The organism is Serratia sp. ASV30, assembly GCF_016428815.1.
In the GTDB taxonomy this organism is placed as follows: domain Bacteria; phylum Pseudomonadota; class Gammaproteobacteria; order Enterobacterales; family Enterobacteriaceae; genus Chania; species Chania fonticola_C.
The window spans coordinates 1-44,757 of sequence record NZ_JAELTL010000046.1; the positions used below are offsets into that span (position 1 = coordinate 1).

Below are 44,757 nucleotides of genomic sequence, written 5' to 3' on the forward strand. Positions count from 1 at the left end.
AGATGTGTATAAGAGACAGGGTCTAAAACTCAGGATTACAGCTGTTTATGGTCATTGTCCATATGTTGTGACCTGCGCGGTGTAGTTTAAGGGTTCCGCTTAGAAAACGGAAAACATCCCACGCTAAGCCTGTTTTTTAAACCGACAGGCGTTGACGGGCAGCTATGAGCGAAAAGCGGACGTAAAAGTGGTGCTTAGACTGCTACGCATATTTGCATAATTTTACGGAAGCTTGACCCGATATGCGCGAAACTTGGCCCTTATGAAGCAGTCGAATTGCCCGATAATCACTATAATAGGTTATCGGGTCATGGTTGACATGACTCCTGCTGGTTTAAACAAAGTTTGGAGAACATATAATGAAAATTACTCAGGTCCGTAATGCCACTCAGATTCTCGAATATGCGGGTAAGAAGTTCCTTATCGATCCTATGCTTTCTGACAAAAATATCTGGCCCGGTTTTGAGGGAACTGTTCGCTCAGAAATTCGTAACCCTATGGTGGAATTGCCTCTGGATATCAGCACACTGCTTGCTGTGGATGCTATTATTGTCACCCATACCCACCCGGATCATTGGGATCAGGCCGCTGTGGATATTGTGCCAAAAGATAAGCTGATTTACGTCCAGAATGAGAATGATGAAGCGCTGCTGCGTACTCAGGGCTTCACTAATCTGGTTGTTCTCACCGAAACCAGCAGTCTTGAAGATATTGAACTGATTAAGACAGCATGCCAGCACGGTTCAGATGAAGCCTATGCCAACCGACAGTTGGCAGAAATGCTTGGTGATGCCAGTGGTGTTGTATTCCGCCACCCATCGGAAAAAACCTTATACCTTGTTGGTGATACTATCTGGATCAAACCCGTGGAAGAAAACATGCGCAAATATATGCCGGATGTGTTGATTATGAACACTGGCTGGGCACATGTTCTAGGCTATGGCGCAATCATATTTGGTAAAGAAGATATTGTGAGGGCGCATCTTGTATTGCCAGAAGCCCAAATTGTTGCTACCCACATGGAAGCTGTTAACCACTGTCTGGTCACACGACTGGATATCCTGGAGTATGCGCAGATTAACCATGTTCAGGATTACGTTTCAGCGCCCGCAGACGGCGAATCTGTTTCGTTCTGATTACAACCGACAACCCGGGAGTTACGGTGTCTGTGATTTCAGTTGCTATACTTGTTACTGAGGGCTTCAGCACTTATCACGTATCAGTTCCGCTGATCCTTTTTGGCGATACCGCCACAGACCAACGGCTCTTTACCCGGCTGATATGCGCTGAAAAACCGGGTCTTATCTGGTCTGACGAAGGAACGGCAATACAGGCTGATCATGGTCTGGATGTTCTGACCCAGGTTGATACTGTCATTGTGCCGTTCTGGGGAGATGTGCGGAAGCGGCCATCCGAGCCTGTGCTTAACGCTCTGGTAAAAGCGCGTGAAGCGGGAGCTCAGATAGTAGGGCTATGCTTAGGCACTTTCGTGCTGGCTTATGCAGGTTTGCTGGACGGGCATATGGCGGCAACACACTGGGAGTATGAGGAAGATTTTCGGAAGTTGTTTCCGTCCGTTCATTTGAATCTTAACGAACTCTATGTAGATGATGATGGACTGACTACATCGGCAGGAACGGCTGCGGCGATGGATTGCTGCCTGTATATCATTCGTCAACATTTTGGCAGCCTGACGGCGAATCACATTGCCCGCAGGATGGTCACACCTCCCCACCGTGAAGGTGGTCAGGCGCAGTATATTGATCATCCCGTCACTCAAAAAACTGCCGACTGTCGAATTAATATGGTTCTTGATTACCTGCTACTAAACCTTCAGGAGCCGCACGATATTAATTCTCTGGCTGAATACGCCTCAATGAGTCGTAGGACACTGACGCGACGTTTCACGAAAGCGACCGATATGTCCGTCGTTGAGTGGATCACGGCTGCACGGCTGCACCGGAGTCAGGAACTATTGGAGAACATGGATCTTCCTGTAGAACAGGTAGCTGAACAAGCGGGGTTTCAGTCCGCCCCAACTTTTAGGCTGCAGTTTCGGGAAAAATTCGGTGTCAGCCCCAGGGAGTGGCGGAAAACATTCCGTAATACATAACTCATTAAACTGAAGACAGATGACCCAGTACTATGAACGTCCGCTTCTGGCACTGAGCGGACGGTCAGATCTTATACAACCCAAAGCAGAAAGTGTCAGATTAAGTATAAAACGCCCGTTTCTTCCTAGGATTCACAGCGGGTAAATACACACTAATCGAGAGCCTGGCCAACCACCATTCTGTGGCCATCGGGTGTTCCTACGGTAAATTCACGCATACCATGCGGTTTATCAACGGGTGGAGCCATTATGATCGCCCCCTTGCTTACAAACTCTTCATAAAGTGTCTTAGCATCATCGACATACAGATAAGCAAAATAGTTGTGATCGCCGGTGTCAGAGGGTGGCATTGCATCCGGTGAATGGCCTAACATGATACGCACGCATCCCCTAGTGGCGAGTTGCCAGCCCATGCCAAGTCAAATCCCAGGACATCGCAAAAATAAGCAGAGCTTTTTTTGAGATCGCGGACTGCAATCACAAACGAACTGGACTGAAAGCTGGCTGTAGGTTTAGTCATCATGTAGTTCCACTTCTAGATTTTGTTGAGCTAGAGCGTAGCACATGCCTGACTAGGCTAGGAATCACCCTCTCCACTCTGGTACATTTGTTGCTTTCATGCAGGGTAGATCTTCTACCACACAACGGTGTTCAGAATGTCAGAGAGTAAGCAAATTCATATAGCTGCGGCCGTCATAACCGATCGGGCTGGCCGGGTCCTTCTGGTCAGAAAACGCAACACGGAGTGGTTTATGCAGCCGGGTGGAAAAATCGAATCTGGTGAGCGGCCAGAGGTGGCACTTGCACGTGAACTACAAGAGGAACTGAATGCCTCCTTCCCCCCTGATGAGATGGTCCCTCTAGGGCGCTTTACGGATCTTGCAGCCAATGAGCCTGGATATATGCTGATTGCTGACATGTTTAGAGTCAGCACTGAAGAGACCCACTTTCTCCCCGCTGCAGAAATCGAAGAAGTGATATGGTTTGAACCTTCTGGCAACCAGCCGTTGCAACTGGCCCCGCTAACCAAAAATCATATTCTTTCTATGCTGGAACGTTAACGGGTCATTGGTAATAACAGCCCCTTCACCATAACAACACATTAGAAAAGGATAATTTCTTGCATTCGATTACCCTGCCATTCTCCACCGAGCGCCTGCGGCTACGCCGTTTTACACCTGACGATCTCCACGCCTATGCGGCTTACCATCGCCTGCCTGAAGTCTACCGCTACTTATATGCTCCACCGCCAGAGCTGGCGCAAATGGAAACTCGGTTGGCAAAGGCCGTAACCTCACGTTTCAGTGAAGATGGTGACACTTTTTATTGTGCCGTCACATTGAAAGAGAGCGGCGAACTCATCGGTGAAGTGTTACTGAAGCTGGCCAGCAGCGCGGCGCTGCAAGGTGAAATTGGTTATATCTTTAACCCGGTTTATGCCGGTAAAGGCTATGCGGCAGAAGCTGTACATTCGGTACTGGAACGTGGATTCACTGAAGTGGGTTTCCACCGCATTTTTGCCCGACTTGATGCAGCGAATAGCGGTTCTATCGGCGTGGTCGAACGCTTGGGCATGCGTAAAGAGGCACATTTGCGACAGAATGACCGCTTTGATGGCCAATGGGGCGATGAGCTGATTTATGCGTTGCTTAAGCAGGAATGGCCACAAAACTGATGCCGAGGGGTTACGGCGGATTTGCTAATGTCTAGGAGTAGGCCCTGTTATACGAGGAAACGGTATGTGCTCCACTAAAAAAATATGATTATTGTGGGGGCGGGAATTATAGGGGCCTCAATAGCTTATCATTTGGCCAGCCGTGGAATAAAAGTGACCGTTATCGACCGAGCGTATCCGGCTTCTGGTGCCACCGGCAGCGCTTTTGGCTGGATCCACACCACTGTGAGTGACGATGCCCCGGATGCACTTCTCCGCCGAGCATCGGCGGAAGACTGGCACAGGTTAGAAAAAGAAATTCCGGAGCTTTGTATACGTTGGGTTGGTGCGTTAAGTTACGGGGCCGATTCGCCTTGCGAACAAGATGAGTCGAAAATGCTTCAACAGTCTGATATATCCCGGCTTGAGCCAGCGATGAATGCCCCACCTTCACGGGCGCATTATGCCGTTCAGGATGGCGCAATAGATCCGACAGAGGCCACCCGAGCCTTGCTGGATAAGGCCTGCCGTCTTGGTGCGGAGTTGAAAACACAGACGCTCGTCACCGGGTTCATGCAAGAGGGAAATAGAATAGTTGGCATAGAGACAGCGGAAGGCATATTAGACGCAGATTGTGTGATTCTGGCCTGCGGGACGGGTATAACTTCGTTGCTGAGCATGATAGGGATTACGCTCCCGATCGTGGCTTCACCAGCCATTCTCCTACGTTACCGCGTGACAAAGCACGTTGTTAATACCCTAATATCTGGCGATGACATTGAAGTTCGCCATGCATTTAACGGGGATCTCCTGGCTGCCGAGGATTATCCGGTTACGGGTGATACTGAAGCAGTGGCGTCTGAAACCCTCACGGCGATAAAAAACAGGCTACAAGGAACGGCATCGGCCTATCTTCTCAGGCAGTCGGTAGGACAACGACCTGTACCACAGGATAGAAATCCTGTCATGGGGTTTATTGATGATATAACGGGTATATACGTGGCGGTCATGCACCCTGGCGTAACCTGTGCGGCAACTGTTGGAAGGATGGTGAGCGAAGAACTGACCATCGGTAAAAGCCTGGAAATTCCCGAAAGCTATCGACCTACTCGTTTAAGGTCTTGATCATCTGGTGCCCCGCCAGAATGTTCAGCCTCCAGGAGAAAATATAACGGGCCGTGACCGGCCCCCATGATTACCCCGTGACGCTTTCTTTTCTTAGGCGACTGATGCCTATTTCTTCGCCAACCAGGGAGACGTCGTGCTCCAGAAAATGATATCTGCACCAAGATAGTCTTCTGCGAATTGTACAAACTCGTCCTTGCTAAATGGCTCGCCCGTATTGGGGTTCCTGTAGGTCAAGGTCGGCTCCTGCACAGCCATGGCAACCAGTGCTAGCTTACTTTTGTATTTGTTGAAGAACGGATAGGAGTTCTTCATTTGCGCCTTGCGGTTGGGAACAATATCTGGGCCGCCGAGCCCAATATTATTGGCACTTGCGAACTCAAACAGTCGCCCCATGTAATTGTGGTCGTTGTTCCATTCGCACGGCCAGAAATTTACATATTGCACCACATGTGATTTGGTGAACACCTTGCGCGCAAAGGTGAGGTTTTCCATTTCGCCTGCGAAATAGTTATCGCAGGTAAATCCCTTGGGTAGCTTTTTCTCGTCAAGATCAATGGCTGTTTCAGGTAGGTTCACACCATAGACTCGGCCATCGAAGCGCTCTGCAAGCGCTGCCAACAGAGCCTGATAACGTTGACGCACAGCAGGATCCCACTGCTGTGCCACCCAACCCGAGCCAATCGGCTTTCCTTCGCCAGGATTGTCAAATTGCGGCGATATCCCACCACCGTACCTGGCATCATTCATCAGATAGTCCGGAACGTATCGGGCATTCTGTTCGAAAAACCGATCCTGGATCTGGATGAAAAGTTTTTTCTTGTTTGCTTTGAGACGAGTCAGATCCTGCTCAATCTGCGAAAAGTTGTATTTGCCCTTCTCTGGTTCGAGTGAGCGCCAATTGTAAACGATCTGCGCACCGCCAATGTCGCTACGTGCCATAATGGTTGACGCCGCTTCGAGATCGCCGGAGCTGGTATAGACAAAGTTTTCTGGCATTTTAGCTAATACGGGCAGTGTCACAATAAGCAATGTTATTGCGACAGTGAGCCTGATACGTATGGTCACGAAGTTACCCCTTTCTGATGGTGCGACTATCTGAAACTCCATTGGGCGCTAACGACAAATATCGAGGGAAGAATAATACCACTTTCCACCCCAAAGTAGCTGGTAAAATTGTATTGAACTGCATGATAGATATAGGGAGAGAAACCCACGCCGGTAGTATCCTTGAAATTTTTATATGAACCATCATTACCACATTGACTGAAGGCATCAAAGAAGAACTCACCAACATACCCATAAACCCCCTTAAAAACCCATCCTGAGTCATTAGACATCCAGTCTCTTCTCAGACCCAGTGCGATACAGCGGTCATTGAAACTATTTTTCATTGTGCCAACTAAAATACTATATTTTGAATCCTCAGAAAACTTTCGTTCTACGGAGAAAAATTTGTTATCAAAGTTCTCCGTGTATTGTCCCTCATTGTTTATCGTATGATACACAAAGGAGCCGGTGTTAATTGAGTATAAATTTATTTCACCTGCGACACATGCGGGCACTACGGTTAACAAACATAAAATAGCCACGGATTTATTAATCATTTAAATGACCTCTTTTAATATGTTTGGTGTTTTTTGAGTACCCTCTCCCCCTGAGAGATACGGCGTAGTAACTCTGTACGCTTTTCTCTCAGTAACGCTTTGCGCAAGTAGCACTACAGCAGACAAAGGGGCCGCAATGACCAGCAGGCACGCGGCCATCAAACGAGAGAACGAAGGTTTTGCCATACCAAGCTTCTTTCATCACGGATAACATCTATTAACAGTAGTACATTCTTTATGGCGGACAAGGATGAACAACGTAGTGAAATTCGCCTCCCAGCCCCTGGTAGCGAACTCGTTCCGGCTTTGGGGTTAGGGAGAATGCAGCCCCCCGTCTAGTCACCACATCCCCGATCGGATAGTATTTCCCTACAGATGGAATAATCAAAAACAGCGATCCATGGACATCTCAGACTTAAGCCAAGCCCGCAGTAACACCGTCAGTAAGCTCCTCAATGCGCCTGATTTTTCGGCCCTGCTGATTGAACACGGCTGGGCGGCGTTCCCGGATCGTTTTTTAAAAGCCGTCGCTAATGCGCAAGATACCGCCACTCAGGTTCTGCTCGATGTGCTACCCGCATTGTCGCTGGATATGAAAATTCAGGTGGCGCAGCAAAGCAAACACCCTTTTATCGTGCCCTGCATGATATGGCCAGAGTTGGTCTGGCGTTGGCAGCCATGGCAATATGCCAGCGAAACATTGGCTTGGGAGGCATTGAGTTCCCACTATCCAACGCTGGTTGTGGGGCTTGCCAGCCGACCAATGGCTTCACGAGCAGACCATGACCGGGCTGTGGACAAAGTTTACTCAGACTATTTTCTGGATCCCGTTGGCCCCATTCTTGATAAGTTGGCAGCCAATCCGGTATGGCCAGCGTGCTGGGCAAATATTGCTATTTATCATCCGGATGAAACCGTGCGTGAAAATATGATTTTCCGGCTGGTTAATCCCTCTCAAGCCCTATTGCAGTCACTGACCAAAGATCCTTCTCATTTGGTAAGGTGTCGACTGGTTTCTCGCTATCATGACGATGAAATGTTGATGATGGAGCTACTGGACGACGCCAATGTCTGGGTTAGCGGTGAGCTGGCGGAACGCGCCATTTCCAGTCATATATTGACCCAGCTTAGCCAATCGATGGATCTGTTTATCCTGAGCAGGCTGGCTCATAACCGGCAGTTTTTCCTTAATCCAAATCCGAGCACAGGCGCCCGACTCGTATGGCAAAAGCTGGCGCAGCATCCCTATGTGTTTACTGAGGATAGCTTTGCCGGTATGGCCGCACTGGCGGAAGATAACGTCATAGATTGGCCAATTTTTTCTCGTTGGGCTGAACAACTCGCAGATAACTATCCTCAAGTGCGTGATAAAACGCCGCCGTTCCGCACCTTTGGCTATTCTGAATTTCCGGCTTCTGAAACCAATTTGTACGACACTGCCAACAGCCTGTTTCAGTTTAACCGTTCACTGGCACTCAACCCTTTGACCCCGGTAGCGATCCTCCGCTTATTCAACCAGTGCCCATTTGAGCCGTTGAGGCAAGAGGTTGCCCAGAATCCAGCCCTGCCTGCATCCTAGATGAACAAAGTGGTGAAATTCGCTACCCAGCAGTTGAAGAAGCGAAAGTAACGAACCTGCTGCTCCCGACAGGCTCAATCAGCAAATTAAGGATATAGAATGTCGAAGTTAATTTATTATGTTGCAGCATCTATGGATGGCTACATTGCCACCCAGGATCATGAGCTTGACTGGCTGACTAATTTTATCTTAGGCGATGATGCTACACCTTATGATGACTTCTACCAGAGTATTGGCGCGGTGATTATGGGAGGAAAAACATACAGCTGGATAATGGAAAATGCCCATGGCGACTGGCCTTATAAAGATGTTCCGGCGTTCATTTTGACAAGCCAGGATCTGGCAATACCGCAAGGCTCAGGTATCAGTGAAGTTTGTGGCAATGCTAATGATATTGCCAGGCATGCAAAACTGGCGGCAAAAGGTAAGGATGTTTGGGTCGTTGGCGGGGGTAAGTCCGCGGCATTTTTCGCCGATGCTGGGGAGTTAGACCAATTATATATCACAACCATTCCCGTATTCCTGGGGGAAGGGATCAAGATCCTACCCGTCAACCGTAGTGTGGTTGTGACACCAGTGACGAACAGATTTTTACAAAGTGGTGCGCTAGAAACCGTGTTATCTATAAGAAAATAGTGACGCTTAGTCACCATGCAGGATGGTTATAGTGGAGCGCCATCCTGCAGTTTACGTTTGTCAGTATAATTTATCGCCGTGAGGCTATTGATACCGTTAGCGGCTCAATAATATTGAGGCGAGAATATAAGCGAAATAAAAAGCCCCATTAATAAATAACATCCACACTTTCAGCTTTTTGTTTCTGGCATTGATCCACAGCCAAAATGCCGATGAAAGCGTAATAAACACCCCGATCAACACTTCATGCCGGGGTTGCCATGGCGTTAACAATATACCGATGGCGGGTAATATCGTGCCTTGAAAAACCATTGCGCCGGTAATATTGCCTAATGCCAGGGTATCCTTTCCTTTGCGTATCCACAGAATGCTGTTCACCTTCTCTGGCAATTCGGTAGCAATAGGAATGATAATCAATGACAGCAATAACACCGAGATACCAAGCTTTTCCGATACTGCGGCAACACCGTCTATAAAACCTAAAGCCCCCGCTACCAATACGCCTAAACCCATTAAGGTTTGCAGGATGATGGTAAATAGCGTGGTGGGCAACCCCACTCGGGATAAGAACATGACGTTATCTGCCGCAGTTCCATTGCCTTCAGCCACTAGTTTTTTCGAAGCGTGTAAGGTTTTTACAATATAGGTGACATAGAGCAAGACTAACAAAACGCTGACACCCATCCTGGCGACTTTCATTTCCACAGGAATGAACAAGGCGATTGCGGCTAACACAAAAGCCATCAGGAAGAAACGCGTATCCCGTATAAACCCCGTAGGCTCTGGGGTGATTGACCCGTTAACCCCCCGCCGTCTTACCACGGCCAGCGCCATCAAAAAGATCGACAGCGTAGACAGCATCAGCGGCGCGCCCAATATCGCCCCTACGCCAATCTCTTCGTTAACATTAGCCGCTGACGTACCGGCAACCAGGGCCAAAATGGGCACCATGGTTTCAGGTAAGGCGGTGCCAATGGCGGCAAAAAGCGAACCGGTTACCCCTTCAGAGATCTTCAACCTTTCGCCAAGGTGCTCCAGGGCATTGGTGAAAATTTCGGAGGCAATCAATATGACGACTAAAGATATTGCGAGTTGGAAAAATGACAGCGTCATCCTTTAGCCCTCAATTCGCCAGGCTTTTGGGTGAGGTTAGTTGAGGGTAAAGCAGCAAAAAGAGACATAATGGAAATACCGACTGGACGTAGCAAACCATGGTGTAATATTCCTCGTCCAATCCAAAAGAAATATTACCCCTATGGTCTCGCCAATCTGATAGACGGATGTGCCACAGCAAATTGCTGAGTATGTTGACACATCCTCCTTCATGATGAAGGAAGGCTACTCCCCAAATGAGTGGGGCAAGCTTAGTCGAACTGTCATGGCGCTGTCAAAGTCAATTACTCTGCCGGTCTTTCACCAGGCGCAGCGTTTGATAAATCGTCATCAACCGCTGGACTAATTGCGTGTGGTTATTGGAGCAAATACGCTCGGGTAACTCGTTTAACCATACAGACAGCTGCACCAGGCCATAGCCATTTAGCGCCTCGGCCAGGATTTCCACCCGCTCAATCCCGCGCCCTCCTTGATGCCGGATCCCCTGCTGTAACCACTGAGCCAGCAACGTTTCGGTGTCTGCCAACGCTTGCTGCATGCCTGAGCGCTGTTGCAGATCGGCCTGGCGCTCCATCGGGAAAGGCTCAGCCTCATCGGCACAAAGCGAGAAAATCTGGGTGTCACTGGCGACGGCTAACGGCTCGATAATCAGTTTGCCTGACGCGATCTTCACCCTGCCTGAAATCAACCGCGGCGGAGTTGCTGGCGTGAGCATTGCCCTGGCCAATACCTCGATAGCTTGAGGGGCAGCACTATCGTAATTTAGTGACACTGTCACCAAATTATCATTACCAGCCTCTCCGCTTAAGAGTTCAAGCTGCAAGCACTGCAAGGCCGGGTCCCAGCACCAGTCGAGCACCTCGCTAACCGGTAAAATATGCAGCTGTTCGATCGGCTGTCTGGGGCGTACAAAATCCGGCAATGCCTGCTGGAGATGACGCTTCAGCGCTGCCGCATCAGGCTGCCTGAGCGGTTCCCCCAGCAGCTCCCACGCACGGGCAGAGAGCGGCAATACGCTGGTATATTGCTTACCGCTGGCAATGTCCAACGCTCCGTTTGCCCGGCGTTTGGAGGCATTGGTGATCACCTGGCAGGCCGCCAGTTTTTTTACCGGGTGGCCGGCAATCCTGCGGCTGCCTATCGGCGTCGCCACGCCTTGTGGATCGCTATTTCTAGGCCACTGGCGTTCGATCACCATCAGCGCTTGGGAGTCCGGGTCGGTGTAGATCAGATCCACCCCTTCCTGCTGCTCGTCTGCCCAATAACGCGCACCGAGTGAAACCAGTTTCAGATGTTCCAGCTGGATCTCACCTTTGACGCCCAGGCCAAGAATTTCAGCCGCCGGAAGGCGTGGTAAGGTCTGCTGCTGCGCCTGTTGGTCCATGCACCTGGCCGCGACCAACCGGGCGGAAAGCCCGCTGATGCGCTGCAAGAATTCGACCGGATGATAGCGGCTTGAACGATTATGTTGATCGGCCATCCCTTGCTGAATATCCGCCAGGCTTTCGCTAATCCAGCGCCACTGAAGCTGCTGGGCATGGCGACTCACTTCTGCCATCAGGGGTTTGATGGCCGTCTCAGGCTGGCTGCTGCCGTCCGACCACAGCTTGAGCAGCAATTTATCCAACGACGTTTGTAATAACACTGCTTCTGATTGGTCGAATAAGGCGTTTGCCTGCGCCTGTTCGCCGTCAGGCAAACTGATTTGCAGCGTTAACTGCTCAAAGTCTGGCTGGCTGAGTTCGGCCTGCTCAAAACCCCAGACCGCCATCACAATATGTTCGCAAATCGTCTCCTGAATACAGTCACAGCGTGCATGGGCCAGGCTACTGCGGGAGAAAAACCGCACGTCACACATCGGTAAACGCGCTGAAGGAGTGGCTTGTGCCCCGCTGCCTTTACTCAATTGCACCACGACGCTGCCCTGGATCAGCTTTTTAGCCCGGCTAATGACTGAGAGCGGGACATCGCCAAGCTGTTCACTAAATTTGGCTGGTGACCAACCCGGTGCCGGTTCTTGCGGCTGAGCATCGTCAGCTTCTGGGGGCACCCCAGTGGCATGTAACGCCTGATAGGCCAGGACCAGCGTAACCCGATGGCGGCACATGCTGCTGGCCGGGCAGCTACAGGCCGCATCCCGCAAGGTTTTGCCTGGCGGAAAAGTGACTTGGTTGCCGTCGCCGAACTTGGCATCAATACAGCCGTCATCACGCTCTGTCACTTCAGGCAGTTTTCCTTCGGCAACCTCTTTCTGTGCACGCTTAACGAAGCCCGCGTTGCTTAACGCCATCAGGGCTTCCGGCGTGAGTTCGAGTAAATCGGAACGTTGAGTCATCCTTGTACCTTTTCAGCCAGCCAGGCCGCCAGTTCGCCGGGCGTCATGGCGCCAATTTGTGCGCCGACCGCGACCAGCCGGTTAGCCATGTCACGATCGTATTGTGGGTTGGCCTGGTGATCTAACGCTGCCAGCCCCAACACTTTGGCTCCGGCCTGAATGCAGGTACGCACCCGCCGTACCAGCTCGCTTTCGCTGCCGCCCTCGAAAAAATCACTCAGCACTACCACGATCGTGCGCTGGGGATTGGTGATGCAGGACTGGGCATAGCCCACCGCCTTGGCGATATCGGTGCCGCCACCTAGCTGTACCTTCATCAGCAGTTCAACCGGATCGCTGACGTCTGCGGTCAAATCCACCACCGCGGTATCAAAGGCGACCAGCCGGGTTTGCATGCCCGGTAAATTCCACAGACAGGCCGCCATCACTGCGGCATGGATCACCGAATCCACCATCGAACCACTCTGGTCTACCAGCAGGATGATGTCCCAACGTTCACTATGGCGTTTAACCCGGCTCATAAACGCCGGGGTTTCGATAAACAGCTTGCCGTGCTGTGGGCTCCAGCGGTGCAGGTTATTGCCAACGGTGCGTTTAAAATCAAAGTTGCGCGCCACCTTGACCTGCGAGGGGCGGCGGCGGTCACGGCTGCCGGAAAAGGATTGGCGCACGTCACGTGCCAGGCGTTCCATGATCCGCCGAACCACTTCCGCCACCAATCGGCGTGCAGCGGCCAATACCTGCGGGTTCATCAAGTGTTTGGTGTGTAACACCGCTTTCAGTAACGCTTCCGAGGGTTCAATACGTTCCAGCACGTCAAGATTGGTGACCACATCGTCAATGCCGTAGCGCTCAACCGCGTCCACTTCCAGCCGTTCAATCACCTCTTTCGGGAACAGCTGATGAATTTCATTAATCCACTCAGGCGTGGTCAGGTTGGATTTACCCAGGCTGGCTCCGCGCTCACCGCGAGCCAAACGCTCCGGATCCCGTCCATACAGCCATTCAAGTGCGCTATCGACGGAGCGATAGTGAGCGTCTAATTCACCCAACGAGGCCTCGGCGGCTTCGCCTAACAGCAAGCGCCAGCGCTGTAATTCTGGAGTTAATTGATTTGCCATTACGCCAGCCCCCATTGGCCAAGGATTTCCAGTGCCCGCTTTTCGGCCTGTTGCATAGCCGCAATCTCCTGCGGCGTTGCGGCAGTAATTTCGCGATTTAACGACGATACCGGTAGATGACTCGCCTGATGGAGTTCCAGTATCTGGCGGGCAAACTCACCGCGCTCCCTGGGTGGCAGCCAGGCAAATGCACCGCGCATCGCTGGCAAGGCCAGCAGGAAGTCTTCGTCATCCAGTGCGCTAACCAACTGGTTCAGGCCGTCAACAAAGGTTAAATCCTGGGTCAACTGGTGGCGCGCCAACGCAATCAATCCGCTGAGCGCATCGCCCATTTTATTGGCTGCCAGGGTGGCCAGCAGCGCTAACGGCTGTGCGATCGGCGATGCGGTATCAGGCTGGGTGTCATTCAGGCTGAGTAATGCGCCCAATGCCGCACCACGGCTAAGCGGATCGGCATCGGTAGACGCGGCTTTTCTTTGCCAAACGGTGAGCGCGCGATCGGCTTCCAGCGCGGGAAATAACGTATTGCGGTCGGCATCAGGCAGCGCGAGTAGATCCCGCGTCACCAAGCGGATCGCCTGAAATGTCGCAATGTGCCGATGGCTATCGGCGGGGTTCACGCTGCCATAGCTTTCACATAGCCATAGTGCGCGGTCGAAAGTTATCTGGATCACCGTCAACAAGATCGCTGATCCTTGCATACCTACGCTTTCACCGTGGCGATAGAGCGTGTGGGCCGCTTCGAGCGCTAACCCCAGGTCTTCAAAGTTCCCTTCCTGGCTGACCGCCGCAGTGAGCTGTTCTACTACCCGGCTGCTGAAATCCGCCAGCCCGGCAAATGCCGCCTGATTCAGTAATTTAACCAGCGCTACCACCATCCCCTGGCTACCGTGCAGATCCAGCAGGGCCTCTTCCAGCTTGGCCAGTGCGGCATCGGCCAGCGTAGCGCCGTAGGAGGCTGCTTCAATCAGCGCTGCAACCTGCTCAAGCGGTGCTCGAAGCTGCCAGTGTTCGCTCATTTCGCCCGACATGACCTGCCCACCCCCCTTCAGGCAATGAATGCCAGGGATCGCCAATATCGCTAACTGATGCAAGGCTCTGCTGCGCTGGCGATCTTCCGGTTTAAGCAGGTCGAGTTTGACCTCCGAGGGGATCGTAATCGCCAACCGCGCCAATTCGAGCTCCAGCGAAATCAACAGCGGCGGACGTGGCGTATTGGCCGCAAGTTTACCGTGCGACTCTCCCGCTAAAACCGCCATCATCTGCACCAGAATGGGGTCGGTTCCTGGCCGTAAAGGACCGCGATAGGTCCACGGCAGCGGGACATCCATCGCCTCTTTCACCAGCGAACCGGCCATGGCATCCAGCCAGTCATTGCGTAACGGCAACTGGTGGCCCCGCAGCCGCGCAAGTGCCTGAACCCGTAAATACACCGCGCCCATATCGGCGGTAGACGCCGGTAGGTTAAGCTTGCGCAGCCGTTCAAGTATGCGCTGGAAAGCGTATAGCCCCGCCTGCTCCAGGCCAAATTCCCACACCCACTGCTGGAACGCCGGTGACGGCATACCGGAAGCATAGCCAGTGAAAGCATCCAGCCGTTTATAGCTGTAGGGCACCAAATAAGAACCGGTGGTGTATTGCGCGTCGCCTTGCCAATCGTCAAAACATTGGCTTAAAGCTGGCAGCTCAGGCTCATGATCTTCACTGGGGAGGTTTTGCCACAGCTTCATCAAGGCGGGGGCGTGATAGCCGCCACATACCACTAACACGGCCCCGTTCTGTTGATCCATAGCCCAGCGGATCCAGCGGGCCATCATGGCTTCACGAGCCTGATTGCCTTGCGAGCCGGAAACCTCTCCGCGTAACCGTTCGAAATAGAGGCTTAGGCGTTGTTCCAGCTCCTGCACATCGCACCGATCTTCAAATAACCGATCCCAAAGCGCATCGCGCCCCTGAATACCCAGTTCCAGGCTCAATGCTTGTTCAAAATCCTCGGCCCGTTGCTGCTGTTCGGCATCGGCCAAATCGGCGTAGCGGTTGGCAATATCGGCAAACGCAGCATGCCAGGCCGGCAGATCCATAAAGCGTATTTCCGCCTTGATAGCTCGTGCCTGCTGCAGCGCCTGCCACTCAGGAGAATGCTCGGCAAACGGTGACCAGGAACCTCTGCGCACGCCCTGTCCAGGCTGTTGTGGCACGCCATAGCTATAGATAGCCAGCGGCAGCTGATGGGGCAAAAACAGCTCATCAAGCCGGGAGTTGAAGTCCATCGGCCCTTCTATCAGCACGTAGCGCGGTTTTAGCGTGTTAATTCTCGCCGCTACCAGCCGGGCACAGGCCGGGCTGTGGTGGCGGATACCGATGATTTCCGGTGATTGATTCATTACGCAGCGCCTTTAAGGCAAACGGTGTCTGGCTTGGTAATAGGCCCGCCAGTGGTTACCGGGCTTTTTCGCGACCTTCTGCTCAAAATAGCGTCTGAGTTTTGCCCGATCGTCCGCATTGTCTTTGACCACCGTCCCGGCGATACACTCCACCAGATCGGCAGGCTCACCGCTGCGCTGTTCAAGAAACCATGCCCGCACCCCCACCGCATGGGCCACGTTCACCGCCTCGGCGGTCGACATCACGGCGGTTAACCGATCCATGGCACTGTCACCGCCTTTACCCGCTGATTTCTCACCGCCGCGCAGATCGCGGAAGGTCGTGACCAGTAACTCCAGCACCTCAACGGGGACGGTGTGAGGAATGGCGCTCTTTTCCAACAGCCGGTTTGACGCCGTAGCCACCAAATCCAGTTCCTGTTGGAAATCCATGATCGGAAATACGGTTTCAAAATCAAAGCGACGCTTCAGTGCGGCACTCATTTCGTTCACCCCGCGGTCACGGGTGTTGGCGGTGCCGATAATGTTGAACCCTTCCTGCGCATACAGCAGGTTATGGTCATCATTCAGCTCGGGGATGGTCATCACCCGATCGGACAACATACCCAGCAGGCAGTCCTGCACCTCTAATGGTGCACGAGTGATCTCTTCAAAACGCACGATTTTGCCGTCGCGCATGCCCTGATAAAGCGGTGCCGGAACCAGCGCTTTCAGCGAAGGCCCTTCGTTGATCAGCATGGCGTAGTTCCATGAATACTTGATCTGATCTTCGGTAATCGATGCCCCGCCCTGGATCGTCAGGCTGGAGGTGCCGGAGATGGCGGTCGCCAGCAGTTCAGACAGCATGGATTTGGCCGTGCCCGGCTCACCAACCAACATCAAGCCTCGGCCAGTCGCCAGCGTGACCAGCATCCGCTCAATCGAGGCCACGTCGGCGACAATTTTACGCTCAATGCCTAACTTTTCGTCACCCAGAATAAAGCGCCGAGCGGCATTCAGGCTAAGTGCCCAGCCCGGTGGGCGCGGCTGATTATCCAACTCTGCCAACAGGGCAAGTTGTTCTGCATATTGAATTTCCGCTGGTGGCCGCTGCATTTTTTGTTGTTGTTCAGACATAGGGATGGATTCTCTTGGTAGGCGGTACGATCCCGACATACGTCGGGATCAAGGCAAGCTTAGGCGCGCAGGGCTTCCATATCGCGGATCAGTTCGCTGATGACGATGTCATCCACAAGGGTGAATGGTTTGCGTTCTTCGGTTCGCTGCCAGTAATACTGGCCGTCGTCGATCACCACCGTCTCCAGCGTCTGTTCAGGGTATTCATCGACCATGCCCACGATAATGCAAGGTTCAAACGACAGGCTAAACCCCAACTGGCGATCGATGGGTTTGATGAAGTCCATGATCGCGCCGCCGTCCTGGGCATCGCCCCGGCGCCAGCCTTTGTTCGCCAGCCCAAGAATACGGCCAGTAGGGACTACGGCCCCTTTCCAGCGCAGCAGCTCACGGCTCGCCCGCTCTTGTTCGGTCAAGCTGTAGGTATCGCGGCCCAACTGCACGAACGGTTGCAACAGTTCATAATCGGCAAACAGTTGGCCGAAGCCTGCCGCCTGGTGCTCAGGCAACTCTAACGCGTGCGGAATACCAATGCGCACGTTATCGCCCTGTGGCAAGGTGTATTCGTCATCTTCTGCGGTGGTCAGGCTGCCGTCTTCGGCAACGCGGAAACAGTCCACTAACTTGCCGCCGTGAGTTGATGCATCGTCCACCAGATAGACGCCCCACGCCAGGCGTTGCACCAAGTGGCGAACCAGCGGATGGCGTACCAAGAACAGTTCGAACAGCTCTGGGGTCCAGCGGCGGCGCTGGCACATGGCAATCTCCAGGCGCACAACTTGCTGGGCGGCCACGGTGCGGGCATCTTTTTTCAGCAGCTTGAAGATGTTCACCGCTTCATTAGCCAGTTCCTGATGGTCGGTCTTTTTCGGCTTCGGCAGATCTTTCAGGCGGGTGCCATCCATATCGCGCACGAACGGTTTCAGGGTTTCATCGAAGCTGACGGTAAACTGGCGAACGCCAAAATCCAGCCGCAGCGAGCCGTTTTCATCCAGCCCTAAATCCGGCGCTAAACGGTCTTCCAACTCCTCAATGGTTAACTCGCGGGCTTCGGCAATGGCCGCGATCTTTTCCCGCGCCCGGTCCTGCAAGCCTTTAAATTTGACCTTCTGCGCGATGCCGTTCAGCAGCATCAGCGCCACATCAGATCCGATCTGATTCAATACTTCCAGGCCGTTAACCGCCCGCTGGTGCTGAGCCTCTCCCGGCCAGGCACGAATAAACGGCGTGAGCTTGCGTGCAGTATCATCGGTACCAAACAGGCCCAGAGACATAAATGCCCAACCCTCTTTAGAGGGCGCTGCAGCAAATAACCATGCCGAGAACATATCCCAGGCAAAGTCCGCCAGTGAGTCTGGATCACAGGCCTGTTTAACCTGATTGATCCCTTCATACAGCCCCTCACTGACCGGGAAGCGCAGCATCGTACCCAGGTGTTCCAGCGCACTGTCCGGTAAGGCTTTGTTACTGGACTTGAGTAACGGACGACGCCAACCTGCGGGTTGATAGAAGTCCGGCGATTTGCTGATTTTACTTGGGAAGCGATCGAGCGGATCTTCATCCAGCATAGCGCGCAGTGCGTCGATCACCTCTGGATTGCCGTAAGCTTCACCGGTTTGCATAATCAACGCTTCGTGCCCCTGCGTTGCCAGCATCCGTAACGCCGAGGTCGCGCAATCTTTGGCTTCCCCTTTTTTGCCTAAGGCCGCAGGGATCAGGCCGATAGCGCTGTGGTGCGGATATTTGCACAGCCACTGCTGGGCTTCACTACGCAGCGTTTTCAGCTTGAGGTAGGCACGGGCGATTAGCGGAGCCAATTCGCACGCCCCCACGTGGCCCCAGATAGTGGTCAGTTCCGTTGGACGAGAGCGCACCGCGTTGATCAGGCCAGGTAGAGCCGCTTCGCCAAACTTGGCCACCATATACCCCTCACCGCTGCATTGGTGAGTAGACAAACTGTTCCATAAGGCCAGCGCCATCTCATCGGGCAACAGGGAGGTAAAGCGCAGACTAAAGTTTGACCAACTGGTCTGCGCAAGCTGAGCCTTCCAGGCGTCAATCAGCCCCTGCGTATCCCGGTTTCTGATGGCAATGGCCGCCGTTTCGTTCTGGCTCTTTCTGTTACCTGATTGATAGATCTGGAAACCCAACTCGTTGGCCAGCGTGTTCATGTTTTTTGCGGCAGCCTGATAGCGTTTTTCCTCCCACCCATTCAGCGCTAACCACTGTTTTTTCTCTTCATCGGTTAAATCGAGTACCGGTGCCAGCACCTGAGGTTCAAGTACCAGGGCTGCCGCTTCGCGTTTTTTCTTTTTCTGAAGCCAAGGTGGGCTGACCAGCACCAGGGGTAAATCAGCTTCATCGGCTAATTCAACCGGGCCAGAAACACGGGCAATCAAATCTTGCACTTGAGTTTGCGCGGCCCCGCTCATCCACGGGAGTAACTTGGCCACTTGTTCAGGGTTGGCCAGCAGAAGATTGCTTAGGCAAGCGCTCAGCATGCCGCTGTCTTTGTTGTTAGAGGCCAACAGCTCGGCAAGCGCCGGGATCGATGCCAGCGGCCAGCGGTGCGCGGCGTCGATAAACCGCGCCAGAAACGCTTTACCCTGACCGGAGACCTGCGCCAGTGCGGTAATTGCCGCTGGCGTGCCAATACAGGCCAGAGCATCACCGGTAAGGGTTATTTCTGGCTGGTAGGCCAGGATTGGCACCGCGTTAACGCCGCGCTCTGCAATCAGCGTAGCGATACTAAATTCACAGTTAAGGAATGCGGCGTGACGATACACAGAACGGCTCATTGCACCTAACGACTTCAGGACAGCCTCGTCGGTGGCGACCAACTGTAGCCATGGCGTGACGTCACTATCTCCCTGTTGAAGCAACTCACTGGCTAATCGGTTGGCGATATCCGGGCGCTCAGGCAACAACAGAGCAATTAACGGCTGACGGCTGACATGCAACTGCGGCAAGCCCGCGATCAATTTATCCACGCAAATCTGCCATTCAGCTTCATCAGCACAAGACAGGAACTGACGGAAACGCAGCTCAGCGTAGCTATAGGGACACATCCACGAACTGCTTAGCGGTTGTTCGATCTCCTCATTGAGATAGTAACTTTGCTTTTGCGCACCGCGATCCCAGTTCGCTTCAACGCAAATCCCCTGCGCCAGTAACAGCACATCAATCGCATACGGTAATCCCTTTCTGGCCACTAAAAAGTCGGTAATATCTGCCGTTCCTTCGCCGTTATAACGGTGACCACCGACATTACTCGCAAGGGCAAACAACACCGCATCTGACTCGAGGGAGCCATCCATCTGCTGATCGGCCAACCGTTGCCAACTGGCAACATAGGTCTGACGTAATTCCGCAGAGGTCGAGTTAAAGTCAGCCAGGATACTGTCGTTTTTATACAAAATGTTGCGAAGCTTGATCCAACTCTGCTTATCGTTCAGCTCGGGCTTTTCAGCCGGATGGGCGCGGTTGGTCAACGCTTGATCGCTTAAATCTTTCGGTAAGGCAATCGGCTCACCGTTAGCTAACCACGGCGGCGTTTCTCCGGCGGGTTTGGCGATGTCCGATGAGGCGACGGATTGCGAGAGTATGGTGGCAGCAGAGACCGGAGGCGTACTTTGTGCTGGGGTATCGCTTATTGGCTCAGCGCGGGGCTTTTCTGCTGGTTCGGCCTTCGGTTTTGGCGCTGTGGTGCCAATGGTGGCGTTTTCATCAACGGCAATTTCAACGTAGCCTTTGCCGGTTTTTTCCTTCACCAGCTTGGTCATGGCAGCCGAGGCCTTGGCTTCGTTATCAAAACTCTTGGTCTGGCTTTGCCCTTGCGTACCAATCTTGCCCCAGCGCAGGTTTAAATCACTGTCCGACTGCTCGATTTGCCAAAATTTGTTTGATTTATCATCTTTGAATTCGAAATGACGCACCGCTGTCTCCCTGGGGATCAATTATCCATAAAATAACGCGTGGGATTAAGTTATCAGATATTTAGGCTATGAATAGAGGGACCGTATGGAATTTGGGAAAAACGCCATGCGGTCAGATTGACGACAAAGCGATGTGCACACATGCTGCGCCCACGGCCCCTCTTAAAGATAACAGTGCAACTGTATGACCCGCTTAACCGTTGTTAATGCCTCACGCAGGGTGGGCAGCGGCAGCGAACCCAACGCCAAACGCAGGGCATGTGGTATATGAACCGAAGTAGCAAAAGGTTCTGCGGTAGAGAGCGAAATACACTCTTTTAGCAGGGCTGCGGCGATGCGATCCGCCCTAACCTCCTCTGGCAAGGGTAACCACAGAAAATACGAATCAGGGTGGCCAATATAGTTCAGCTCGCTCAGTGCTTCACGAGCGATTGACTGACGTAACCGGGCATCTTGGCGTTTTTCGTCTTCTAGCCGCATAACGGTGCCGTCTTCGATCCACTCACACAGGATCGCGGTCATGATCGCTGGGGTATTCCAAGTGGTTGCCCTGATGGCGCGTTCCAATGCGGGGATCCATTTTTCCGGCGCGGCCACTATGCCAACACGCAACCCGGTCGCAACATTCTTGGAAAAACCGGAGATATATACCGTGGATTCAGGGGCGAGACTCGCTAACGGCAATGGCGGTTTCTCTGCCAGATAGGCGTAGGCGGCATCCTCAATGATTAGCAGCCCATGCTCACGCGCCAGCGCCACCAACCGATGCCTCTGTGACTCGCTCATCACCCAGCCAAGAGGATTATGCAGCGTTGGCATGCAGTAAACGGCCCGCACCTGTCGGCGCTGGCATAGCCGTTCAAGTTCAGCCAAATCAGGGCCGTCGCTTAACGCGGGAATGGCGACCAGCTCAAGATGGTAGCTCTCGGCCAGGATTTTAAAACCCGGGTAGGTCAGGGCATCAACCGCGACCACGTCGCCCGGTTGCAACAGCCCCATCACGGTGACGGCTAACCCTTGTTGAGCGCCATTAACCAGTAAAATGTTCTCGGCCGCCAGGTTTAAGCCACGGTGGCTCAGATGTCTGGCTACGATCGCCCGCTCGTGTGGCCGGCCTGCATGGGGTTGATAGCGTAGCAATGCGTCCAGATCGCCGGAGGAAGCCAACAGGCGTAAAGCAGCCCTCAGCAGTTCGCTTTGTGACGATAGCGTTGGGTAATTGAAGTTCAGATCGAGCATGTCCGTGGCGACGGCCTGCTGATCGATGCCCAAGCCCGGCGGCAGCGAAATCTCCCGAACAAAGGTCCCTCGACCCGTTTCTCCGCTGACTAACCCCATCGCTTCAAGTTCCGCATACACCCTTGAGGCAGTGACCAACGACATACGTTCCTGGGCGGCAAGCTGGCGATGGGTGGGTAAGCGGGTCCCTGGTATAAGACGCCCTGCGCGAATATCAGCGGCAAAGCTATCGACCAGCGATTTGTAACGAGCACGCGCCATAGCAACTTGTATCCATGACAATTTTTTGATTGTCTTTATTTTGCGGCATAACATGCCGATCCACAATCTTCCAACGTCGAAAATAAGGGTGTCCCATGCAGGTGAAGAACGAGGAAAATAGCACCAGCGGCTGGCTCAACGGCTTTCTGGGCATGGTGATCTTCAGCGGTTCACTCCCCGCCACCAGAGTCGCCGTGCTCAGTTTTGATCCTCTATTTCTTACCGTCGCTCGTGCTTCTATCGCTGGCTTGATCGCACTCCTGCTGTTAGGGCTGTTTAAGCAACAGCGGCCACGAGGCGATCAGCTATTCTCTCTGGTGATCGTTGCGTTGGGCGTAGTGGTGGGTTTCCCACTGTTGACCGCGTTGGCGCTTCAGCATGTCACCTCAGCCCATTCCATCGTCTTTCTTGGCCTGCTGCCGTTAGCCACCGCGATATTTGGCGTGTTACGGGGTGGCGAGCGCCCTCGCCCGGCTTTCTGGCTGTTTTCCATTATCGGCAGCCTGTTGGTGATGAGTTTTGCGTTTGTTCAGGGGGTTTCCGCTTCGCTGGTCGGGGATGCGTTAATGCTGGCTGCGGTGGTGGTTTGCGGGTTGGGCTATGCCGAAGGGGCAAAACTGTCGCGGGAGTTAGGTGGCTGGCAGGTGATCTGTTGGGCGCTGCTGCTGGCGTTACCCGTGATGCTGGTGACTTCACTGCTGCTGATGCCTTCATCCCTCGAGGCTATCCGCCTGCCAGCCTGGATAAGCCTGGCCTATGTTTCGCTGTTCAGCATGTTGATTGGTTTTATCTTTTGGTATCGGGGCCTGGCCCAGGGGGGTATTGCCAGCGTCGGCCAACTGCAATTGCTGCAGCCCTTTTTTGGCCTGGCGCTGGCGGCAGGCTTTCTGCGTGAACCCGTCAGCCTGCTGATGTTGGCCACTACGTTGGGGATTATCCTCTGTGTGGCGGGATCGCGACGATTCGCCGGTTAACTCACCCGCAAATAAGCAAACAGCAGGGCTAGCAGGATCACAGCGACGATGGTGGCAATAGCCAGGCGATCGGCAAAAAGACGGCGCATTGGCTCTCTCCTCAGGCAAAGTTATAACGCTCGCAATGGTAGCGCGACATCGGCACGTGCAAATCGGCCAGCGTCTGCTCTATGACGTCCATCATGACGTTCGGACCACAAATAAAGTACTCATGTTCGGCATAACCGGGTGGCAGATGGCGTTTGAACAGTTCCGCAGTGATAAAGCCCCGCTCACCAGGCCAGTCCTCTGGAGGCTGTGTCAACACATGGACAACTTTCAGGTTCACTCTTTGTTCCATGGCGGCCAGTTCCTCACGAAAGGTGACCGACTCCCAGTCTTTGCTGCCATAAATCAGCATCAACGGTTGGCGATCGCCACGATCGGCCAGCGTGCGGATCATGCTTATCATCGGCGTAATGCCCACACCACCAGCAATCAGCACGCGCAGATCGGCCTGTTTACCCAGCGTGAACGCGCCATAGGGGCCATCAAGATAGACGCGTTGCCCAACCTGCAATGTAGCAATAGTGCTGGTGAAATCACCCAGATTACGAATGGACATCTCGACCTGTCCATCCGCAACTTCGGCACTGGAGGAGAATGAGAACGGGTGGCCCGTAAGGCTGAATGGGCTACCCCAGACGGTCAGCCAACCAAACTGACCGGGGGAAAAGCGAAAGCCTGGATGCCCTTCCGGCTGCATCAGCAACGTGGTGGTGTCTCCCCGTTCCTGGCGCACTGCCGCAATCCGATAAGGCTTGCGTAGCATAAACAGGGGTTTGATGATCCGCACATACAGCAACAAGGCGAGCCAAAAAGCGATCAGCGCAATCCACAACCCACGTTTCCAAGGATCATCCAGATAGAAACTCCAGCCAATCATATGCAGGATCCCAGCCCCAAGCGCGATCAGTGCCAGGATGATATGAGTAAGATGCCAGGTTTCGTAACGGATATTCAATTGCACGCGCCAAAGCGCGGTGACCACCAACGCAATTAGCGAATAGGTTGAGAGCGCGGCAAAACGGGCGCGCCAAGGGGCTTCAATAAAGTTGAGTAATGCCAGCAGTTCGGGGCGGACGACAAACAAGATTATCGGGTGGGCAATCACCAGCCCCACGGCGATCAGCGAGATACGACGGTGAAAATGGTAGAGAACATCTTCGCCCAATGGTTCGGTCACGTAGCGGAAACGAGCGGTCAGACCGAACTGTAACCCCATCATTGCCAACCCGGCATAGCCTAAGGCAACTGAAAACTCGGTCCAGAAATCTCTCGCGGGCGGCATAGCACCCAATAGTAAAGCAAACAGCGGAGCAAGAATGAAAAACAGATAAATCAGCAGCCAGCCAACACTGCGCAGTGTGTAGTTCATTGCCATACCCCGTGCCGAAAGCCTTGATCTCAGTATAATTCAGCATCAGCTATTTGCTATTTTATGGCGAGAGGTTACCACCTCGCACCAGAGTTTAACTCCCCGTTTTCGCTTTCAGCGATTCACCGATAGCGTAGAACTGCCCACCGGCAATATAGTGCAGGCTTCGCAGTGCAGGTTCGGCGGTGTCAAAATGCCAGTGACCCTCTTTAAACACCCGCGTATCGGACCAGGCACCGGTCACTTCGCCAATAAACAAATCGTGGGCCTGCTGATTATGGGGCTCAGAGATCAGCCGACACGCCAACCAGGCAGAGCATCCGGCCACAAAAGGCAGTGGTCGATCGTCAAAACTGAACAGCTCGACGCCACAGTTTGCCAGTTTGTCGGGGTCGGTATGCAGGCTGCGGTTGCCAACCTCATAGGTCAGCTGTAGCTGGGCCGCAGTGGGAACCTGGATCACAAAGCGCCCACTCTGCTCGATCAGCTCACGGGTTTTGGTCATCTTGTCTAGCACCACCGTCAGCTTCGGCGGCGAGAAATCCAGCGCACAGGCCCAGGCGGCGGCCATCACGTCATTGACACCGTCGTGGCTGGCGGATACCAACACCGTCGGGCCGTGATTAAGCAGGCGATAGGCCTTTTCCAAGGCCACGCTGGCAATAGGTTGGTTCATCATTTATCCCTCAAAGTTAGGCTGGGCTGGATACATTATCGTAGCTCGGCCGCGAACCATTGTGAAAGACATGTTGGCGGCAGCAGAATTTGTGACAACGTCACTCCTGTATGACGGGCTGCCCCTTGCGATAAAACTGGCTCCACAGTGCCAACAACAACCCCAGCGCTGCTAAAACGGCCGCCACCAGATAGGTCAGCTGTAAACCTGCCGTGCTCCCTAACCGTATATCGCTGGCTGCCGAGGCCAAAGCGAATATGCCCCCCATGGCGGAAGCCCCGATGATAAAGCCAAGGTTGCGCGCCAGATTTAACAGACCGGAAGCCACCCCACGCCGCTCGATGCCAACCTGTTTGATCACCGCCGTGTTGTTGGCCGCCTGAAATAAAGCATAGCCTGCGGTGATCAGGCAGATAGGTAATATATAGCCCAAAACGCCCTGCGTGGCTGACATCATCGACAAGGCTAATGCTCCCAGGCAGACTCCCAGTAATCCCAGGCTAATCATCTGCGGTGCGCCGAAGCGATCGACCAGATATCCCGATGGCACACCCGCCATTGCAGCGATCAGCGGCCCGGCGGACATGACCAAGCCAACCTGCTGTGGCGCTAACTCTAATCCGTGCGCAAGATAGAACGGCCCTACCACGAAGGACGTCATGATCACCGTACTCACCAGCATATTGGTTAGCAGGCCGCAGCTCAGGATTGGCTGACGCAGTAGGGCCAGTTGGACCAGCGGGCTTGCTACTTTTTTCTCAACCCAGACGAACGCACAGGCCGCAACGGCTGTTCCCAACAGCAGCAGGCTATTGAGCGAATCGAAATGGCCGTGCCCTAACGTCATGGCCAGCGAAAATAGCGCCAGCGTCAAACCGAGCAAGGCCATTCCGACGAAATCAAAACCACCCCGTTTCGTTACCTGCTGCGGATCGGTTTGCGGGAGATAGCGATAAACACAAAACAGCGCGACGCCCCCCAGCGGCAGGTTAATCAGGAAAATTGATTGCCAGCCAAACCCGGTAATCAAGACGCCCCCCAGCGTTGGGCCAAGCGCGGTTCCCACTGCGGATAAGGTGCCGAGCAGCCCCATCGCCTGTCCGACTTTCTCCTTGCTGATGGTTTCGCCAACTAGCGCCAGAGTGATGGCCATCATCACTGCCCCCCCTAACCCCTGCGCAACACGTGCCGCAATCAGCCACCAGATGGTCGGAGCGACAGCACAACCCAGCGAGGCGAGCATAAACAGGCTGAGTCCGGCCAGTAATAGCGTGCGACGGCTGATGATATCCCCCAATCGCCCGACGCCCACAATCAGCGTGGTGATCGCCAGCAGATAAGCGATCACCACCCACTGTACATCTTGAAACGAAGCGTTAAACACCTGCGCTAATGTGGGTAGGCTGACGTTGGTGATGCTGCTGGCCAGAGAGGAGAGCAGCGTTGGCAAGGCCAGGCTGATTAGCCCGCCGCGCAGGGCCGAAGGTGGTGCGGGCAAGATATTTGGTACGGTAGATTTCATGGTTGGCTGACTCCTGAATTAACTTGTCAGTCAGCGTATGGCAAACCATGACATGGCGGAAGGCGCATGGAATACAACTTATAAGTGCACCAAACGCCCTATGTCAGAATCGGGCGCAGCATGCAGCGCCCCTACGGTTGAATTTAGCAATACCTGTGAGCTTTCTCACAACTCCGTGATAAAGCCGGGGGCGAGCAAAAAATGGGAACTGTATAAACAACCGCTGGCAAGCCGCCCTTGACGCTCTCGGTATACTCAAGGCGAATCAACCTGAGTGAGTAAGTAAAATGAAAACAATAGAAATCGTCTCAGACAGTTATGTGAAGGTCGGCGTACGGGAAAAGATTGGCTATGGCTTCGGCGATCTGGCCTCCAACCTGTCGTTTGGCTTTGTCTCCCTGTTCTTACTGTTTTTTTACACCAATATTTACGGCATCAGCGCGGTACAGGCGAGCCTGATCTTTGTGATTGCCAGGGTGCTGGATGCGATTTTTAACATCTTTGTCGGTTACTTTATTGATAAGACTCAAACCCGGCACGGCAAGCTGCGCCCTTACCTGCTGTACGGCGCGGTGCCCTTGGGGATTTTGACGGTCCTGTGTTTCAGCACCTTCGACAGCGACTATAAATTTTATTACGCGCTGATCACCTACACCCTCTATTGCCTGGCCTACACGGCGGTCAACACGCCCTATTCTGCCATGACCAATATGCTGACCCAGCACGAAGGCTCACGGGCTTCACTGTCGGTTTACCGCTTTGTGTTGGCTATTGTGGGTTACTTGATTGTCTCGACCACAGCCGACCTGCTGATCTCACAGTTCACCGATCAGAAGATGGGTTATGTGTTTGCCGTCAGCTGCTTTAGCCTGTTGGCCACCTTCTTCTTCCTGGCCTGCTTTGGTATGACCAAAGAGCGGGTAAAAAGCCTGCCAGATCAAAAGGCCCCCACGCTTAAAGAGATGATCACCGCCGTTTCCGGCAACCTGCCGTTAATCCATCTTTCCCTGTTCACGGTGTTTTTCTATATCGCCTATACGGTATGGATGGCCATTGCTATCTACTTCATCAAATACACCCTGGGAGATGAAAGCTTTACCGCCAAGTTCTTCATGATCCAATCTGCGGCCTATGTGGCGGGTACGGTGATCTCAGAAAAGATCATCAGCCTGATGGGCAAAAAGAAAATGGTTCAGTTGGGGCTGCTGATCGGGATTGTCGGCTTGCTGTTCCAATACTTCCTGGCGGGTGATAACGCCTACCTGATTATGACCGGCGTGTGCCTGTACAGCATTACTCTGGGGATGGGCTTTGTCGCGATGTGGTCGATGATTGCCGATACCGTTGAGTATGCCGAATGGAAACACGGCGTACGTACCGAAGGGGCCATTTACGGCTTCTTTAACTTCATCACCAAAATTGCCATGGCGATTGGTGGCGGCTGTGCCGGCTTGATGCTCGATTACTTTGACTACTCGTCCGAGCATATCAGCGCCAACGCGCTCAACGGCATCAATATGATGATGACGCTGTTTCCTGGCCTGATGTTTGCCCTGGGGATGCTGTTTATCTTCTTCTACAAGCTGGATGAGCACACCTACCGGAATATCATCAAAGACATTGAATTGCGCAAAGCTAGCGCGCAGTAACCAGCAGGTATCCCTATGAAAAAAGATTTCCACGCCATCATTGCCGCCATGACTGCCGAAGAGAAAGTGGCGCTGCTCAGCGGTAGCGGTTTATGGCGTACCGCGAGCTTCCCACAGCATGGCATTAGCGACATTGTGATGACGGATGGCACCTACGGCGTCCGTTACAGCACCAGCCAGATCGAACAGGGGGAAAATTGGCACATTAGCGATTTTCTGGCCGTGATTGGCCAAAGCGCGGGCGAGGTGGAAGAACAAAAAGGCGGCTCTGAGGCACTGTTCAGCAAATCCAAACCGGCCACCTGCTTCCCGAATGGTTCAACCCTGGCCTGCAGCTGGGACGTGGATCTGGTGTACCAGATGGGCGAGGCGTTGGCCAAAGAGTGCCAGGAGATGGGCGTCGGCATTCTGCTTGGTCCGGGGATCAATATTCGCCGCACACCTTTGGCTGGCCGTGGCTATGAATATTACTCGGAAGATCCTGTGGTCAGCGGTGACGTGGCCGCAGCCCTGATCAATGGGCTGCAGGACGGTGGTGTGGGTGCCAGCCTGAAGCACTTTGCCGCCAACAACTCGGAATACCGCCGCACCGAGATGGATTCGGTGGTGGAAGAACGGGCGCTGCGCGAGATTTACCTCTCGGGATTCAAGCGGGCGATCGACAAATCCACCCCCTGGACGGTAATGTCGTCCTATAACCGGCTCAATGGCGTGCAAACGTCGCAACACCACTGGTTGCTGACCGAGGTGCTGCGCAATGAGTGGCGCTATGACGGACTGGTGATGTCCGACTGGTACGGCATCAAAGACCGCCCCGCTTCTTTGCTGGCGGGTAACGATTTGGCGATGCCGGAAACCCAGCGTGATAAACAGGAGCTGTTGCAGGCGATCGAGCGCGGAGAAATCCCTACAGAGGTTCTCGATACTGCCTGCCTGCGGATGTTAACCCTGATCGACAAGGTGCAGCGCCACCGCAAGCCGGGTACCAAAGCCGATTACCCGCAACATCATCGCTTGGCACAGCAGTTGGCTGCCGAATCGATGGTGTTATTGAAAAACGAAGGCAATATCCTGCCGCTGCAAGCCGGCAAGAAAACTACCATCGCCGTATTGGGTAAACCGGCGCAGGAGCCGGTGATCCAAGGTTCAGGCTGTGCTACTACCGTGCCTTACATGCTCGATCGTCCGCTAGATGAAATTTTCGAGGTGGCCGGTAACGACTTCCAGATCGACTATGCCATCGGCACCCCGGATGATAATCACGTCGACCCGCAGGCGCAGGCACATGCGGTTGAGCTAGCCAGCAAGGCGGACGTCGCCGTGGTGTTCGTCAGCACTGCCATTGGCGAAGATGGCGAAAACGGCGATCGCCGGGATCTCAATATCTTACCAAGCCATGAAGCGCTGATCCGTGCGGTAGCCAAACAACAATCCAATGTGGTGGTCGTGTTGGCTAACAGTGATGCGGTGGTGATGCCTTGGCTATCAGACTGCAAAGCCCTGCTGGAGACCTTCTTTGCGGGCCAGGGCATGGGCCGGGCGGTGGCGGATATTCTGTTTGGCCGGGCCAACCCCTGCGGCAAGCTGACGGTCACGGTGCCCAATACGCTGGAAGAAACTCCAGCATGGCTCGATTACCCGGGGGAAAACCTGCGCCATCACTACAGCGAAGGGCTGTACGTAGGTTATCGCTACTACGACCGACGTAAGCTGACGCCGCAGTTCCCGTTCGGTTTTGGCCTGAGCTATAGCCAGTTTAGCTATGCCAAGCTGGCGACTTCGGTCACGGAACTTGAAGAGGGCCAGCCCTTAACCGTCAGCGTTGAGGTGACCAACCGTGGCGATCGGGCCGGTAAAGAGATCGTGCAACTTTACCTGACTGCACCGCAGGGAGATCTGGCACGCGAAGTCCTGGCGTTGAAAGCCTTCGCCAAAGTGCATCTTGAGGCGGGCGAAAGTAAAACGGTGGCCATGACGTTGGAATGGCAGGATTTTGCCTGTTTCCATCCGGGTATGGCCGCTTGGGTGGTCGATCCTGGCGAGTATCAGCTTCACGTGGCACGTTCTTCGCGGGATATCGCGCTGAGCACGGTGGTCAAGCTGTGCGCCAAGCCCTATTATTTACCGCTAAAGGTGGACAATTCGTTGCAGCAACTGATCGCTACCCCACCGGCTTTTGACCGCGTAGTGAAGTTATTGGTCAGCAAGAACGGCTTGCCGGTGGCGCTGATGCGCGAAAAGCTCGTCGCGATTGCTCCTGATCTGTTCTGCGGCCTGTTTATCGCCCTGACAGAGTTCCTGGCTATTGATATTACTCAGCAGGAGTTGGAGGCTGCATTAGCGGAGCCTGCCGCCTTGTGACCCCTCACCCCAACCCTCTCCCGCAGGGAGAGGGAGCTGTACGGTGATGTAAATAAGTACGTAATTCAATTTTCGGCATTTTAACTCTGGGTACAGGAGTAAAGTTGTAGCACGGACAGTTCCCTCTCCTTGGGGTTAGGGAGACGGAGAAAGACGCCGCCCTAATCAGACACGTATTTTCATCACCAATCTCAGGGGATTAATAAGCCGATGTTTCCTTTCTCTGTTACGCGACAACCCAAGCCGCAGTCCCATCGGCAGGCGCAAGCAGCGATCCATGAGGGCAGCGGCTATGAGCTGATCTCGTTTGACGCCGAAAAACTCAACGTTTTCGCCGCTGAAGTTTACTACTGCGAGCCCCATTGGCACTCGGCCCCTGAGCTGATCTGCATCCTGTCCGGCGAGTTTTCCGTCACCCTCGGTCATGCCACCTCGGTGGCCAGCGCGGGAAGCATGCTGTATATCAACCCGGACGAAATCCACTCCCTTGAAGCTCGCGCCCCAAACAGCCAACTGCTGACCATCCAGTTTTCCCCCCATCTGTTTGATGAAACCCATCCGGCCCCGCTGATGTTTAATCAGGGCGACCGCACTGCAGAGCAGCAGATTAGTAACGCCGTAATCGCCCTGCTCGATAACCTGGTCACGGCACAACCTTCGTTTACCCGCATTGCCCTGGTTTATCATCTTTTGGGAACGCTTGTTGCAGCAACGCCAAGCCAGGCCGACCAACAGCAGGTTAGCGTCAGGAAAAAAGACCAGCAGTTGGTCAAATACGGCATTGAGTTTATCAACCAGCATTTTGACGATGAGCTCAACCTGGCCACCATTGCCGAACACGCTGGCGTCAGCTATCACCACTTTTCCCGTATTTTCAAAAAGATCAGCGGCTACAACTTTAAAGAATATCTGACCATGATCAGAATTAATAAGGCCAAACTGCTGCTGAAAGACACCAACATCCCGATCACCGACATCAGCTACACCTGCGGTTTCAGCGGCCATAAACAGCTGATTTTTGCCTTTAACAAATATTGCCGCATGACGCCAACCGAGTTCCGAAAAAGCTACCTTACCGCCATCAATTCGGCGGCAGAGCTGCAGATCATGACCGATTTCCGCTGCCTGCCACTGGATCGGCAGATCGTTGCACGTTTACAAAGCTTCAACGCTGACCCGCAATAATTAAAATAATCATTGCCCTATGCCGCCCATGGCTATACTTACCTCAGTAGCTACCGCAGGTATTGCTGTTGCCTGACCCCTCCTGTCTTAACTGTCTGTGGAGCCGTGCCCATGAGCAAATCAGCTAAAACTCCCCGCCCTGTTAAAGCCCCAAGCTATCTGGATGCTCTACTGCCGATAGTCACGTTGATTTTGCTGGTCGGAGCTTCCGTTGCTCTGTTTGGACTTGAAGCCGTCAACGGTCCTTTGCAGGTGGCCATCATCCTCAGCACCATGATCACCGCTATGGTCATCCTGAAGAATGGCCATAGCTGGGAGGAGGTTTCCGAGTCCGGCCGCAAAGGCATTGCCACCATCTCGGGGGCCATTTTTATCCTGTTTTCCGTCGGGGCGCTGATTGGCACCTGGAACATGTCCGGCACCATTCCTACCATGGTGTATTACGGCATTATCATGATCACCCCCAACTGGTTCTATCCGATAGCCTTTTTGGTCTGCGTTGGCGTCTCTTTAAGTATTGGCAGTTCCTGGACCACGGCGGGCACTTTGGGAGTCGGGTTGGTTGGGTTGGCCAATATGCTGGGGCTATCACCAGAAATTACGGCTGGAGCCGTGATTTCCGGGGCTTACGTGGGTGACAAGATCTCGCCGCTGTCTGAAAGTACCGTATTGGCCGCTCAGCTCAACGGCGTCGAATTGTATAAACATATTCGCGCCCAGCTTTGGACCACCATTCCGGCGGCGGTCATTGCCCTGATCGGTTTTATTCTGTTAGGGCTAAATCAGCACAGTGCCTTTGATGCCACCATCACCAACAACGAACTGACCCGTTTTAACGAACTGTTCCACATCACCCCGTGGAACCTGTTGCCGCTGGTTTTCCTGTTGGTATTATCGGTCGCCAAGGTGCCCGCCCCGTTGGCCATCATGTGCTCGGCCTTGATGGCGGGGATCATGACGTCCTTTATGCAACCGCAGGTGATCGAACGCTTTATTGTCGAGCCTGATCTTGCCAGCCCGCTATTGGCCATCAAGGCGGCCTGGCTGGCGATGGCGACCGGTTTCCAGGAGAACTCAGGTATTGAACAGATCGACGCCCTGCTGTCACGCGGCGGCATGGACAGTATGTTGTTTACGATCTGGCTGATTATCGGCGCGGTGACGTTTGGCATTATGGTGGATGACTTCGGCCTGCTGAACAAACTGGTTACGCCGCTGCTGCTGCGGGCCAAAACCGTGGGCAAGCTGTTTACCTCGGTGGTTGCTACCGCAATTGGGTTGAATATTGCCGCGGGCGATCAGTATATTGCGCTGCTGCTACCCACCCGGCTGTACCGTGCCGAATTTGCCAAGCGAGGGCTGGCACCAGAGAACCTGTCACGCATCGTTTCGGATGCCGGGATTGTCACCTCTCCGCTGATCCCCTGGAACTCCTGCGGAGCTTATATGGCTGCGGTACTGGGTGTCTCGACCATGGCCTACATGCCGTTTGCCATCTTTAATATTGCCGCACCGCTGATCACTCTGGCACTTGGCATCACCGGTTTTAATATTCGCCATATTCCGGTGGCTGATCCCTCAGAAGGAAATAATCCGAGCCGTAAAGCGGTTGAGAAGCAACAGCCGTGAAACCAATACCGAGGCGACAAAAACCAGAACCAGTAAGGTAAATTTAAGCGTGGCGTCATTGAAGTCATACAGCGTAGTAATGAAATAGAACACGCTGTAGTGAACGATATAGACGCCCACCATCGCCGGGCTGATAAACTCCACGACGCGGGTAAGCAATCGGCTCTTGATGGCGATATTATCAAACAGGATAAACAGCGCCAGGCTCATGCCCAACAGGTGCAGGTGCTCCAACACAAACCAGCCGGCGACGCTGATCTGGGTATGGGTTGACAGATAAAGTTCGTAGAAATACATGGAGATACCGATGGGGATCACCAGCAGCCTGGCGGCCCACTGCACGCTGGATTTTTTGGTGAACCTGCGACCAGGTGCTTCCCCCAGCACATGGCCAATAATGTAGTAGCCGCCCCAAACCCAAATAAACGAATAGCTGGAGATAAACAGCGGATCGTCTTGGGTATCCAGCGGGCTGAAAATATCCAACAGGGCAATAACGGCAACCAGCCCGGCAAACACGGCCGCAGTAACTTTCAAATGCTTAATGCCCTTAAGGATGATGGGGTAAATTAAATAGATGATCCCCATATTCAATAGTATGCCATTCTGTAAAATATAACCTTGATGAATGTATTGGGTTTTAATCAAAGATGAAACAATGTTCCAGAAAATAATTATCAGGATAATGGATTTTATTTTCACCATAATCTCCTGCCTGGTGAGTTTCTCTACCTCATCCATATAACCGATAATGATAAAAAACAAAGGCTTGGCAATAATAGACACAAAGTACAATATCCCCATGGTATTCGCATGGAGGAAACACTCGAGAGCACACATTTGGCTGGTCGAGAAGAAGGTGACGGCGGCAAAACAACTTAAACTCTTTAATGCCTGCTGGCTGACACTGTTGATCATGGTTTTCCATCCATCACCGGGTTGATATGACACACCCTACTGTTTTTTATAAAAATAATCTTAGTACATTAACACCCACTGCACAACGCGCATCTTTAGCCATGATCCGAATGAGCGCTCATTTCATGAGAGTTTTCTCATAGGTCGATGGACAGGTTTTGATATATTAACTATTTTTATACAACCTGCGTTTTTATGCTTAAAGCCCATTAGCTTCCCTAGCCAGCAACAATCCGTTACCTTTTGTTATTTCATTGATTTTATTTAAAAAAACAATAAACATGATTGCATCCTCAAGTTACAACCCGCCAAAGTAAAGCATTGTCATTAATTTTAGTATCTTTAAAGGATTGTTAATCAAGAATATTCTTGCATTTGGTTTTTTATTCCGTCAGGTGGCAGTATTTCACCCCTAATCGGAATCAACAGTGCTGATGTTGAAGAAAAAAGTTATTTGCGACAGGAAAATTTGCCGGTTATGACTATGATTTAATCGTACGTCGGTTGGTAACGTTATCCTTTAATTACGCAATACTTTATTTGACTTGGTGTCAGTAAGGAAAACCATGACGAGCTCATCAACGAATAAACTATCCCTATGGTCACTCACCGCACTGGTAGTGGGCTCCATGATAGGGGCCGGTATATTTTCTTTACCGGCTACCTTTGGGCGTGCTACGGGAGGGTTTGGTGCCATTATCGCCTGGTGTATTGCGGGCGGCGGGATGTTAATGCTGGCCTTTGTGTTTCAAACGCTGGCGCAACGTAAACCCGATCTCGATTCCGGTGTGTTTATTTATGCCAAAGCCGGATTCGGTGATTATCTGGGATTTGCCTCTGCACTTGGCTTCTGGGCCGGGACCTGTATTGGTAACGTCTCTTACTTTGTGCTGATCAAATCCACCCTGGGGGCCTTCTTCCCGATATTTGGCGATGGCAATACCATTCCCGCGGTGTTGTTTGCCTCGGTCATTCTTTGGGGATTCCATATTCTGGTACTGCGCGGGGTTAAAAGTGCTGCGGCTATCAACACCATTGCCACCATCGCTAAAATCCTGCCAATCCTCATCTTTATTATTGTGCTGATCTTTGCCTTCAAAAGTGACGTGTTTGCACTCAACTTCTGGGGATCTCCAGAGAGCGCAACCTCTGCAGCCTCTTTGGCAAGCGTGGGCGATCTCTCTCACCTCAACGACTACGGCTATGTCGGTCATGCCGCCGCCGCCATTGTCCCTACTGCGGAACCCGAATCCCTGTTCAGCCAGGTGCGCAGCACCATGCTGGTGACGGTATTCGTATTCCTGGGGATTGAAGGTGCCAGCGTCTATTCCCGCTATGCCAAAGAACGCAGCCACGTGGGCATTGCCACGGTGCTGGGGTTCATTGGGGTGCTGTGCCTGTTGGTGCTGATCACCATGCTGTCTTACGGCGTGATGCTCCGTCCCGATCTGGCGGCGTTACGCCAACCTTCGATGGCGGGCGTGTTGGAAGCTATCGTTGGACGCTGGGGGGCGATCTTCATCAGCGTGGGCCTGATTGTTTCGGTACTGGGCGCTTATCTCTCCTGGTCTTTGCTGGCGGCAGAAGTGCTGTTTTCCGCCGCAAAAAGCAAGAGTATGCCGAAGGTGTTCGCCACCGAAAACAGCAATGCGGTGCCCTCTTCCGCCGTCTGGCTGACCAACATCACCATTCAGGTGTTCTTAATCCTGACGCTGTTTAGTGATTACGCCTTCCAACTGGCGCTCGAACTGACCAGCTCCCTGACGCTGATCCCTTATCTGTTGGTAGGTGCCTATGGGCTGAAGCTGGCCATGACCGGCGAAACCTACGAAACCGATAAACGCGATCATAAAAAGGATCTGATCTTCGCGCTGATCGCCACCTTCTACGCACTGCTGATGCTGTACGCCGGTGGTATGAAGTATCTGCTGCTCTCCGCCATCATCTATGGCCCAGGCACGCTGCTATACATTATGGCCAAACGTGAACAGCACGCAAAAGTGTTCACCCCGGCCGAGATGGGGCTCTTTGTAATCGTTATGGTCGCCGCCGTTGCTGCAATCTACAGCATTGCCACTGGCGTTATCACAATCTGATCGAGGCAAGTCATTATGTCGACTAAAAAAAAGACGCAGTCCAAGTTTGGTGTTCATTCAGAAGTAGGGAAATTGCATAAAGTCATGGTCTGCGCCCCTGGCAAGGCGCATAACCGGCTGACACCGAGTAATTGTGATGAGCTGTTGTTTGATGACGTGCTGTGGGTTGAGCGCGCCAAGCGTGACCATTTTGACTTCATGACCAAGATGCGTGAACACGGCGTGGACGTGGTTGAAATGCACAACCTGCTGGCCGAAACCCTGGCGCTGCCCGAAGCCAGAAAGTGGATCCTGGATCAGCAGATTGTGCCTAATGAAGTGTCGCTGGGGATCTTGAATGAAACCCGCAGCTTCCTTGATGGCCTGGCACCACGGGCGTTGGCGGAGGTACTGATCGGTGGCCTTTCCACTACCGAGCTGGCTAAAGAAGGTTATGCCGACCACGAAGAGCTGAAGCTGATCCGCGAAGCGGTAGGCATTACAGAATACCTGCTGCCACCGCTGCCGAATACCTTATATACCCGTGATACCACCTGCTGGATCTACGGTGGCGTGACCTTGAACCCACTGTATTGGCCTGCCCGTCACGAAGAAACCATTCTGACTACGGCGATCTACAAGTTCCACCCAGACTTTGGCGAAGCCAATGTTAACGTCTGGTGGGGGGACCCAACTGTGCACCACGGTACCGCCACGCTCGAAGGTGGGGACGTGATGCCGATCGGCAACAAAACGGTGCTGATTGGGATGAGTGAGCGGACCTCGCATCAGGCGATCACCCAACTGGCCGCCGCGCTGTTTGCCAACAAACATTCCGGTGTTGAACGGGTGATGATTGCCGCTATGCCGAAACTGCGTGCCGCCATGCACCTGGATACGGTATTTACCTTCTGCGACCGCGATGTGGTGACGCTCTACCCGGCTATCGTCAATCAGATCAAAACCTTCTCACTGCGCCCGGATGCTGGCCCAACCGGCATGAAGCTGAGCCGCGATAAAGGCACCTTTGTTGAAGCCATTGCCGGAGCATTGAACCTGAAAAAACTGCGGGTGGTGGAAACCGAAGGCAACGACTACGACACCGAACGCCAACAGTGGGACAGCGGCAACAACATGGTGGCGCTCTCTCCTGGGGTGGTGCTGGCTTACGATCGTAATACCAAAACCAATACCCAGCTACGCAAAGAAGGGGTTGAGGTCATTGAGATTGTCGGTAGTGAGCTGGGCCGTGGCCGTGGCGGCGGCCACTGTATGACCTGCCCGATTATCCGCGATGCCATTGATTATTAATCGCCAGGCGTGATCAGAAAAGGCCGGATTTTCCGGCCTTTTTTATGCTGACAAAATCACTGCGCGTCTACGCGGTGAATATCCCCGATTCAAAGTCCTTCGGTGACAATTTTAGCAGCCGCAGCCAACACGTCTTTGCGGGCTTCGGCATTCTGCTGTGGCTGAGTGAAATAGGTCACCAACACCAACGGTGCGTGGTTAGCTGGCCAAATCACGGCGATATCGTTAGTGGTACCGTAATCACCGCTACCGGTTTTATCCCCAACCACCCATGTAGTTGGCAGACCTGCACGAATGCTGGCTCCGCCGGTAGTGTTCCCCTTCATCCATTCAACCAGCTGAGCACGCTGTGGTTCACCAAGCGCTTTGCCCAAGGTCAGGTTTTGCAGGCTTTTTGCCATCGCCAGCGGTGAGGTGGTGTCGCGCTTATCACCCGGAATAGCGGTATTTAAAGTGGGTTCGGTACGATCGAGACGGAAGGTTTTATCGCCAATAGTACGCGCAAACTCTGTCACTTTTGCCGGGCCGCCAAGATGCTCAAGGATCTTGTTCATCGCCGTGTTGTCACTGTACTGGATAGTGGCGGCGCTAAACTCGGCCAAGGTCATCCCGGTGTCCAGGTGTTTTTCGGCGATCGGGTTGTAGTTGACCAGATCGGATTGCTTGATCTCCATCCGCTTAGCCAAAAGATTTTTATCCGTCTCGCTCTGTTTTAACAGCGCTGACACCGCCATCACCTTGCTGGTGCTGCACATCGGAAAACGTTCATCCGCGCGATACAGGATCTGCGAATTATCAGCGGTATCGATCAGCGCCACGCCCAGGCGGCCACCGGAATTTTTCTCCAGTTCAGACAGTTGCTGCTGAATATTCGCCTTGGCATTAGCGGATTGCGCCCATAGCGGTGCGCTACCGAACAGCAACGGCATAACCGTAGCGACCATCAGGGTGGTTTGACGTAATGTATTTTTAACCATGTTTTGCCTCACATAAAATAGATTAATGCAGCGGAGTTCTCTTCAGATGGCGGGAAATATCCTCTGTTAGGCCGTTATTGACAAGCGACAAGAATTTTCTCTAGCATAAAGAAAATCTTTTGGATAACACCTATGCGCTCTAATCTTCCCCTGAATGCCCTACGTGCTTTTGAAGCCTCTGCCAGACATTTGAGTTTCACACGGGCAGCGCTGGAGCTCTATGTTACCCAGGCCGCCGTTAGCCAACAGGTTCGGCTGCTTGAAGAGCGCCTGGGTATGGTGCTGTTTAAACGCTTACCCCGTGGTTTAGAAATGACGGAGGAGTCGCGGGCGCTGTTTGCCGTGCTAACCGACGCCTTTGGCCATATTGAGAAAGCCTTCCGGCAGTTTGAAGGGGGACAATTCCAGGAGGTGCTCACCGTCGCCGCCGTCGGCACCTTTGCCGTGGGCTGGCTGTTGCCGCGTCTTGATCGGTTCAGGCAAGAGCATCCTTTTGTCGAACTGCGGCTGCGCACCAACAATAACGTCGTCAATCTGGCCGCCGAAGGGCTGGATTTCGCCATCCGTTTTGGCATGGGTTTGTGGCCATCAACCCATAACGAGATGCTGTTTGATGCTCCGCTGACCGTGTTGTGTACGCCCGCTACGGCTAAGCGGCTCGTCACCCCTGCCGATTTGCTGCAAGAGGATCTGCTGCGTTCTTACCGTGCTGAGGAGTGGGAAAACTGGTTTGCCGCCGCTGGCCTGCAGGCGGTGAGAGTTAATGGCGCCATCTTTGACTCATCCCGTCTGATGATCGAGAGCGCTATCCATTCCGGTGGTGTGGCATTAGCCCCACCGAAAATGTTTGCCCGGGAACTCGCCACCGCGCAACTGGTGCGCCCGTTTGCTACCGAAATCAACATGGGCAGTTACTGGTTAACCCATTTAAAATCGAAGGCAATGACCCCGGCGATGGAAATATTTAGCGAATGGTTACTGAAGGAAGCGGCAGAAGATAATTCGTAGGGGCACAGCATGCTGCCCCCCTACAGTATCCAGACTTATTGCAGCTCCTCACGGATCCGTTTGGCCGTGCTCTGCAACAGCTTATAGGCCTCATAGCGGTTAGCGTGCAACGGGTGGAAATCCGCATTCGGTTGGTATTGGCTATCCAACTTGGAAAACTGCGCCATCGCCTGTTCCACCGAGGTGGCAACCTTCCCCGCCACTGCACCCAGGATCGCCGACCCCAGCAATACCGGCTCCTCTGCCTTGGTTGTCACTACCGCGCAGCCACAGCTGTCCGCCAGCAACTGCCGCACCAACGGATGACGGCCAGCCCCGCCGCTGATCACGATCTGCTCAACGGTGACGCCCATCTGGGACTGGGCATCAAGGATTTGCCTGAGCCCATAGCCAATCCCGCAAATACCGGCAATATACAGGGCCACCAAGTTATCGAGGTTGCTTTCCATACCCAACCCGGCCACCACGGCACGGGAATGGGGATCGGCAAAGGGAGCGCGGTTACCAAGGAACTCGGGAACCACATGCAGACCATTGGCGAGTTTTGCTGCTGACGACGCACAAACCATTTTGGTCAGCGCCAAATCGGCCAACAAGGTTGGCAGTGAAATACCCAACGCCTTAGCCTGCTCCGCCGCCTCTGGTGCCGCGGGGTGGAACGAGACCAGCTGCTTGATAGCCGCCCCCGCCGCGCTTTGTCCACCTTCATTAAGCCAGAACCCAGGCACCATCGCAGAGTAATAGGGACCCCAAACGCCTGGAACAAAGGCCGGGTTTTGCGTAGTGGTCATCGTGCAGGACGACGTGCCAAACACGTAAGCCAGGTTATTGGTGACTCCACCGCCAACACCAACGGTACCAATCCCGCCAGCATGAGCATCAATCAAGCCCACGGCGACAGGCGTGCCCGCTACTAATCCCATTTCTTTGGCGGCTTCTGCCGTCAGGCCGTTGCCACAAGGCGTACCAGGTTCTTTGATATGTTCCCCAATGCGGCGGAACGCGTCGTCTGTCAACTCTTCAAGGCCGATGGTGCGGAAATAGTCCGGGTCCCAACGTTTCTCATGGGCCAGATAGGTCCATTTGCAGGTTACCGTACAGACGGAACGAGCCAGATCTCCTGTGGCGCGCCAGGTCAGGAAATCGGCCAGATCGAAGAACTGCCAGGCGCTATCGTAGACCGCACGACGGTTCTCCTTCAGCCAAAGCAGCTTGGGCGTCTCCATTTCTGGAGAGATTTTTCCGCCAACGTAGTTAAGTACCGGATGGCCGGTGGCGTTGATCCGCTCGGCCTGCTCCGTTGCCCGATGGTCCATCCACACGATAATGTTACGGTCGGGATCTTCCGATGGCCCTACCGCCAGAGGTTTGCCGTCTACATCGAGTACCACCAGGGAGCAGGTGGCATCAAAGCCAATGCCTGCCACGTTGTCTGGGGAAATACCGGATGCGGCCACCGCCTGCTTGATGCTGATGCATACCGCTTGCCATATCTCACGGCTGGATTGTTCAACATAATTTTCCGGGCCGCGGAACAGGGTGATCTCTTGGCTGGCATGCGCCAACATAGTACCGGAGAGATCAAAAACCCCTGCTCGTGCGCTGCCTGAACCCACATCGACACCAATAACGACCTGCTGTTGATTGTTCATCATTTTCACCTATCAGAGATCGACACTATTTGGCAGGATCACCAGGTCACGCACGGTGACATGCTTAGAGCGCGTTACCATAAACAACACCGCTTCGGCCACTTCCCTTGGCTGCATCAGGCTGCCGTTGGCCAGCGCCTCATCCATCTTGGCTTTTGGCCAATCGTCCAGTAGCGCGGTAACCACCGGCCCTGGTAACACGGCGCCAACCCGCACGCCATACTGCGCCACCTGGCGGCGCGTGGAGTGCACAAACGCCTGAACGGCAAATTTTGAGGCGGTATAAATCGGTTCCCAGACCACCGGTACGACCCCGGCGATCGAACTGGTAAACAGAATATCGCCAGACTTTTGCTCGATCAGATGCGGCAGCACCGCCTGCACCGAACGGAAAGCGGCGTTAATATTGAGATTAAGCACGCGATCCCAAACGTCCGGATCGCCTTCCGCCACCGGGCCACCAATGTACGCACCGGCATTGGCATGAAAAATATCGAGGCGTCCGGCAGCAGCCAGAATGCCGGGCAGCATACCGGAAACCTGCTGTGGGTTGAGCAAATCGATGACCAGTGGATACGCGTTTTCGCCAAGTTCATCGGTGAGGCGTTGCAGCTTTTCCTCGTCACGGTCGATCAGCACCACTTTAGCCCCGGCCTGGAGGAAAATACGCGCGCACTCCAGGCCGATACCCGAGGCCGCACCAGTGATCGCCGCGACCTTACCTTTGAGGGAGAAATTCAATTGGGTGAAATCTGTCATGGTTGGGTTCCTTTATTAAACAAAAGATCAAATCATCACGACGAAGTCACTGCGTGTAAGTTCATCGCGTTAAGAATTTGGCTGTCGATATTGCCCCTCACCCTAACCCTCTCCCAAAGGGAGAGGGAACCGAGCGTGCCACGGATTAGCTCCCGAGCCTGACTTAAGCACCGAATTCGCAAGGGCTAAAGCGTGCAGCTGTTCCTGACCCAGCTATATATTTGCAAGGGTTGGAAACGTCCCACCGCAGCTGACCCCAACGCCGTACCAGCCCCTCTCCGTTTGGGAGAGGTTTGGGGTGAGAGGGTATTTACGTCCCCTGTCACACCCTTTGCTCATGGCGCTCAATCGATTGAGCATAATTGCTACTTTTTATTTTTACTGTCAAGATATAGAAAATTGGGGAGCGAAATTTGTGACTGGGTTCAAAGCAAAAAAAACGACGATTTACGATCTGGCCGAACTGGCCGGGGCCTCCTCAAGCGCGGTCAGCGCCGTGCTCAATGGCAGTTGGAAAAAGCGCCGTATCGGTGCCCAACTGGCAGAAAAAATCCTGCGCCTGGCCGAAGAACAAGGCTATACCGTCAATCAGCAGGCCAGCCTGCTACGCCGTCGCAAATCGACGATGATCGGCATGATCGTCCCCAAGTATGACAACCGTTATTTTGGTTCGATCGTCGAGCTGTTCGAATCGATGGCCCGTGAACGCGGCCTGTTTCCGGTGATCACTTGCACCAGCCGCGATCCTGAACTGGAAATCGAAGCGGCTCGCACCATGCTCTCCTATCAGGTTGACTGGATCATCTCTACCGGTGCTACCGCCCCCGACAATATCACCGAGATCTGCGCTGCCTCCGGTATTTCAACGCTAAATCTCGATCTGCCAGGCACCCTCGCCCCTTCGGTGATCACCGATAACTATGCCGGGGCCAAAGAGCTGACGTTACGAATTCTGGCCAACTGTGAAAAACGGCTGGGCTACCTCAAGCCACTGATCTTCGTGGGGGGACGCGGGGTTGACCATAACACCACGGAACGCCTGCGCGGCTTCAGAGATGCCCACCGGCAGTTAGGCGTTGAGGTCATCGAAGAGAACCTGTTGGCCTGCGGCTATTCCCCAGACAAGGCCGAGCTGGCGATGAAAACGTTTATTGCTCAAGGCGGCGATCTGCAAACCGGGCTGTTCGTCAACTCGACGATCTCGCTTGAAGGTGTGATGCGCTGGTTGGTGGCGTCTGGCTATCGCGGAGATAAACAGCCGGTGATGGGCTGTTTTGACTGGGATCCTTTCGTACTGATGTTAGGCCATGACATCGTGATGGTGAAGCAGGACGTCAACAAGATGTTGCAGGCGGCGTTTGCACTGATCGATGCCAACTCGCAAGAAAAACAACTGATTGAAATACCGCCGATCTTCCCAGAGATGATTTGAGGTAACTACGCCGGTATCTTTCGAACGGGAGGCTTCAGGCCGCCCTCCCGTTCCGGTCCTCAATAATAAAAAAAACAACCGACTGCTATGTGCCAAAAGCAGACGTTGCCAAGGTCCGTCTGAATAGGTTTAAATACCATATTACCAATGGACATGGATTATTCGCATGAAAATACGATTATTAATACTCTTGCTGCTCATCACCTCCCAGTCGTGGGGACGTCAGCAAACCCCGAGGGAACAAGCGAAACACATGGCTGAAGCAGCATGTCTATTTCAATACGAGGTCATCAACTCTCGCTTTACTTTGGGTTTTTCTGAGGAAAAAGCCATCCAAACATCGACTATAATACTGACTAATTATCTGGAGAAGAATAAAAAGATAGCAGGTGATAAATTTCTCTCCTCGATTCGAAGAAATACAATTGCACAATTACGGGAATTGGAAGTAAGTAAAGAGGCAGTGCAGCAACTAAAATCTCCGTCATTAGATTTTAAAGATAAATTTTTATCTTCCTGTAATGAAATTAAAACGGAGCAGTTGGAAGCGATGCATGTTTTTGACTAAGTGCAGCATTCATATAGGCATGATATGCGTTTTTGAGGCTCTATCGTGTTTGTTACCTCCGCACCTCGCTCACCGAGGCTGTCCGCTTAGTGCTAGAAGCGGATGTTGTCGATATGATGTATTGGTTGATAGAATCCAAGTCTGAAAATCCAAATATTATTCTGTTAGCAACTTCAAAGTTGAAAAAGGCTTCCGAGAAAATAACCAACAAAAACAGCCTATTAAGGCTGTCTCTTATACACATCTGACGCTGCCGACGATGCCAACTGGGTGTAGTTCTCGGTGGTCGCCGTGGGTGGAGAAGGGGGGGGGGGGGGGGGGGGGGGGGGGGGGGGGGGGGGGGGGGGGGGGGGGGGGGGGGGGGGGGGGGGGGGGGGGGGGGGGGGGGGGGGGGGGGGGGGGGGGGGGGGGGGGGGGGGGGGGGGG

General features: G+C 53.4%; 36 protein-coding genes and 1 riboswitch. Of the genes, 17 read left to right on the forward strand and 19 right to left on the reverse strand.

The window, feature by feature from the left end; all coding sequences use genetic code 11:
- Window positions 1-359: 359 nt before the first annotated feature.
- Together JHD74_RS18560 and JHD74_RS18565 are read left to right on the forward strand one after the other, a co-directional pair.
- Window positions 360-1,136 (forward strand): MBL fold metallo-hydrolase, encoded by a 777-nt coding sequence (locus JHD74_RS18560; protein ID WP_074031136.1) that lies wholly within the window; start codon window positions 360-362, stop codon window positions 1,134-1,136.
- A 26-nt stretch (window positions 1,137-1,162) separates the two neighbouring features.
- Window positions 1,163-2,113 (forward strand): GlxA family transcriptional regulator, encoded by a 951-nt coding sequence (locus JHD74_RS18565; RefSeq protein WP_074031135.1) that lies wholly within the window; start codon window positions 1,163-1,165, stop codon window positions 2,111-2,113.
- A 152-nt stretch (window positions 2,114-2,265) separates the two neighbouring features.
- On the opposite strand, the gene JHD74_RS27070 is transcribed toward JHD74_RS18565, so the two are convergent.
- Together JHD74_RS27070 and JHD74_RS27075 are read right to left on the reverse strand one after the other, a co-directional pair.
- Window positions 2,266-2,526, reverse strand: a complete 261-nt coding sequence (locus JHD74_RS27070; RefSeq protein WP_256714325.1) for a VOC family protein — start codon at window positions 2,524-2,526, stop codon at window positions 2,266-2,268.
- A complete protein-coding gene (locus JHD74_RS27075; protein ID WP_370592668.1) occupies window positions 2,481-2,636 on the reverse strand; it encodes a VOC family protein in 156 nt (51 codons plus the stop codon). Before JHD74_RS27075 ends, JHD74_RS27070 begins: the two co-directional genes overlap by 46 nt.
- A gap of 133 nt (window positions 2,637-2,769) precedes the next feature.
- Between JHD74_RS27075 and JHD74_RS18575 the strand changes: the two genes are divergently transcribed.
- The 3 genes from JHD74_RS18575 to JHD74_RS18585 all read left to right on the forward strand — a co-directional run bounded on the left by JHD74_RS18575 (window position 2,770) and on the right by JHD74_RS18585 (window position 4,892).
- Complete coding sequence (locus JHD74_RS18575) at window positions 2,770-3,174, forward strand: NUDIX domain-containing protein (protein WP_074031134.1); 405 nt, start codon at window positions 2,770-2,772, stop codon at window positions 3,172-3,174.
- A 59-nt stretch (window positions 3,175-3,233) separates the two neighbouring features.
- Complete coding sequence (locus JHD74_RS18580) at window positions 3,234-3,788, forward strand: GNAT family N-acetyltransferase (RefSeq protein ID WP_199063261.1); 555 nt, start codon at window positions 3,234-3,236, stop codon at window positions 3,786-3,788.
- A gap of 84 nt (window positions 3,789-3,872) precedes the next feature.
- Window positions 3,873-4,892 carry an FAD-binding oxidoreductase gene (locus tag JHD74_RS18585; RefSeq protein ID WP_199063262.1) on the forward strand — a complete coding sequence of 340 codons (1,020 nt, stop codon included), beginning with the start codon at window positions 3,873-3,875 and terminating at the stop codon, window positions 4,890-4,892.
- Between the two features lie 108 nt (window positions 4,893-5,000).
- Here JHD74_RS18585 and JHD74_RS18590 read toward each other — a convergent pair whose 3' ends face one another.
- The gene (locus JHD74_RS18590; RefSeq protein WP_199063263.1) at window positions 5,001-5,960 is read right to left on the reverse strand and encodes a hypothetical protein; all 960 of its coding nucleotides are present in this window, start codon (window positions 5,958-5,960) and stop codon (window positions 5,001-5,003) included.
- A gap of 26 nt (window positions 5,961-5,986) precedes the next feature.
- Entirely contained in the window at window positions 5,987-6,499 is a 513-nt protein-coding gene (locus JHD74_RS18595) for a hypothetical protein (protein ID WP_199063264.1), read from the reverse strand.
- Between the two features lie 400 nt (window positions 6,500-6,899).
- On the opposite strand from JHD74_RS18595, the gene JHD74_RS18600 reads away from it, so the two are divergent.
- A complete protein-coding gene (locus JHD74_RS18600) occupies window positions 6,900-8,078 on the forward strand; it encodes a hypothetical protein (protein WP_199063265.1) in 1,179 nt (392 codons plus the stop codon).
- 99 nt (window positions 8,079-8,177) lie between these two features.
- The gene (locus JHD74_RS18605; RefSeq protein ID WP_199063266.1) at window positions 8,178-8,714 is read left to right on the forward strand and encodes a dihydrofolate reductase family protein; all 537 of its coding nucleotides are present in this window, start codon (window positions 8,178-8,180) and stop codon (window positions 8,712-8,714) included.
- 96 nt (window positions 8,715-8,810) lie between these two features.
- Here JHD74_RS18605 and JHD74_RS18610 read toward each other — a convergent pair whose 3' ends face one another.
- The 7 genes from JHD74_RS18610 to JHD74_RS18640 form a co-directional block, all read right to left on the reverse strand.
- Window positions 8,811-9,827 (reverse strand): sodium:calcium antiporter, encoded by a 1,017-nt coding sequence (locus tag JHD74_RS18610; protein WP_199063267.1) that lies wholly within the window; start codon window positions 9,825-9,827, stop codon window positions 8,811-8,813.
- A gap of 120 nt (window positions 9,828-9,947) precedes the next feature.
- Window positions 9,948-10,074: riboswitch (yybP-ykoY riboswitch) on the reverse strand.
- 33 nt (window positions 10,075-10,107) lie between these two features.
- Window positions 10,108-12,162: an SWIM zinc finger family protein gene (locus tag JHD74_RS18615; protein ID WP_199063268.1), complete on the reverse strand. Its 2,055-nt coding sequence runs from the start codon at window positions 12,160-12,162 to the stop codon at window positions 10,108-10,110.
- Complete coding sequence (locus JHD74_RS18620; protein WP_199063269.1) at window positions 12,159-13,283, reverse strand: VWA domain-containing protein; 1,125 nt, start codon at window positions 13,281-13,283, stop codon at window positions 12,159-12,161. The genes JHD74_RS18615 and JHD74_RS18620 overlap by 4 nt, the downstream gene beginning before the upstream one ends.
- Window positions 13,283-15,667, reverse strand: coding sequence for a DUF5682 family protein (locus JHD74_RS18625; RefSeq protein ID WP_199063270.1), 2,385 nt, complete (start codon window positions 15,665-15,667; stop codon window positions 13,283-13,285). The genes JHD74_RS18620 and JHD74_RS18625 overlap by 1 nt, the downstream gene beginning before the upstream one ends.
- 12 nt (window positions 15,668-15,679) lie before the next feature.
- Window positions 15,680-16,783: an AAA family ATPase gene (locus tag JHD74_RS18630; RefSeq protein WP_199063271.1), complete on the reverse strand. Its 1,104-nt coding sequence runs from the start codon at window positions 16,781-16,783 to the stop codon at window positions 15,680-15,682.
- Between the two features lie 59 nt (window positions 16,784-16,842).
- Window positions 16,843-20,718, reverse strand: a complete 3,876-nt coding sequence (locus tag JHD74_RS18635; protein WP_199063272.1) for a WGR and DUF4132 domain-containing protein — start codon at window positions 20,716-20,718, stop codon at window positions 16,843-16,845.
- Window positions 20,719-20,880: 162 nt separating this feature from the next.
- The gene (locus JHD74_RS18640) at window positions 20,881-22,218 is read right to left on the reverse strand and encodes a PLP-dependent aminotransferase family protein (protein WP_199063273.1); all 1,338 of its coding nucleotides are present in this window, start codon (window positions 22,216-22,218) and stop codon (window positions 20,881-20,883) included.
- Between the two features lie 95 nt (window positions 22,219-22,313).
- Here JHD74_RS18640 and JHD74_RS18645 point away from each other — a divergent pair, with 95 nt between their 5' ends.
- The gene (locus JHD74_RS18645) at window positions 22,314-23,192 is read left to right on the forward strand and encodes a DMT family transporter (protein WP_024530982.1); all 879 of its coding nucleotides are present in this window, start codon (window positions 22,314-22,316) and stop codon (window positions 23,190-23,192) included.
- A gap of 100 nt (window positions 23,193-23,292) precedes the next feature.
- Here JHD74_RS18645 and JHD74_RS18650 read toward each other — a convergent pair whose 3' ends face one another.
- The 3 genes from JHD74_RS18650 to JHD74_RS18660 all read right to left on the reverse strand — a co-directional run bounded on the left by JHD74_RS18650 (window position 23,293) and on the right by JHD74_RS18660 (window position 26,807).
- Entirely contained in the window at window positions 23,293-24,609 is a 1,317-nt protein-coding gene (locus JHD74_RS18650) for a ferric reductase-like transmembrane domain-containing protein (protein ID WP_199063274.1), read from the reverse strand.
- A 94-nt stretch (window positions 24,610-24,703) separates the two neighbouring features.
- Window positions 24,704-25,285, reverse strand: coding sequence for a flavin reductase family protein (locus JHD74_RS18655; RefSeq protein WP_024530980.1), 582 nt, complete (start codon window positions 25,283-25,285; stop codon window positions 24,704-24,706).
- Window positions 25,286-25,385: 100 nt separating this feature from the next.
- Window positions 25,386-26,807, reverse strand: a complete 1,422-nt coding sequence (locus JHD74_RS18660) for an MFS transporter (RefSeq protein WP_199063275.1) — start codon at window positions 26,805-26,807, stop codon at window positions 25,386-25,388.
- Window positions 26,808-27,094: 287 nt separating this feature from the next.
- Here JHD74_RS18660 and JHD74_RS18665 point away from each other — a divergent pair, with 287 nt between their 5' ends.
- The 4 genes from JHD74_RS18665 to JHD74_RS18680 all read left to right on the forward strand — a co-directional run bounded on the left by JHD74_RS18665 (window position 27,095) and on the right by JHD74_RS18680 (window position 33,631).
- On the forward strand, window positions 27,095-28,456 hold the full coding sequence (locus JHD74_RS18665) for an MFS transporter (RefSeq protein WP_024530978.1): 1,362 nt from the start codon (window positions 27,095-27,097) through the stop codon (window positions 28,454-28,456).
- A 15-nt stretch (window positions 28,457-28,471) separates the two neighbouring features.
- Window positions 28,472-30,817 (forward strand): beta-glucosidase, encoded by a 2,346-nt coding sequence (locus tag JHD74_RS18670; protein ID WP_199063276.1) that lies wholly within the window; start codon window positions 28,472-28,474, stop codon window positions 30,815-30,817.
- Window positions 30,818-31,027: 210 nt separating this feature from the next.
- Entirely contained in the window at window positions 31,028-32,002 is a 975-nt protein-coding gene (locus JHD74_RS18675) for an AraC family transcriptional regulator (RefSeq protein ID WP_024530274.1), read from the forward strand.
- 111 nt (window positions 32,003-32,113) lie between these two features.
- Complete coding sequence (locus JHD74_RS18680; protein WP_024530275.1) at window positions 32,114-33,631, forward strand: Na+/H+ antiporter NhaC family protein; 1,518 nt, start codon at window positions 32,114-32,116, stop codon at window positions 33,629-33,631.
- On the opposite strand, the gene JHD74_RS27080 is transcribed toward JHD74_RS18680, so the two are convergent.
- Window positions 33,581-34,549: an acyltransferase family protein gene (locus JHD74_RS27080; protein ID WP_051372417.1), complete on the reverse strand. Its 969-nt coding sequence runs from the start codon at window positions 34,547-34,549 to the stop codon at window positions 33,581-33,583. The genes JHD74_RS18680 and JHD74_RS27080 overlap by 51 nt on opposite strands.
- 566 nt (window positions 34,550-35,115) lie before the next feature.
- On the opposite strand from JHD74_RS27080, the gene JHD74_RS18690 reads away from it, so the two are divergent.
- Both JHD74_RS18690 and arcA read left to right on the forward strand, forming a co-directional pair.
- Window positions 35,116-36,645: an amino acid permease gene (locus JHD74_RS18690; RefSeq protein WP_024530277.1), complete on the forward strand. Its 1,530-nt coding sequence runs from the start codon at window positions 35,116-35,118 to the stop codon at window positions 36,643-36,645.
- 15 nt (window positions 36,646-36,660) lie between these two features.
- Window positions 36,661-37,935: an arginine deiminase gene (gene arcA / locus JHD74_RS18695; RefSeq protein ID WP_024530278.1), complete on the forward strand. Its 1,275-nt coding sequence runs from the start codon at window positions 36,661-36,663 to the stop codon at window positions 37,933-37,935.
- 89 nt (window positions 37,936-38,024) lie between these two features.
- Here the strand turns inward: arcA and JHD74_RS18700 are convergent, their stop codons facing one another.
- The gene (locus JHD74_RS18700; RefSeq protein WP_024530279.1) at window positions 38,025-38,912 is read right to left on the reverse strand and encodes a class A beta-lactamase FONA-8; all 888 of its coding nucleotides are present in this window, start codon (window positions 38,910-38,912) and stop codon (window positions 38,025-38,027) included.
- A 132-nt stretch (window positions 38,913-39,044) separates the two neighbouring features.
- Between JHD74_RS18700 and JHD74_RS18705 the strand changes: the two genes are divergently transcribed.
- Window positions 39,045-39,920: a LysR family transcriptional regulator gene (locus tag JHD74_RS18705; protein WP_024530280.1), complete on the forward strand. Its 876-nt coding sequence runs from the start codon at window positions 39,045-39,047 to the stop codon at window positions 39,918-39,920.
- Window positions 39,921-39,955: 35 nt separating this feature from the next.
- Here the strand turns inward: JHD74_RS18705 and JHD74_RS18710 are convergent, their stop codons facing one another.
- Together JHD74_RS18710 and JHD74_RS18715 are read right to left on the reverse strand one after the other, a co-directional pair.
- Window positions 39,956-41,572: an FGGY-family carbohydrate kinase gene (locus JHD74_RS18710; RefSeq protein ID WP_199063281.1), complete on the reverse strand. Its 1,617-nt coding sequence runs from the start codon at window positions 41,570-41,572 to the stop codon at window positions 39,956-39,958.
- 12 nt (window positions 41,573-41,584) lie between these two features.
- The gene (locus JHD74_RS18715; protein ID WP_199063278.1) at window positions 41,585-42,331 is read right to left on the reverse strand and encodes an SDR family oxidoreductase; all 747 of its coding nucleotides are present in this window, start codon (window positions 42,329-42,331) and stop codon (window positions 41,585-41,587) included.
- A gap of 415 nt (window positions 42,332-42,746) precedes the next feature.
- Here JHD74_RS18715 and JHD74_RS18720 point away from each other — a divergent pair, with 415 nt between their 5' ends.
- Both JHD74_RS18720 and JHD74_RS18725 read left to right on the forward strand, forming a co-directional pair.
- Window positions 42,747-43,763, forward strand: a complete 1,017-nt coding sequence (locus tag JHD74_RS18720) for a LacI family DNA-binding transcriptional regulator (protein WP_024530283.1) — start codon at window positions 42,747-42,749, stop codon at window positions 43,761-43,763.
- A 166-nt stretch (window positions 43,764-43,929) separates the two neighbouring features.
- Window positions 43,930-44,331: a hypothetical protein gene (locus tag JHD74_RS18725; RefSeq protein WP_074031106.1), complete on the forward strand. Its 402-nt coding sequence runs from the start codon at window positions 43,930-43,932 to the stop codon at window positions 44,329-44,331.
- A gap of 221 nt (window positions 44,332-44,552) precedes the next feature.
- Here JHD74_RS18725 and JHD74_RS18730 read toward each other — a convergent pair.
- Window positions 44,553-44,757, reverse strand: a 205-nt coding sequence (locus JHD74_RS18730) for a hypothetical protein (RefSeq protein WP_199063280.1), incomplete at its 5' end; no start/stop codon positions are given.

Excerpts from the sequence above, each read along its gene's own strand:
- JHD74_RS18560 (WP_074031136.1), top strand. The coding sequence starts at position 360 with ATGAAAATTACTCAGGTCCGTAATGCCACTCAGATTCTCGAATATGCG.
- JHD74_RS27070 (WP_256714325.1), bottom strand. The coding sequence starts at position 2,526 with ATGGGCTGGCAACTCGCCACTAGGGGATGCGTGCGTATCATGTTAGGC.
- JHD74_RS27075 (WP_370592668.1), bottom strand. The coding sequence starts at position 2,636 with ATGATGACTAAACCTACAGCCAGCTTTCAGTCCAGTTCGTTTGTGATT.
- JHD74_RS18575 (WP_074031134.1), top strand. The coding sequence starts at position 2,770 with ATGTCAGAGAGTAAGCAAATTCATATAGCTGCGGCCGTCATAACCGAT.
- JHD74_RS18585 (WP_199063262.1), top strand. The coding sequence starts at position 3,873 with ATGATTATTGTGGGGGCGGGAATTATAGGGGCCTCAATAGCTTATCAT.
- JHD74_RS18595 (WP_199063264.1), bottom strand. The coding sequence starts at position 6,499 with ATGATTAATAAATCCGTGGCTATTTTATGTTTGTTAACCGTAGTGCCC.
- JHD74_RS18600 (WP_199063265.1), top strand. The coding sequence starts at position 6,900 with ATGGACATCTCAGACTTAAGCCAAGCCCGCAGTAACACCGTCAGTAAG.
- JHD74_RS18605 (WP_199063266.1), top strand. The coding sequence starts at position 8,178 with ATGTCGAAGTTAATTTATTATGTTGCAGCATCTATGGATGGCTACATT.
- JHD74_RS18610 (WP_199063267.1), bottom strand. The coding sequence starts at position 9,827 with ATGACGCTGTCATTTTTCCAACTCGCAATATCTTTAGTCGTCATATTG.
- JHD74_RS18615 (WP_199063268.1), bottom strand. The coding sequence starts at position 12,162 with ATGACTCAACGTTCCGATTTACTCGAACTCACGCCGGAAGCCCTGATG.
- JHD74_RS18620 (WP_199063269.1), bottom strand. The coding sequence starts at position 13,283 with ATGGCAAATCAATTAACTCCAGAATTACAGCGCTGGCGCTTGCTGTTA.
- JHD74_RS18625 (WP_199063270.1), bottom strand. The coding sequence starts at position 15,667 with ATGAATCAATCACCGGAAATCATCGGTATCCGCCACCACAGCCCGGCC.
- JHD74_RS18630 (WP_199063271.1), bottom strand. The coding sequence starts at position 16,783 with ATGTCTGAACAACAACAAAAAATGCAGCGGCCACCAGCGGAAATTCAA.
- JHD74_RS18640 (WP_199063273.1), bottom strand. The coding sequence starts at position 22,218 with ATGGCGCGTGCTCGTTACAAATCGCTGGTCGATAGCTTTGCCGCTGAT.
- JHD74_RS18645 (WP_024530982.1), top strand. The coding sequence starts at position 22,314 with ATGCAGGTGAAGAACGAGGAAAATAGCACCAGCGGCTGGCTCAACGGC.
- JHD74_RS18650 (WP_199063274.1), bottom strand. The coding sequence starts at position 24,609 with ATGAACTACACACTGCGCAGTGTTGGCTGGCTGCTGATTTATCTGTTT.
- JHD74_RS18655 (WP_024530980.1), bottom strand. The coding sequence starts at position 25,285 with ATGAACCAACCTATTGCCAGCGTGGCCTTGGAAAAGGCCTATCGCCTG.
- JHD74_RS18660 (WP_199063275.1), bottom strand. The coding sequence starts at position 26,807 with ATGAAATCTACCGTACCAAATATCTTGCCCGCACCACCTTCGGCCCTG.
- JHD74_RS18665 (WP_024530978.1), top strand. The coding sequence starts at position 27,095 with ATGAAAACAATAGAAATCGTCTCAGACAGTTATGTGAAGGTCGGCGTA.
- JHD74_RS18670 (WP_199063276.1), top strand. The coding sequence starts at position 28,472 with ATGAAAAAAGATTTCCACGCCATCATTGCCGCCATGACTGCCGAAGAG.
- JHD74_RS18675 (WP_024530274.1), top strand. The coding sequence starts at position 31,028 with ATGTTTCCTTTCTCTGTTACGCGACAACCCAAGCCGCAGTCCCATCGG.
- JHD74_RS18680 (WP_024530275.1), top strand. The coding sequence starts at position 32,114 with ATGAGCAAATCAGCTAAAACTCCCCGCCCTGTTAAAGCCCCAAGCTAT.
- JHD74_RS27080 (WP_051372417.1), bottom strand. The coding sequence starts at position 34,549 with ATGATCAACAGTGTCAGCCAGCAGGCATTAAAGAGTTTAAGTTGTTTT.
- JHD74_RS18690 (WP_024530277.1), top strand. The coding sequence starts at position 35,116 with ATGACGAGCTCATCAACGAATAAACTATCCCTATGGTCACTCACCGCA.
- arcA (WP_024530278.1), top strand. The coding sequence starts at position 36,661 with ATGTCGACTAAAAAAAAGACGCAGTCCAAGTTTGGTGTTCATTCAGAA.
- JHD74_RS18700 (WP_024530279.1), bottom strand. The coding sequence starts at position 38,912 with ATGGTTAAAAATACATTACGTCAAACCACCCTGATGGTCGCTACGGTT.
- JHD74_RS18705 (WP_024530280.1), top strand. The coding sequence starts at position 39,045 with ATGCGCTCTAATCTTCCCCTGAATGCCCTACGTGCTTTTGAAGCCTCT.
- JHD74_RS18710 (WP_199063281.1), bottom strand. The coding sequence starts at position 41,572 with ATGAACAATCAACAGCAGGTCGTTATTGGTGTCGATGTGGGTTCAGGC.
- JHD74_RS18715 (WP_199063278.1), bottom strand. The coding sequence starts at position 42,331 with ATGACAGATTTCACCCAATTGAATTTCTCCCTCAAAGGTAAGGTCGCG.
- JHD74_RS18725 (WP_074031106.1), top strand. The coding sequence starts at position 43,930 with ATGAAAATACGATTATTAATACTCTTGCTGCTCATCACCTCCCAGTCG.